Below are 44857 nucleotides of genomic sequence, written 5' to 3'. Positions count from 1 at the left end.
CCCCCGGGGGTGTTCTTTCCCCCCCGGGGGGCCTGGCGACCGGGCCGCCCCTCCTGCCGTGGGGGGGCCCGGGCCCGGGGGGGGCTGTTGAGAATCCAATTGCCCATGGCCAGCAGATCCAAGTCCAGCGTTCTGGCCTCCCAGTGTATGCGCCGCACCCGCCCTGCTTCCTGCTCGATGGCCAGCAGCGCCCTGAGCAACTCCAGGGGGGATTGGTAAGGCGGAAAGGGATCCAGGGCCACCACGGCGTTGAGGTAGTCGGGCTGGCCCGGCGGCCCTCCTTGGGCGGGGCTGCGGTAGAGGCTGGAGCGGGCCACCACCTCTCCCAGACGCGGCAACTTCTGCATGGCCGTGCGCAACTGCTGCAGCGGATCCCCGAGGTTGCTCCCCAGAGCTATGTAGGCCAGGTCAGGCTTCATGGAGGGGTGGAGCGACGGCGGACGATCTCCACGTACACGTCGTCAAACAGCCCTGGCAGGGGGGCTTGCGGCTTGTGCACCCGCACCGTCAGGGCTTCCACCTGGGGATAGCTCTGCCACAGCCGCTCGGCAATCCGGTCTGCCAACGTCTCAATCAACCGGTAGCGCTGCTGGGTCACCTCTTCCCGCACTGCCTCGTACACCTGGGCGTAGTCCACGGTGTGGGCCAAGTCATCCTCTTGGGGAACCAAGGCAAGCTGCAGCTCCACATCCACCACAAAGCGCGCCCCCAACAGGGCCTCCTCAGGACGATAGCCGTGGTGGGCATGGAAGCTAAGACCCCGCAGCACCAGCCTAGTTTGGCTCACAGTGCAGCCCTTCCCAAGCCGCTAGAGCGGAGACATGAGCAGGGACGTTGTGCGCCCGCACCAGGGTAGCGCCCCGGCTGGCGGCAAAGAGGTGCACGGCTACGCTGGCGCTATCCCGCTCTTTGGGCACAGCAATGCCGGAAAGCTGGCCGACAAAACTTTTGCGCGAGGCTCCCACCAAAACGGGGTAGCCATAGGCCACTAGCCGCGGCAGGGCTCTGAGGAGGGCAATGTTCTGCTCGGCGGTTTTGGCAAAGCCCAGGCCAGGATCCAAAATGACACTGGGCACACCGGCTGCCAGAGCCCGCTCCGCTTGGTCCTTGAGAAAACCAAAAACTTCTCCCTCAAGGTCGTCGTAGTCGGTGAGCTGCTGCATGGTGCGCGGCTCTCCCCGCATGTGCATGATGACCGCTGGCACCCCCTTCTCGGCACACACCTGCATCATCTGTGGATCCCGCAGCCCGGTGACATCGTTGATGATGTGTGCCCCCGCTGCCAGAGCAGCAGCAGCCACCTCTGTTCGCCGTGTATCGACGCTGAGGAGAATTCCGGATCCTTCTAGAGCCCGAATTACAGGCAAAACCCGGTCGCACTCCACCTCTACCGGCACCGGCTCCGCCCCCGGCCGGGTAGACTCACCGCCGATATCCACAATCAGAGCTCCCGCTGCTGCCATGGCCTTGGCCGCTTGCACGGCTGCCTCCACGGATCCCCACTGGCCGCCGTCGCTGAAGCTATCGGGGGTTACATTGAGTACCCCCATCACCGCCACTCCCCGCCAAGAAAGACGGTACCCCTCTTCTGTCCGTTCCGCTCCAGGCAGGGGACGCCGGGAGATCAAGCTAGTAACGCCCATAACTCTTGTAAGCTACTTCGCTGTCAGAGCGGCTGCCCAAGAGGGAGGAAGTGCGAGCCTAGCTGAATTCCCTTGCTCTGTTGGGACGCAGACTGCTTGGAGTGGCACGGCATCTGGGTGTATTCGTCCTAGTAGGGGGATTGAGGGGAGACATCACCTGAGGTTGACAAGGAGGGATCCGCTGCCAGCCAAAGAGTAGCTTCAGCAGAGGAATCCCTCCCGCTTGAGCTAGAACATCCGCCTGAGCTAGAACATAATGTCGTCTTCCGAACGACCCCAGATGCACCAGATGATGGAAGCAAAAATTGCCAGGTAAACCCAGGCCATTGGCCCGTATTGCAGCAGGTCCATCAATGCGTCCCTTAAAGCAATTGTTTATCTAGTCCAATTATTGTGATGTTTCGTTACAGCGTCAACGGCTTTCTCGGGAAAGGGCCCCTAGACATGGAAGCGGAAGAGCACTACATCTCCTTCCTGAACCACGTAGTCTCTGCCCTCGCTGCGCACCAAGCCCTTTTCTCGGGCAGCACTCAGGGATCCCGCTGCCACTAGATCCTCATACGCTATCGTTTCCGCCCGGATAAAGCCCCGCTCAAAATCCGAGTGAATGACCCCCGCCGCCTGGGGAGCAGTGGCACCGGCAGGGATTGTCCAGGCGCGGGTTTCTTTGGGACCAGAGGTAAAGTAGGTGCGCAGGCCCAACAGCTCGTAGGTGGCGCGGATCAAGGATTTCAGCCCCCCTTCTTTCACCCCCAGCGACTCTAGATAAGCCTGTCGCTCTTCAGGCGGCAACTCCACCAATTCCGCCTCCACCTGGGCCGAGACCACCACCACACGCGCCTCCTCTGCCTGGGCCACTTGCCGCACCTGCTCTACCCAGTCGTTGCCAGTGGCTAGCTCCGTTTCTGCCACGTTGGCGGCGTAGATCACCTTCTTGCGGGTGAGCAGCCCCAGCCCTTTGATGGCGACCTCCTCCTCTGCGCTAAGGGGCACCAGGCGAGCCGGCTTGCCCTCGTCCAGAGCAGCCTGCAGCTTCTCCAGGGCCTGCAGCTCTACTTGAGCCGTTTTGTCGGATTTGGCCTGCTTGCGCACCCGTTCCAAGCGTCGCTCAATCTGGGCCAGATCGGCCAGGGCCAGCTCTAGGTTAATCACCCCTATGTCTCGCACGGGATCCACCGAGCCAGCCACGTGGACAATGTTCTCGTCTTTAAAGCAGCGCACCACATGCACGATGGCGTCCACCTGGCGGATGTGGGAGAGAAATTGGTTGCCCAAGCCCTCCCCCTTGCTGGCACCAGCCACCAGCCCGGCAATATCGACAAACTCGATTTGGGCGGGGACAATGGCCGCCGAGCCACTGATCTTAGCCAGCACCTCCAGGCGCTCGTCTGGCACGGCCACCCGTCCGATGTTGGGCTCGATGGTACAGAAAGGAAAGTTGGCCGCCTCCGCTTTGGCATTTTCGCAGAGAGCGTTGAATAGAGTCGATTTGCCCACATTGGGCAGGCCGACAATTCCAGCTCTAAGCATTGAGAGTGGGAGGGAAAAAGTCCGTTGCGAAACTTTACTTTGACGTTAGCATTTGTCGCCTCCGGCTAGTGCGCTTACCCAGAGGGCAGCTCCGCGGCAAGCTGGGCAAGGTTCCTCAGACCCGTTCCAAAAAGACCACTCCCTCTACATGGCCTGTTTGGGGAAAGAAGTCAGCAGCTCGCCATTGGGTTAGGCGGTAGGATCCCTCGGCCATGAGGATTTGCAGGTCGCGCGCCAAGGTGGCAGGATGACAGCTAATGTAAACGATCTGCCGGGGCCGTTGCTGCTTTAGGATCTCAAGCACCTGCCGCTCGCAGCCCCGCCGCGGCGGATCCAACACCACAACATCGGCAGGAGGCAGAGTCGGCAAAACCGCTTCTACTGCGCCCTGGAAAAACTGGGCCGAAGTGATGCCGTTGAACTGGGCATTGTAGCGGGCCTGGGCCACCGCCGCGGGCAGGACTTCCACCCCCATCGCCCGTTTGGCCCGCTGGGCCAAGAGCAGGGTTAGGGTGCCGATGCCACAGTAGGCATCTAGAACGGTCTCCTCGCCGCGCAGATGGAGCTGATCCACTATCCAGGTAAAAAAGGCCTCCGCCTGCTCTGTGTTGACCTGGAAGAAGGAGGTGCTATCAATCCAAAAGGAAAGACCGGCCAGTTCTTCCCGCAGGGATCCCCGTCCAGCAATGACCTCCGTTTGCTGGCCAAAGATGACGTTGGTGCGGGCTGGGTTGAGGTTGAGGCAGACCCCCACCAAGTCGGGGTAGCGCTGCATCCAGCGTTTGGCCCACCTTTCCAGGTGAGGTAGGTCGCGGCTGCAACTCACCAGAGTGAGAAGCACCTCGCGGGTGCGGCGGCCAATGCGCAGGCCCAGATGGCGCAACTGGCCTTGGTGGCGGCTTTCGTCGTACACACTCCAGCCGGTTTCCTGCAGATCCCGCTTGATTTCCCTCAGGAACACATCCAGTCGCTCGTCCTGGACAGGGCACTGGTTGAGGTTTACCAAGCGGTGGCTGCCCCGTCGGTAGTAGCCCATGCGCAGCGGCTGGCCCTCTGCTTTGGCAATGGGGTAGGTGACCTTGTTGCGGTAGCGCAGCGGCTGCGGGGATCCCAAAATGGGGACGGGCTCCGGCAAGGAAAGGCCGCCAATCCGCTCTAGCGCGTTGCGGAGAATTTGCTGCTTGGTGGCCAACTGCTGCTCGTAGCTGACGTGCTGCCACTGGCAGCCACCGCACTTGTCGGCAACAATGCAGGCTGGACGCACTCGGTGCGGCGAGGGAGTAACGAGCGAACGAATTCGCCCGACCAGGTAGTTGCGCTTGATCTCGAGAACCTGGGCCACCACCCGATCCCCGGGCACGCCTTGGGCTACAAACACCACCCGTCCCCGCCCGTAGCCAAGGGTGTGGGCAATGCCATCTCCTTCGGGAGTTAGGTCGGTGATCTCCAGGGAGAGGAGATCCCCTGGCTTGATGGGATCAGGGGCCAGCAAGGGGATTGACTGCTCCATGGAAGAAGGTGGGGCACTCCAGATACCACTGAACTTTTTCGGAAATGGGTTAGCAACAGCTTTTTACTCCCCTTCTGGAGAGGCGTGCTCTCACCTCCCATCCCCTCTCTCCGAGGAAAAGGGGAGATTTGATGAGGGGAGATGTGAGTCAATCGAAATTGGGTGAGACCATCCAATCGATACGCAAGAAAATCCGGCAACCGAGACAGAATAAACAGAGTAATCCCAGAAAACGCAAGGACGGAACTCTATTGTGGCATTGGCTGGGACACCTGGCTTGGGAAGGGATCCGCTGGAACCCTATTTTGCTTGCCGCGGAGCGGATCGAGGCTGGATCCCCAAACGGCCCCCAAAAGCAAGGTCATCAACAGGTGAAGGCGGCCGTCCAAGATCACCACGTCCACTATCCCGGCAGCAAAAAACGCTGTTAGGGCCAGCAGCATGCCCAGAAGGAGCCCGTCCTGGGAACAACGCCAGGCTCGCCAGCCCCGCGCCAAGATCCAGCCCCACAAGGCCAGATAGCCCAGCAGCAGAGGGATCCCGCCTTCCGCCGCCAAGTGCAAGTACAAGTTGTGGCAGTGGCCTAGCAGCTCGGGCGGGTCCTGGGCATTGTAGAGCTCGGGAAAGCTCTGCCAGCCCCAGCCGGTCAGGGGCCGCTCCCGCACCATCTGCAGGGCAAAGCGCCAGGCATCGAGGCGGTTGGCGGTTGAGCTAAAGTGGGGGGCCTGGGGATCCCAGGTGTCCGCCAGACGGCTCCAAATCAACGAAGGCACAACTGCCCGCCAGCCAGGCCAATCCAAAGCCGCCGCCAAGCTGGCTAGCCCCAGGCCGGCCAAGAGGGCGATCCCCCACCAACAGCGCCGCAGCACCAACCCAATGAGTAGAGCCAATCCCCCTGCCCCCCAGCCGCTGCGGGAGGCTGTCAGCAGCAATAGCAGAGATCCCAGCCCCAGCATCGCCACTAGCCCTGCTCGGGTGAGGCGGGATCGAGTTACCCCCCACAGCCCTGCCGCCAAGCACAGGTGGATCACCAGGTAAATGGCCAGGAGGTTGGGGGAGGTAAAGGCCGCTGCTGGTCGCTCCCCGCCAGCCACTCCCGTAATCCAGAGCGGCCCCAAGAAGAGATGGCCCTGCCACCCCCACAGGACCTCTCCCCAGCCCAACAGCAGCATCAGCCCACTGCCCAGTACCAACACCTGCGCTAGGCGCCGGCGACTTTCAGGATCGGCCAGCGCTGCCCCAAAGGCCGGCAGCATCAGCAGAAAGGGCCAGTAGTTAAACATCCCCGGCAAGCTCAGCCGCCAGTCTTCCCCCAGCAGCGCCGTTGCCACTGCCGCCGCGCTCAGCAGGCCCGCCAAGCCCAACAGGGGATCCCGCCGGATCTGCTCCCAGCAGCGGCCATAGCTCTGCACCGTCCCCACCACCGCCAGCAACAGACTAGGGGCCAGGTTCACCGGGATCAGCGCCGCCGACCCCAACAGCCAGCCCTGAGGCTGCGAAGGCTGGGGATCCGGCAACAGGTCTTCAGGGGCAACTGAGGCAGAGAAATTACTCATCGTCGATGGGGATCCCCGCTCGTACCCGCCCCTGGCCAAAGTAGCGGCCAAACTGCAGCTCGTAGACCTCGTCTTCGTCTTGGGTTTCCACCCACAGCTCGGAGCGGGCATAGCCCACGCACAGCAGCCCGTAGCCCTGCTCCTTCAGCTCCCGCGAGATCCCCATTGCCTCCGGCTGGTAGAGGGATCCCCGCCGGATCCGCACCGCACAGGTGGTGCAGGCACCGTTGCGACAGGCAAAGGGAAGCTGGATCCCTTGGGCTTCGGCAGCCTCCAGGATATATTGGTCGGCGGGCACCTGGATGAGATAGTGGGCGTCTTTCTGGCGGTCGTGGATGTGAACCGGGTAGGAACGCATGGAGGAGCAAGATGAGGAGACTTCTCCATGATCCCACAAGACTTGAGGGGAGTTGGGCTACTTTCCAGCTCCGTAGGATAAGCTGAAGGCAGGGCGCCCAGGAGAGCAGCCTATGCTAGAAACCCCTAATTCCCCCATGCCCTCAGAGGAAAAACTGCCAGCCACCTTCTCGGCTGAAGTTTTTCACAAGCTCCTCGAGAGCAATACGGAAACTCGCCCCTGGGGCAGCTTTACGGTGCTGGACGAGGGCCCTGGCTACAAAATCAAGCGGATTGTGGTGCTGCCCAAGCGTCGTCTTAGCTTGCAGATGCACTACCACCGCAGCGAACACTGGATCGTCGTTGCCGGCACCGCCAAAGTAACCTGCGGCAACGAAGAGCGGCTGATCACCACCAACCAGTCTACCTACGTGCCCCCCTGCACCAAGCACCGCCTGGAAAACCCCGGTGTCATCCCGTTGGTGATCATCGAGGTGCAAAACGGCCAGTACCTGGGCGAAGACGACATTGTCCGCTTCAGCGATGACTACGCCCGTGCTACCGGTGAGCAAGCGACTGCCTCCTGAGCAGGCCCCCTAGAAAGGGGAAAAGGCCATCAACAGCAGGGCACCAAGCAAGCCCAGTGCCACCTGCACCGCCTGCCCAAAAGGAGGGTGGCTGGTCACCACTTCGCCATAGCGGCTCTGGAAGCGGGACAGATCCAGATAGGGAGCCACCCCCCGCCGGAACCACCCGACCACTGTTCCCTCTTTGCCGATCAGCCCTGCGGCCTGCCTGGCCCCAAACAGGAAGTTGCCCAGTGGCCCAAAGCGGGAAGCGTAGCGCAAGAACATCATCCCCGTCTCATCCTGGAACTTGAGGTCGGCGCCAAAGCGATAGCCCGGATTCCCCCGCCCAATTACCCGCCCCTGCAGCTGCATTGGCAACCCGCGCAAGGGGCTGGTGTAGGGGTTGCTCAGCGCCTTCAACACCGTCAACGCCGGCGGGTTCTCCAAGCTGGGGTACATCACTGGCATCTTCAGCAGCAGGCCCAAGCTGGCTCCCGCCAGGGCCAGGCCGGCAAACATGCCGTAAGATCCTGCCTGTAGAGCTGGGATCCCAAGCCCCATTCCCAAGATTGCTCCCAGCCACTCGGCATTCAACAGCAGCATGTCCAGGAGGAAACTGCCATAGAGCTGCTGGCGGTTGAGCTGCTTGCCTTGGGCCACCACGCTGGCCATATCGAATTCCACCGGCAGATCCAGTTGCTCGGCATAGGTGGCTAGCGCCCGCACCCGCTTGCCGGTGAGGGGATGGGTGGAGTTCAGCTCCATCCACCAGGCCCAGGGGTTAAACAGATCCCACAAAAACACCCTGCCCACCTGGCTGGGATCCGAAGCAAGCCGGTAGGCTGTCCCCACCGTCCCTGCTGCCTTGGCGTCGTAGATCCCCAAGGCCCGCATCCCCTCCACCAGGCGGGTGCTGCGCCGACGAGTTTCCTCGTCCTGCTCCCGCTCTCCCTTCTGGACAATGCCAAAGGCAATTTTCACCAGAGCCCGTGCAAGGGCATTGGGGTTGCCGGTGGTTTCGGCAGCAAAGTAATCGGCAAAGTACTCCCGCACCCGCGACAGATACAGCACCAAATAGGAGCCAACCACGTAGAAGAGGTAGGCCACCAGCGCCAGGAAAGCCAGGTTTTTCCCCCCTCTGCGGTTACGGCCCTCACTGCTCCCGCGATCGCGCACATAGACATAGAGAAGGTAGAGGAGCTGCAATAGCGTGGAAGCTAGGGTCATGACAGCGAAATCCCAGTGGATAACATGCCCCAGCTCGTGGGCATAGACCGTGGCCACCTCTTCATCTTCCAGGTAGGTAAATAGGCCCTCGCTGACAACAATGCGGGCGTTATTGGGCAGGCTGCCATAGGTGAAGGCGGTGGGGTTTTGATCGGGGATCAGACCCAGCTTCGGCTGCTTTAGCTTGTGCTGCCGGCAGACGCGTTCGATCACCTCCGCGCTTTCGGGGCTGCGGCGCTCAATTTCCCCCAAGCTCACCCACTGGGTGCCGTAGAGGCTCTGCTGGATCCAGTCCATCACCCAGGGGGACAAAAAGAAGACTAGGGCGTTGAAGGCCAGGGCAAGCAAAACGGCGAGAAGGAAAGAGCCGAAAGAGAGCCCTCCTTCCAGGGTGCCGAAAACAGCCAGGGCCAGCACAAACACCATGCCAAACAATAGGCCTAGGGTCAGGCCTGCGGCCACTGTCAGGTTGCCGGCAAAGCTGGCCAAAACCAGCGCCACCCCCCCTTGGGGAGCGCGATAGTTGCGTTTTGCCTGGCCGGTTTTGCAGCCTGAGGCGGCGGGATCCAAATCAGCCAAGGTGCGGCTAGGGCTGAAACAGTAGCGGCTTAGCCAAATGCTCAGCAGGCGCAGCTCATAGGGGCTAAGACTCTTCAGAGGTTCCAGCCACTTCCAGCCACAGAGATGCTTCCACTGACAGCGTCACCGTGGAGACAGCGCTGGGGTTGCGAAACAAGGTGGGCAGTAGGGGCAGCACCTCCTCTTTTTGCCCAGAAGTGAGGCCGTGAAAACCCAAGACTGCCTGGCGCACCACGCTGGAGGGTTGGGGCAGGTCGGCAGTGAGCAACTGGCGGTCTAGGACAAAGCAGTAGTGGCTGAGATCTGGCTGCAGAGTCCCTTCTGTGGCTAGCCCCGGCCCCAGTCTCACCTGCGTCTTCCAGTCAGCCTGCTGCTGACCCATAGGGCGACTGTAGAGAGCTAAGCGCTTGACTTGGGGGTAGCGGCTAGCTACAGCCTTCCGGAACCAAGCGGTTAGCTGCTCGTAGTTGAGGGCAGCATTGGCAGGGCGATTGAGCATGACCACCAAAGCATAGTCCCCAGGGCTGTCTTGGAGGGGCTGGGCCTTGACTTGGACTCTCAGGCCCAGATCGGCCAGGGCCCTCTCCAGCCAGTGCGCCACTTCCTGCTCGTTCATAGTCATCTCCCGCAGTAGGGGGTTGACGTTCTCCTCAGCCCTGAAGGGCGGGGATTCTTCCCCTACTTGCTGTGCTACACAGCGTGCGGCTTGTACCGCAAGATCTCAACCAGTGTCCGTTTGTCCTAGGTCTAGAGGATCACTAGCGGTGGGTTGTGTTTGCCGCTGGAAAGGAGCTTGATAGCTGGGCTCTTCCCCTGCAGCCGGTAGGAGCAATGCTGCCAGGGCGGTTTGGCCTCGGGTCGCCGGCACTGGCGCCACGATCTGACTGAAGTGCCCAGTTTGAGCTTGCAGACGGTGTCCACGGCCAAGGCTAACGGGCTGAGTTGGTAACAACAGGTGGCTTATCCCCCTCCCAGCGGCAGCACTGCTCCACTAGGTCGGAGAGCAACCTAAGCAAAGCTCAGCCTTAGAAGTTTTTGGCTACACAATCGAGCGCTGTCCCTCGGGGCTAATGCCAATGATGGTGAGCTGGCAATCGAGCAGCTTAAAGCCGTATTTTTCCGCCACCTTTTGGCTGATGCTGAGGATGGCATTGTTTTTAAACTCAATGACCTTGTTGGTTTTAATGCAAACCAAATGGTGGTGGTGGCGGGGAGCCGGATGGTTGATCTCGTAGTGTTTGTGACCTTCCGTCAGCTCCAGCTCCCGCAAAATGCCCATGCGTGTCATTAGCTTGACAGTGCGGTAGATAGTGGAGAGGCTAACTTTATGGCCTTCTTCCTGCAACTTCTTGTGCAGCTCCTCGGCACTCAGGTGAGTCCCCTCGGGTAGGTTTTGAAAGGTCTGTAGGATAATCTCCCGTTGCCGAGTGGCTCGCCAGCCCCTCGCGTTTAGCTCCGCCTTGAAAGCTTCTTCCGTATAGACCATGACCCTGCCCCTCCACTCCTAGGCAACGCGGCCGTGACCGTCAATAAGTTCTGTAATTGATAATAGCTTCTGATAGCTTCCCTAAGAGCCCTGCCAGCGGTTTTCCCTCCTGGAGCAGTTGCAGCGTCTGGTCTAGCTTGTCCCCCTAGGATGAGCTAGCCTACTCTTGCAGCATCTTGCTGGCGGCAAGTTTGGGCTACCATGCTCAGGAAAAGGCCTGTCCTAGCAGTGTTGGCAAGTATTGAGGAAGGCAGAAAAAGATGCGCTTTGAGCAGCCCAAAACCTATTCCATTTCTCTAACTGGCTGGGGTTTTTGGCTGGGATCCCTGGCCGTGGCAGCTTTGCTAACCGGCCTCGGCCTGGGCTGGCTGATGGTTGGCTTGGTAGCCCTGCTTTTGTTTTTGCTCTCTCTACCGCTGTTGGTGCTGCTGGCCTTCCGCTGGTGGGCCCGCCGCTGGATTACGACGGATCGCTGCCCGGTCTGTGGGTCAGAGGCGCAAGCTCTTGAAGGCAGCCACTTCTTTTGTCCCAGTTGTGGCGAGCCCCTGTTTGTTGCCGATGGATACTTCCACCGGCAAACGCCCCCTGGCACCATCGACGTGGAGTCTGGGGAAGAAAGCAGCTGGGAGTTACCCAGCTGAAGGATTCATCCTCGCGGCGCTTTGAGGGTTGATGAGCCGGTGGAGACGCAGAGCAAGAGCGGGGATTGGGCTGCTCTCAGCAGCAGGGCTCTGGCTAGGGGCGTTGCCCTCTTCGCCGGGATCCCTGCAACCTCAGGTGCAAATCCATCTAGCGCAGTTAGCTAGGCGGGGGTTTTCGCCTACGGCGCAGGGGGTTTGGCTGCAAAGAGGCGACCAAGTTTTGGGGCAGCACCAGGGATCCACCCCTCTGCCGGCCGCCTCGCTGACCAAGGTGGCCACTACCCTGGCTGCTTTGCAGCAGCTTGGCCCGCAGCACCGCTTTGTTACCACCTGGTTGGCCACCGGCCCCTTAACCGCTAAGGGAGTTTTGCAGGGGGATCTCTGGGTTTTGGGAGGAGGGGATCCCTTCTTCGTGTGGGAAGAGGCCTTCTTGGTGGGCAACGCCCTCAACGAGCAGGGAATCCGCCAAGTGCGCGGGGATCTGGTGGTGGTAGGCCGCTTTTACATGAACTTTTCCCTGGATGTAGCCCGCTCGGGAGCTCTGCTGCAGCGGGGGCTGGATGCGCGGCGCTGGCCGCCAGAAGCCCAGATCCAGTTTCAAACCTTGCCTCCCGGCACACCCAAGCCGCAGGTGGAGATCTTGGGCTCGGTGCGGATTGCCCAGCAAATCCCAGCTAACGCCCAAGTTTTGCTCAGACATGAGTCGCCCCCCCTTATTCACTTGCTCAAGCTGATGAATCTCTACAGCAACAACTCCATGGCCGAGATGTTGGCCACGGCGGTGGGGGGAGCAGACCAGGTGGCTCAACTGGCCCGTGAGGCCGCAGGGATCCCGCCTGCCGAGCTACAGCTAGTTAACGGCTCGGGGTTGGGAGTGGAAAACCGCATTTCTCCACGGGCCAGTGTGGCTTTGTTTCAGGCAATCCAACTGCTTCTGGAAAAGCAAGGGCTTTCTCTAGCCGATGCTTTCGCTGTCGTCGGCCAAGATGGAGGGGTGCTGGGGCAGCGGCCGTTGCCGGAGGGGATGATTGCCAAATCCGGCACCCTCAGCGGCATCAGCACCTTGGCGGGAGTCTTGCCAACCGAAAGGGGGGACATTTGGTTTGCCCTGATGAACAGCGGCGCCCCTTTGGCTGACTTGCGTGCCTGGCAGGAACAATTTCTCAGCCAGCTCCGATCCCAGTGGGGAGCCCCTGCCATCTTGCCTAAGCGTTGGAAACCGCGCTGAAGGGAGGGGAGGACTCCGCAGCGAGTCAGTTTCAGCCAGGGGGATCGCTTTGCCAGTGGGGCGTACAGGAGTCGAACCTGTGTAAGGCAAATTATGAGTTTGCTGCCTAAACCGCTCGGCCAACGCCCCTTCTTTACTCTACTTTAGCGCCCCTAGCTCTATCCTGATCCTCCCCGCCCAGAGCCTTGCAGCGCCAGCTGACTCTGACCTACTCCTCTTCCTCCATCTCGAAGTCCTCGACGAAGTCGTCGCCGATCAAGTCGTCAATCTCCTCGAGATCGTCGTCTAGGGTAATCTCAGGAACTTCAATTGGCTGTTCCAGCAAGCGACCTTCCTGGCGTAGCCAGTCCAAGATAGAGAGGCCGCCGCTGGAGGGCAGGAGCACCGGAGGTTGATCCCGCGGCTCCTCCCGCAGAGAAGGGTTGTGGTAGTACATACTGTCCAGGCAAAGGGAAAAAATCGAAACCGCTCCCCTCAAGCGGGGAGGTGAGTCTGGCTAGCGGCTATTTCCTAGCTTAGCCTAGGCCTGCCAGGCCTGCAAAAAGCGCTGCAGCACCCGCTCTAACTGGATGGCTCGCGCTGCTTTAAATAGCAGCCGATCCCCCGCCTGCACCTGGTGCAGCAAGATTTCCAATAGGGTTGATTCGTCCCTACAGCGCTCTACCTGAGCCGCTGGCCTCTGCTCAATGAGCGGCTGCATTTCCCCCTCGGGATCCAAAAGCAAAAGCCGTTCCAACCCCAAAGGGGCAGCAGCGCGCCCCACCTCTGCGTAAAGGTAAGGGGCATGCTCCCCCAGCTCCCGCATGGGGCCCAGGATTGCCCAGCGCCGTTTTCCGGGGGTTTGGGCCAGAAGCTGGAGAGCCGCGATCATGGCCTCTGGCGAGGCATTGTAGGTCTCATCCCAAATTTCCACATCTCCTGCCAGCTTGAGGTGGCGGTTACGCCCCTCCAGGGGCGTGGGCAAGAGGATAGGCTCTCGCAAGCGTTCCCAATCCAACCCCAAGCTGCGCACAGCGGCCAGCACCCCCATCCAGTTGAGGGCATGGTGCCTGCCTGGCAGGGGCACTGGCAAGGTCAAGCCCTCCACGGTAACCGTCTGCGCCTGCGGATCCCACTGCCCTCGCAGCTCACCTTGGTCAAGGCCGTAGGTGAGGGTTGGCCCCGACCACACCCTGGCGGCAGTGGCCAGCAGCAAGGGATCCTCACCGTTGAGCAGAGCCACTCCCCCTTGGCCTAGCTCTTGCAGCAGCTCGCACTTGGCGGCGGCAATGGCCTCGCGGGATCCCAGTCTGCCGATGTGGGCAGTGCCGATATGGGTAATCAAGGCGTGGGTAGGCTGAGCCGTCTGGGCCAGGCGGCGAATTTCGCCGGGACCGCGCATGGCCATTTCCAGCACGGCAAACTGGTGCTCAGGTCGCATCTGCAGCAGTGTCTGGGCCACGCCAATGTCGTTGTTGTGGTTGGCTTCGCTTTTGAGAACGCTGCCGTAGCGGGAGAGGGCAGCCGCCAGCATTTCCTTGGTCGTGGTCTTGCCCACTGAGCCGGTGATGGCCACCACGGGAATGGCAAACTGCTCCCGCCAGGCTCTGGCTAGGCGCTGGTAGGCAGCTAGGGTATCTGGAACCCAGAAATGGGGTGCAGCCACCGGCTGCTGGCTGATGACAGCAATGGCCCCTTTGCTCATGGCGTGGGGAATGAAATCGTGCCCGTCAAAGCGCTCTCCCTTGAGGGCAACAAAGATCGACCCGGGCTGCAAGCGGCGGCTGTCGGTGCAGAGGGTCTGAACCGGCCAGCTCAACAGCTGAGGATCCCCTTGCAGAGGGGTTTGCAGCAGCTCGGCCACAGCTTGTAACGTCAGCATGGGGGTCAATGAGTTGAGCTTGGCTATCGCGTAGGATAGCCAAAAGAAGGCTCACCTGCTTCTCCAACCAAGTTAGCTAGGCTGCTTGCATCCGCAGGTGTTGCACGAGCGCCTGTAGTCCTAGCAAGTAACTATGGGCCCCAAATCCGCTGATTTGCCCAAGGGCTACAGCCGCGATGTAGGAGTGCTGGCGGAAAGGCTCGCGGCGGTAGATGTTGCTTAGGTGAACTTCTACAGTAGGCAATCCCACAGCGGCAATGGCGTCGCGCAGAGCAATGCTGGTGTGGGTATAGGCGCCTGGGTTGATCAAAATGCCGGCATGCTGCTGGCGAGCGCGGTGAATGGCGTCGATGAGCACTCCCTCATGGTTGGACTGGAGGATCTCCAGCTTTACCCCCAGCAGCTCTGCTTGCCGATGCAGAGCCTGATCCACCTGCTCCAGGGAAACTGAGCCGTAGATGCTGACCTCCCGCTCCCCCAGTAGGTTAAGGTTGGGGCCGTGCAACACCAAGATGCTCAAAAGCTCGCCGCTGGTGGCTAGGGCGGTCGGATTAACGACGACGAGGGGATCCATTTTCTACCGGAATGGGTGCAGGTTGGGGCTGAGGACTTCCCAGCAAAGCGTCAATGACACGTTCCACCCACTCGCGGATCTTTTCGAGAACCTTTTCTACCCAATCCATCCGACCTTCCTCGCGAGGTTTTACCAATGGAGCTTACTCGACGGGCTTCCATGATAGCACTTCCTCCCTTGGGATCCAGAGCTGACCATCTGCGCAGCAGGGTTTTCACCTAGCGAAAGAGGCTGCCCTGCGATGCCTTGCGCAGGTAAACCGTCCGCCCTGGTTCCACTCCACTATCCCCTCCCAGGGTCTACTCCCCCAAACAGCGCTCCAGCGACCTCCCACACACAACCGTCGAGAATCATAGCCCTGCACCTGTCTGCCCGCTGTACGCCTTCAGCCAGTTCCAAGCAAAATAGGCTGCAGCATGGGTGGCACGTCCATCCTAATGGTCGCCTGCTTTCTGCTCGCAGAGCCGTGATCCTATCGCACCAAACTCTAGCAGTTTATAGATTCCCAGACTAGCCAATTTTCTGTGCATTGGAGAAGTTTATTTGATTCTCATTTCCTAAAACAAAAGCAAATCTGCAAGAATAGACAAGGCTTGACCTCGTCAGTTGACTGTCTACCTTAACGATAAGAAAATTGAGATTCTCTGTAGCATAGGAGCTGATTCTTACAAGTTGCTCATCTGTTACTCTTAAGATAAGAAGATCCCAATCTTCACCAGAACAAGAACCTATGGCGCTAGCTACGCGGACACGCAGCAGGTCCTTTCCATAGCTTGTAAAGATCGTGTAAAGATCGTGTAGGGGGAAGCCAGGCTCGACATAGAGGTCTAGCCTCGGCAGGTCTAGCAAATCAGCTACAATCACTGGAGGACAGTTCCGGCTAACAAGCACCCTCGGCCGCTCGTACAATCGATGTAGCTCCTGAGCAGCCTCGTAAATGGGAAGACGTGTACCTACCAGGTCTCTAGAGAAAATGCTGATGGAAAAGCGAGGTTCTGATTTCGCTGCGTAAAAGTTGGGCAGATCTCCATTAAATACCCAATTGATTAGATCAGCTATTCGATACTTTGGATGCCAGTCATTAAAAAACTTCTCATAAGCTCTCTTAGCAATCTCTATTGCTGACTCAGGGTTTTCTAGATAAAACTTGATTTTTTCTACTAGCTCTGCGTAGGAGTCATAAGTGTCGCAATATAGTCCAGGAGTCAAGTATTCGTCAAAACCGGAGGCAAATGACAGGCGATCTGTTAACAAAAATCCTCCTGCAGAAATAATTTCAAGGTTCCTAAAGTTAATGTCGCCATTTAGGCTACAGTTCAGCGAGATCAGGGAGTGGGCAAACAAATGAGCTCCCTCTTCCCTGCGTCCTGACTTGATAACCAAAGGCAAACCCGATTCTCTCAGAGCATTGATCAGGAGAGATCGCCTTGGGTGATAAATGCTAACCCTGCCAAAGAAGGTAACTCTTTTCTCTCTTGTTTGTACCCATTCATGAGTGATTACGGTCATAGAGATCAAAGGTAGCCACGCTAGATTCTTGACTCCTACGGAGGCAAACCAGTGTAAATGCTGTCGATTGTGAGGAGTGACCACATAATCAAAGTTTTCTTGTATACAGTATCCTAGAAGGCGGCTGATAGGTGCTGTTCCATGATGGGTATCTCCAGATAACAAAACCGTCGGACAGCCAAACTTTTTAGTGTTGAGCGGCCTGCAGCCCGAAATTGAATAACTACAAAGCCAAATCAGTATTAAGTCAAACTTTTTATCTTCAATCTGGTTGCAGCGATGCACAAACTCGTAAAGATCGAAGTCTCCTGACGGGCACTCAACTATCCCCTGAGGAATGCTGCAAAATTCAAGGCCTACTCCTTTCGCTATGTCTCTTGGACACAGAGTTACCTGATTATCGGAAAAAGCTGGAGGTGGGAGGCAGTCTGGTGGCAGCGGCCACACTAAAAGAACTCGCGGCTGTGGAGCCTCGTTCTTCATGTTCTGGCTGTGTGCTTGAATAGCGCTTACCTCGACTGAGAGTGAGGTACATCATAGCATGTAGAAAAATTGAGAGCCAGATTAGGCTCTTGTAAGGAAGGCAAGGCATAGTTGCTCTTGCCTCACCGAATTACTTGTTGCGCGCATCCCAAAAAACCACCTATGCAGGCCAGTTGGACTAGCGAAGGGCGCTTAGAAGCACAATATCCACAGCCAGCAGGGCCCCAGCAAAGGCCAATAGGCTGCGCACGATCTGGCGTTCTTGCTTGGAGCGATGGGATCCCCCCAGCCGTAGCCAGCGTAGGGACTTGGGAAAGCGGTAGAGCATACGGAAAGCTCCTCGAGCCACTTGGGGAGTGTTGACGCTACAAATAATCATGCCCCATTCTCCAAGTGGCCGATCCCACCTAACTTCCCTTCGCTGGGGGGAAGGTGGGCTGCGGTGGCCAATTCCCCTTGGAGTGATTTTCTGTCGATGACCACTCCCCTAGCCCAAGCCGAAACGGTTTTTCAGCGCTGCTGGGATCACTGGCAACCGCTGGCCAAGCGTCCCGACCTGCAGCCGGAGCTGAAGGCTCTGTCTGCTCTGCGCAGGCGACTGAGGGCGCGGTTATTTTCCATTGCCGTGTTTGGGCTGGTCAACCGCGGCAAGTCAGCAGTCGTGAATGCCCTAGTTGGCGAGGCTCGGCTGGAAGTGGGGCCCCTAAATGGCGTGACTCAAAAGCCGCAATCGCTGCTGTGGCGACCGGGGCCAGGGCTCCCTTGGCAAGTGCGGCTCATCGATACGCCCGGCTTAAACGAGGTCAACGGAGAAGCGCGCGAACAGTTGGCCTGGGAGGTGGCCCGGGCGGCGGACTTGATCCTGTTTGTAATCGCCGGCGACTTGACCCAGCTGGAGTACCAGGCGCTGCTGGAGCTGCGCACCCTGCACAAGCCCCTCCTGCTGGTGTTGAATAAGTGCGATCTCTACTCGGAGACGGAGCTGCAGGCAATTCGCGAACAAATTAGCCGCCACCTGGGCTGGGTGTTGCCGCAGGAGATCCTGACAGTGTCCGCTTGCCCAAAACCCCAGAAAGTCCGCACCCACTGGCCAGATGGCCGCATCACTTTGGAGTGGGAGCGACCTGCTCCCCAGATCGCAGCTTTGCAAAGCCAAATTGTGGAGATTTTGCGGACGGAGGCGGAGTCCCTCCTGGCCCTCAATGGGCTGAAGCGGCTGGAGCGCCTCCAGACTCAGCTTTGGCAGAAGCAGTGGCAGTATCACGCTCGCCATCTGGAGCAGTGGGGTACAGCCTGCGCCCTTGGCAAGGGGGTCGCCGTGGGCTTAGCGCCCCTGGGCTTGGATCTTCTGCTTGCGATCCTCCTGGATAGTCTGTGGGTGTTAGGCTTGGGGATGCGGCTGCGCCTGCCCTGGGGATCCCTCCGCAGGGCTTTGGAGGACTTGGGGCGACCGCTGCTGCTGAATAGCACGCTGCTGCTGTTGGCCGAAGGGCTAGGCACCTGGCTGGGGGGCAGTTGGGGCAACAGCCTCCTAGGGGGAGTCGTGGCAGGGGCAAGCCTATACCGTCTGGGATCCCTGACGCCACCCCTGCTGAGCCGCTGGGTCAGCGAAGGGTTTGGCCTGGGGGCCGTCCTGCGGGATCTCGTGGGCAGCAAGGAGCTAGCTGCCAAGGTCTAGGGGGCCTAGTCCTGCCCCATCTCGGCAGCGTGGTAGGAGCTGCGCACCAAGGGCCCAGAGCGCACCTGGCGAAACCCCATCTGGCGGGCAATCTCGCCCAGCTCAGCAAACTCCTCTGGCGTCCAGTAGCGCTGCACTGGGCGGTGGGCCAAGGAAGGCTGTAGGTACTGCCCCAGGGTGAGCCGCTCGCACCCCACTGCCAGCAGATCCCGAAATGTCTCCAACACTTCTTCGCGGGTCTCCCCGTGCCCTAGCATGAGGCCGGACTTGGTGGGCAGGTTGGGATCCAGCTCCTTCACAGTTTGCAAAACCCGCAGGGATAGGTCGTAGCCAGAACTGCGCCGCACCGCCTGCGACAGCCGCCGCACCGTCTCAATGTTGTGGTTGTAGCAGGCCGGCCTGGCCGCCACCACCCGGGCAATGCAGTCGCGATCCCCCCGAAAGTCAGGGGTAAGCACCTCGATCTGGATTCCAGGACAGCGCCGCCGGATGGCCTCCATCACCTCCACGAAGCGGCCAGATCCCTGGTCGGGCAGGTCATCGCGGGCCACCGAGGTAAGCACTACATAGCGCAGCCCCAGCAGCTCCACCGCTTCGGCCACCTTTTCCGGCTCTTCCGGGTCGAGGGGAGCAGGCCGTCCGCTGGCCACTTGACAGAAAGAACAGGCGCGGGTGCAGATCCCGCCCATCAGCAGAAAGGTGGCAGTCCTTTGGCTGTAGCACTCGGCCCGATTGGGGCAACGCCCCTCCTCGCAGATGGTGTGCAGTCCCCGCTGCTTGATCACCCGCTGAACTGCCGAGATATCGCTGGCCTTGCCGATAGAGCGCTTGACCCAACTGGGGAGGGGGCTACCAGGCATGGGAGAACCGCTTGCTAGGGCTGAGTACCTGGGAAAGAAGCCTTATCCAAAGAGATAGCGTCCATCATGGTATGGACGCCTTCCCTGCCCTTGGCTGGAAAAGGGCTAGGTTACCTGAGGAGAGGCTAGCATCTGGTTGACGATGCGCTGCACGATTTGAAAGCCGGTTACCGCCTGCCAGCCCAGGATCCCCAAGATCACCACATTGAGCAGCAGGTGGACATTGCGGGCCCAGACCTTTTGGCCATCCTTCATCAGGGGTGCCAAAGCGGCAGAGGTGGTTACTAGGGCTACAATGCCCAGGCCGGCCAGCAGGTGGGGCCCAACAAACAGCTTGTGGCTTCTAATGTAGGTCACGGCCATGCCTCCCAGGGCCCCAAACACCATCAACAGCAAGAAGAGAGATCCCGCCAGGAAATGCCGCTGGCCAAACTTGCCCTTAATCAACTCCTTGCGCTCTTCCGCCGAGGCGGTGCGCAGCCGCCGCACCTGGAGACCCAGATAGAGAGTATAGAGAGCTAGGGCAGAGGCCAAAATCATCAGCACTGGGTGAAAGAAGGGCAGAGCCAATTCCAGCCAGCGGGGAAGTTGAATGGTGCTCATAAAAGCCACGCAAAGAAGAGGAAGTTGCCCCTAACTTAACCAATTTCCCTCTCCTGAAGCAAGGGCGTATATGGACTCCAACAGTTGGGGTGCCAGCTGGGTTAGGTGTTGGTAGAGGCGGATCTGCCGCCGGCAGCGGGCCAGGTTGTGATCCCGGCGACTGGCGTACCGCTGCGGATCCCAATTCCAGTAGCAGTCCTCGAACCAATCCAGCAAAAAGCGCATCCCCAACTCCAGCGTCATCAACTGGATCCCTTGCAGAAGGAGCTCCGGCTGCAGAGCACGCAGGTTGCCGGTTTGGGCGTAGCCGCGCAGCCCTGCTAGGATTGCCTCGGCCTCAACGGCCTCCCCTCTCCGGCCCCAGGAGCGCAAGGCATCTCCTAGCTCAACGTACAGGTTGTGGTCCATAAAGGTGTCGAGATCCACCAGGCCGGCAAATTTTCCCCTTTCGTCAAACAAAAAGTTGTTGAACTTGAGATCGGCATGGATAATCTGAGTCGGGAGGCCTGGCGGCAAAAGCAACCTGGGCACGGTCTCGACAAAAAATTGCCACTCTGCCCTTATTTCCGGGTCGGGGCTGCGCTGGCAGAGCTGCTGCCAAAAATAGGCCGTGTCGTGAAAGTGAGGGATCTGAAAGCGAAAAGAGTAGTGCCATCCGGCCAAAAGGCGATGTAGGCGCCCAACCGCTGCCCCTGCTTGTTCCAGATAGCTCCAGGCAGGAGGAGTTGAGTAAGAGGATCCCAGCAGGCAGTCCATAACCCGCCACAGCCCTCCCCCCCAGCTTAGGTGCAGGGAGCCATCGCAAGCGCGGCGGAATTGGGGAACCGGAAAACCCTGCTGCCGTAGCCAAAAGCCAATGGCCTGGCCATCTTCGGTAACCGCCGGGTCAAATTGGGGATGGAGGCGCTGGACAACGAAGGATCCCTGGGTTGTCTTGAGCTTCCAGGTCTGGTGAACAAGGCCCCCTCCGAGGGCTTCGAGCAGCTCGGGCTCCCCTAGTTGAAAGTGCCGAACCAAGGGATCCAGCCAGGCAAAATCGGGCGTGGGCAAATCACCCGCCCAAGTCCTAGCCATGGGTGCGCGGATCCGGCTGAGCGGGGAGGACAGGCCCACCTGGCTGCAGGGCAGACACTGGCCCAGGCTGGGTCAGCGGCAAGGGATCCCCGGCTGCCAGAGCCAGCAAGTTGGCCCGCAAAACCGAAGCTGGCTGTTCTCCAATGGCCGATCCCACCACTTCCCCTTGGCTGTCCAAGAAGAGAAAGTGAGGGATTCCGTTGACCCGATAGCGGCTTAGCTCTGGCAGCCACTTGGGGTTGTCCACATTGAGCATGACGAAGTTAATTTGCTGGGCAAATTCCTTTTTCAGGTTGGCCAGAAGAGGCGCCATGGAGCGGCAGGTGATGCACCAGTCGGCATAAAACTCCACCAGGGAAGGCTTGCCGTTGGCCTGGGCTTCCTCCCAAGGCACAGCCTCTGCCGCCAGCGCTGCCAAGCTCGTGCCCGCCTGACGCGCTTGGTTGGCCAAAAACAAGCCTGCTGCCAAAAGCACAGCCAGAGCTGCTACAAGGCCGTTGCGCAGGCGTTTTGCCCAGTTTTCCCCCCCGATTTCTCCCTTCGCCATGACAGACTTCCTCCAGGTAAGAGAGGGGGAGTTTTGTTCTCGATTGAGCTTCGAGGCAAGTTATCAATTGGCAGCCTTACGGCGATTGCGACGGGCTGCTACTGCTTTCCGCTTGCGCTTTTCCAGGCTGCTTTCAAAGTGCCGATGGTTGCGCAGATCCCGCAAAATGCCCGCCTTGGCAACTTGGCGCTTAAAGCGACGCAGCGCCGACTCAATCCCTTCGTTTTCGCCGATTGTCACCTGGGTCATAGAGAGATCGTCTCCTTCCTGAATTAACTGAAGTTGTCAGGATCTCTATCCTAAACTATCTCTTGCCACCCGATGGCGACTACTGGGCACGGCTGCCAAAGGTAATCCCAGAAACTACCTCCCCCTCCCGTAAGTTCACCGTCACGGAGGCCGTTGCTCTCTCTCGGGGAGAAGGGGAGGGCATTGGTAGCGGTGTTGGCCTGGGGGCACCACCAATTACCGATTCCACAAACCCGACAAAGCTGGATACCCGTGTATACACCCCATAGAAATTGGGCTGGGCGCAACCTTGGCCAAAGCTGGTGATCCCGGCTAGGGCAAAGCCACTGCTGGTAGGAACAACCAAGGGCCCACCGCTATCACCCTTGCAAGTATCCACACCCCCTTGAGGAAAGCCAGCGCAGAGCATGGTTTCCAAAATGGCGCCGTTGTAAGACTGGGGAGCATTGCACACCTCGTTGCTGACGAGGGGAACTTCGGCCTGCTGTAGAGCCCTGGGAAAGCCGCTGGGCTCCTCCTCGAGAGTGCGGGGGAAGGTGGCTCCCCAGCCAAGGATGGTGGCGAGAGTACCAGGGGCAGTCAGGTTGGTTTGGTTGGACTGCACCAGCGGCAGGGTAGGCAGGGCCACTGGCCGAGAGAGGCGCACCAGGGCAATGTCATTCCCCCCCTCTGGCCCTCGTCGGGGGTCGTAGTTGGGGTGGATAACAATTTGCGCAGCCCGAATTCGCTGGCCGGCACCGATTTGCAAGACGGTGGTACCCAACAGCAGATCCAGACTTTGGACATCCACGTCCGGCTCGCCTCGAGGGTCGAAAAAGCAGTGGGCGGCGGTAAGCACCCACTCCGGGGCAATTAGAGATCCCCCGCAAAACTGCGCCTGAAAAGGATCCGGCTCAGCTGCCTTCAGCAAAGCCACCATCCAGGGAAAGGCCCCCGGCTGAGCTGGCCTGCCGCCGACAATCCGCCCCAACCCTGAGCGCGGCGTGGTGAACACCCGCCCTGGCGGCAAAAGGGCAGTGACGTGGTAGGTGCCAGGGGGCAAGTTGGAGAAACGAAAGTTGCCGTTGGCATCGCTGACGGTGCTGGGCTCCCCTGGATCGAGGCGTCCATTGCTGTTCAAATCCAGAAAGGTGGTGATGCCTGCTAGCCCTGGCTCTCCTGGATCTCGCAGACCATTGCCGTTGAGATCGTCGAAATGGGATCCCTCGATGCGCCCTGCAGGAGGGGCTGGAAGCGGCGGCAGGGGACGACTGGAACCCCCACCACCACAGGCACTTACGCTCAGAGCCAAACCCAACCCCAGGAGCACAGACCATGAGCGAGCTAGGCCAAAGAAGGGATGGAATCGGGAGGAATAAGGCATGGTCAGATTCTGCAAGGCTAGCCGGCTATGCTAGCCAAGCATACCCTGCCGACCGATGAAGAGTTAGGAAAGGTCTGCAGTCGGGAAAAAAGGGCCTCACTATCCCCTGCAGCCGGTATAAGGCAGGGATCCTCAAACGCGAAGCGGGGCCGTTCGCCCTTTGGGCAGGCTGTAGGAGGGTGAGTCTGCGCTGAAAGAGTGTTACGCTCTTTAGCTAGGTGCAAAGGGATCCTTAAAGTATGCAAGCCATCACCCTGCTCGGCTCCACCGGCTCAATTGGCACCCAAACCCTGGACTTGGTGGCTCAGTATCCGGAGCGCTTTCGGGTCGTCGGCTTGACCAGCTACAGCAACGTCACTCTCTTGGCCGAGCAAGTGCGGCAGTTTCGGCCCCAGATTGTGGCCATTGGGCGGGAGGAGCTGCTGCCGGAGCTGCGATCCCTGCTGAGCGGCCTGCAACCTCTGCCAGAGCTAGTGGCAGGAATGGAGGGGCTGTGTCAGGTGGCGGCCCACCCCGAGGCTCAGCGGGTGGTGACGGGGATCGTCGGCTGTGCTGGCCTGTTGCCTACCCTGGCTGCCATCCGCGCCGGCAAGGACATTGCCCTGGCCAACAAAGAAACCCTGGTGGCAGGCGGTCCGGTGGTGCTGCCCCTGGTGCAAGAGCACGGCGTGAAGCTCATCCCCGTGGACTCGGAGCATTCGGCCATCTTTCAATGTCTGCAGGGAGTGCCAGCGGGATCCCTGCGCCGCATCTGGCTGACCGCCTCAGGGGGAGCCTTTCGCGATTGGCCGGTGGAGAAACTGGATCAGGCGACGCTGGCCGATGCTCTCAAACACCCCAACTGGGTGATGGGGCGCAAGATCACCATTGATTCAGCCACCCTGATGAACAAGGGCCTGGAGGTGATCGAGGCCCACTGGCTGTTTGGCCTGGACTATGACCGGATCGAGATCCTCATCCACCCTCAGAGCATTGTCCACTCCTTGGTCGAGCTGGCAGATACTTCTGTTCTGGCCCAGTTGGGCTGGCCGGATATGCACCTGCCCATTCTCTATGGCCTCAGTTGGCCGGAGCGCCTCTCCACCCCCTGGGAGCCTCTTGATTTGGTAAAGCTGGGATCTCTTACCTTTAAGGCGCCGGATCACCGCAAGTACCCCTGCCTACAACTGGCTTATGCTGCTGGGCGGGCAGGAGGAACCCTGCCGGCGGTGTTGAATGCGGCCAACGAGGCGGCGGTGAACCTCTTTCTGCAAGAGCGCATCCGCTTTCTGGACATCCCTCGCCTTTTGGAGCAGGTGTGCGAGCGGCATCAGGTCATTGCCAATCCCAGCCTGGAGGACATTCTGGCAGTGGATGCCTGGGCGCGACAGCAGGTGGAACTCTTGGCGCAGCAGGCCCCAGCCCAGGTTCTAGCCTGATCCCTACCGGGGGGATCCGGCCCAGCGCTAGAGTGGGAAAAGGCTTGAGGAGCACCTGAGTGGCCAGATCCCACTGGCAACAGTTGCTTCACTATCTACGCCCCCACTGGCAGCAGGTGGTGTTGGGCATTGCCTCCCTGCTGGTGGTCAACAGCCTGGGGGTGTTCCTGCCCTGGTATGTCAAGCTGGCCGTTGATGATCTCAGCCAGAACCTGGCCACCCTGGCGCCCAGCCGCATCGCCCTCCACGCCCTGGTGGTGTTGGGTGTCTCCACCCTGATGATGGTTATTCGCATTGCCTCGCGGGTGTGGATGTTTGGGGCAGGACGGCAGGTGGAGTTTCGCCTCAAGCAGGCCATCTTCGAGCATTTGCTCACCCTGCAGCCTTCCTACTTTGCCCAGCAGACCATCGGGGACATCCTCACCCGCATCACCAGCGATGTGGAAAATGTCCGCCGCCTGTTGGGCTTTGCCCTGCTTAACTTGGCCAACACGATCTTTGCCTACGGCAGTACGCTGCCGGCCATGTTTGCTATTGAGCCGCGTCTAAGCGCTCTAGCCCTGTCGGTGTTTCCGGTGATGCTGGTGCTGGTGAAGTTAAGCAGCAACCGCCTGCAGCAGGAGCAGCTTCAGGTGCAGCAGGAGCTGGCGGATCTCAGCGATCTCATCCAGGAGGACGTAAACGGCATCACCTCGATCAAGGTGTACGCCCAGGAAGAGCACGAGCAGCAGGAGTTTCGTCGCCGCAATGACCGCTTGTTGCAGGCCAATTTGCGCTTGGCCCTCACCCGCAACCTGCTGTTCCCTTCTCTGGTGGCTTTGGTTAGCCTCAGCCTGTTGTTGCTGCTCACCGTGGGCGGGCCCCAGATTGCCGCGGGGCGGCTGACGATTGGGGATTTCTCGGCGCTCACCCTCTACGTAGAACGGCTGGTGTTTCCCACCGCTTTGCTGGGCTTTACCCTTACCGCCTACCAGCGGGGCCAGGTTAGCCTGGAGCGGATTGACGCCTTGCTGCGGGTAGAGCCCACCATCCGCGATGCCCCGGAGGCTTTGCCCCTTCCTCTAGAGAAGGTGCAGGGCCGTATCGAGGCTAGGGGTCTGACTTTTGCCTACACCGGCACAGGATCCCCAGCGCCAGCTCTACAGGATCTGCACTTTTGTCTCGAGCCGGGCCAACTGGTGGCGGTGGTGGGGCCAATTGGGGCGGGCAAGTCCACCCTGGCCAATGCCCTTCCTCGCCTGCTGGAGATCCAGCCGGGGCAACTGTTTTTGGACGGACAGGACATCACCCAGATCCAACTGAGATCCCTGCGCCGGGCCATCGCCTATGTGCCCCAGGAGAGCTTTCTATTCAGCGCCACGGTTCGGGACAACATCCGCTACGGCAAGCCGGACGCTGAAGACTGGGAAGTGGAATGGGCCGCCAAAGCCGCCCACATCCACGCCGAGATCCTCAACTTCCCCAAGGGTTACGACACGCTGGTGGGAGAGCGGGGCATTACCCTCTCCGGCGGCCAACGACAGCGACTGGCCCTGGCGCGAGCTTTGCTAGTCGACGCGCCAATTTTGATTTTGGACGACTGCCTCTCCAGCGTGGACAACCAGACCGCCCAGGCCATTCTTCGCCACCTGCGCCAGGCCACGGCTCAGAAGACGGTACTCTTCATCACCCATCGCCTCACGGTGGCGGTGGAGGCAGATCAAATCTGGGTCATGGACAAAGGTCGCATCGTGCAGCGGGGATCCCATGCCGAGCTGCTGGCCGACCCGCAGGGGCTCTACGCTACCCTCTGGGCTAAGCAAAAGCTGGAGGAGGCCCTGGCCTAGGCTGCAGTTAGCAGCTACCCTAACCAGCAAAGCGGTGGGGAGTGGCAAAAGCATGAGAAATCTGAGCCAATTGCTAGAACAAGCCGGGATCCAACCCCAAGTGGTCCAGGGATCCCTAGAAGGAGTGTGGGTAAAAGGCCTCTGCGCCGATTCCCGCCAGGTGCAGGCGGGGGATCTGTTTTTGGGGATGCTGGGATCCCGCGTCGATGGCGGCGAGTTTGTCGGGGAGGCGCTCACTAGAGGAGCGGTAGCGGCCCTTCTTTCCCAGGAGGCTTGGAAGAAGGTTAGCGGAGAGGCTGAATGGGGGAGTCAGCCCCTTCTGGTTTTGCCTCGCGTCGGCCTCAACAAAGCCGTGGCCCAGGTGGCGGCGGCCTTCTACGGTTTTCCAGCTCGCCAACTGATCCTAGTGGGGGTAACTGGCACCAACGGCAAGACCACCACCACCCACCTCATCGAGCATCTGCTGCAGGCTGCTGGTCGTCCTGTAGCCCTGCTGGGCACCCTCTACAACCGCTGGCCAGGCCACTATGAAGTTACACCCCACACCACCCTGTTTCCCCTAGAGCTGCAGCGCAGCCTGAGACAGGCCAAGGAAGCCGGCGCCGAGGTGGCGGTGATGGAGGTGAGCTCTCACGCTTTGGCCCAGGATCGGGCGTGGGGCTGTGCCTTTGCCGCTGCCGTTTGGACCAACCTCACCCAGGACCACCTGGATTTCCACGGCAGCATGGAGAACTACTGGCAGGCCAAGGCCACCCTCTTCCGGCCAGAGTATTTGCAGGGGCGGGCAGTGGTCAATGCCGACGACGCAGGCGGACGGAGGCTTCTAGAAGCCATTCCAGCCCCTCTGGAGCCCTGGGCCTATTCCCTCAAGCCCCTAGAAGGGATCCCCGGCCTGTGGCCCACTGACGTTCACCTACATCCCACTGGCCTCAAGGCAACCCTGCACACCCCTATGGGCAGCTTTGCTGTGGAGGCGCCCCTGGTGGGATCCTTCAACCTTTCCAACTTGCTGGCGGCGGTAGGGGTAGCGCTGCACTTGGGGATCCCCCCTGAGGCCATCCAGTCGGCCTTGCCCCGTTTTCCCGGGGTACCGGGGCGAATGGAGCGGGTGAGCCTGCCAGGGCAGGACATCACGGTAATCGTGGACTATGCCCACACCCCCGATGGGCTGGAAAACCTGCTCAAGGCGCTGCGCCCGCAAGTTCAAGGCCGGCTGATCTGCGTCTTTGGCTGTGGTGGAGATCGCGACCGGGGTAAGCGCCCGCAGATGGGCCGCATTGCCGCCACCTGGGCAGATCAGGTGATCGTGACCTCAGATAACCCGCGCACTGAAGATCCGCAGCGGATCTTGCAGGATATCTTGGCTGGGATCCCTGGATTTCCCTGGGCCGTGGAGGTGGATCGGCGGCAGGCCATTCGTCTAGCCATCCTCGAAGCTCAGCCAGGGGATACGGTGGTCATTGCCGGTAAAGGCCACGAAGACTACCAGATCCTAGGCACTGAGAAGATTCACTTTGACGACCGGGAAGAAGCGCGCGAGGCCCTTGCTCTGCGTCTAGCCCATCTATCCCGCTAAACGGCGGTGCTGCAGCATCAGATCCACAAACTCGCGGAAGAGGTGATCGGCATCGTGAGGGCCGGGGCTGGCCTCTGGGTGGTACTGCACCGAAAAGAGGGGCAACCGGCGGTGGCGGATCCCGGCCACAGTGCGGTCATTTAAGTTGAGGTAGGTGATCTCCACGTCCTCAGCCGGGATCGAAGCAGCGTCTACTGCAAACCCATGGTTTTGGCTGGTGATTTCCACTTGCTGCTCTAGCCCACAGGGATGATTCAGGCCGCGGTGGCCAAACTTGAGCTTGTAGGTGGATCCTCCGAGGGCTAGGCTGAGGATCTGGTGGCCCAGGCAAATCCCAAACAAGGGCTTCCCGCTTTGCAGCAGCGCCTGGGCGGTGCGGATGGCCGTGGTCTCTGCCGCTGGATCCCCAGGCCCGTTGGAGAGAAGGATCCCGTCGGGGTTGTAACTCAAGATCTCCTCAGGGGTGGCGTGGGCCGGCAACACCACCACCCGGCAGCCGTAGCGAGCTAGGCGGCGCAAGATATTGCGCTTGATGCCAAAATCCAGCGCCACCACCCGCAGGGGGGGATCCGGGACCGGGATCCCTTGGCTGCGGCCATAGTCCCAGTCGGCAGGGGTGGGCTCCAGCCACTCGTAAGGCTTGGGCGTTGTAACCTCTGCCGCCAGGCTTAGCCCCTGCATGGAAGGGGCTTGGCGCACCCGCTCCAGCAACGCCTGCGGGTCCAGGATCTCGGTCGAGAGAGCTCCATTCATCACCCCCTGGGAGCGCAGCCGCCGCGTCAAAGCCCGCGTATCCACCCCGGCAATGGCCGGGATTCCATGCTGTTTGAGGTAGTCAGGCAGCGTCCCCGTGGCTCGCCAAGAGCTGGCTAGGCGCGACACGTTGCGGGCAATCACTCCCGCGACCTGGGGCCGGGCCGATTCCTGATCCAGCTCATTGACTCCGGTGTTTCCCAACTCAGGGCAGGTAAAAGTAACGATCTGCCCCCGGTAGCTGGGATCGGTCATCACCTCCTGGTAGCCAGTCATGCCTGTGTTGAACACCACCTCGCCCACCGCCGTGCCCGGCGCCCCAAAAGACCAGCCGGCAAAGGAAGTGCCATCGGCCAGCACCAGCAGAGCCGGCTGACGAGCTTGCCAGGGGAAGGCTTTTTGTGGAGCTTCAAGAGTTGGGGAAGAGGTAAGCATAGCCAATGACCTACGGCAGCTTAGGACAGGAGCCTGGCAACCTTTCAGCCACGGCCTGACCATCCTACCCCAGCTATCCTTCCTCTGGCTCGCTGGCTACCCTGCCACACTCCGGATTGTTGTCCTTGCGAAGAGTGCCGATCAAAGTGCTCACCACCACGCAGCGGTTTTCTCCCTGAGAGTAGGTGCTGCTGACCACAAAGCGTCCTAGCTGACGCGCTCGCCCTTCCGAGTCGAAAACAGCTCTGCCATCAGGGAAGTTGTTGCGTACCGTTACAAAGTTATTCAGGCGCACCCGCTGACAGGGGGTAGGCTCATCACAACGACCTTCCTCGTCTTGGATCACTAGCGTGGGAACCCTTGGATCCGCATTGTCGATCCCAACCACCCAAGCACGACCTTGGAGAGAGGCTTTGGCGTTAGTGCGGGCGGTGCGCAAGGCTCGCTCCACCCTGTTCTGCGCATCCTCAAGCTGGATCCGCGCCCAGATGTTGATCCCAGAGGGAACGGCCAGCACAGCCAAGATGCCGATGATGACCACCACCGCTAGGACTTCTGTCAGCGTAAAGCCCCGGGATCGAAAAGGCTGAGCTCGGCCAATTGCCTTTTTCTCCAAGGCCAACATGGTGGACATTCCCCCTAGGAGAGCTGACGGTTGATAACACCGCGGGCAAGAACCCGTGTTTGCATTGGCAGCAAGTAGCGCGACACCTCTGAGATATCGACGCTGGTGGCATTTCGGATGTAGCGACGGAAAAGGCCAGGGTTGGCCCGCTCCATGGCCGTGGCGGTGATGTTGATGATCACATCCTGCGGTCGGTCAGCGCCGACGCTTTGCCGCACGCAGACAAAGAAGCCCACGTCGTTTTCGTTATCTCTCAGCTCTGGGAAGAAGATGACGCCGCTGGGCCTGCCGCCACCAAAGGCATAGCCCTGCGGGCAAGGGGGGGCAACCTGCGGGCTGCCCTGCCGGCTGCTGAAGATATTGGAGACCAGAGTTACAAGACCAGGGCCTCGATTGCCTGCCTCGGCAATACGCTCCTGGGGTGTTCCCTCCTGCTCGAGCCTTTGCAGAGCCTGCTGAGAGGGCCAGGCAAGAAAGCCCTCCCGGAAAGGATCGGGATCAACCCTAAAGAATGGGCTGCGACCGGCGCAGTTATTTTGACCCCTAGTGTTGAAGGGTCGCAACTCAAAACGGGCGATCCGCGCGTTGCCTTCCCAGGGAGTGCGCCCCGTTGGGTTGCCGGCGTTGTTGCGTAGGTAGTACACCACCAGGGTGTAGATGCCGCGGCGGCTGACAAGAGTGTCCCAATCCGCATTTCTACCGTTTGTGCGCGGAAACTCAGGAGGTGGTTCGGCGGGCAAGGTGGCACGGCCTTCTCGGATCTGTTGTAAGGTGGGGTTGCCCGCGTAGCATCCCTGCGGGATCGGCTCTAGCTTCCAAAAGGCAACAACCGGGATAGCGTCAATGGGTCGGCGAATCCAGCCCGGCGCGTAGAGCCGTTGAATGACATCCGGGATCCCGTCCCCAACTCGATCAGATTGCTGTGGGTTCTGCTCAGCGTCGTTGTAAATGTAAAGAGCCTCCGCCAAATCCTGCTGGATGAATTCCATGGCCTGGGTCAGCTCCGCCTGCACCTGAGTGCGGCCCGTCTCTTCCCGATCCAGCCGCATCGTCTCGATGACAATCATCGCGGTGGCCAGGAGAAAGATGGAGGCAACCAGCAGTGAGACCAACAGCTCAATGAGGGTAAACCCTCTGCTGGCTTGGCGGCGAAAGATCAACACAGGCCAACACCTCCATCTTTCAACAGGTTTTGCAGGAAGGAACTTAGGCTCTACCTCAGGGTACAGCAGGTCAGTTAGGCAAGGGGAAAGCCCGGCACCTCTGGTTGGGATTCTCGCCTCTGTCAATGGCTATCTGCCGGCAAACATCTCCCAAGTTGGCAGCAGGGTTAACTTCTACAAAGGAGGTGGCTAGTGGAAAGAGCCAGACATTGGCATTGGCCAAGTTCTGGTTAGCCGAAACCACCTCCGCCCTCAAGCCAGGCAGCGCTCGGCGAGTGTTTGGATCAAAAGAAAAGCGGTGGTAAACCCTCACACCCATGCGAAAGCTGCAGGGCACCCCCTGAATGACCCTGTTTTCACGGCGGTCGATGCAAGGTGCCCCTGCGTCGCGGAAGGTTTGGATGACGTATTCTTCGGGGTTACGCCCCGGCACTTGGACCCGAGCCACGCGAATGGAATAGTTGTTCCCATCTGTGTCCATATCGGTAGGAGGTGGGGTATTTGCCAGCGGGTTGGCTCCCACCCTAGGCAGACGGGCCAGTTGAGCCCGATCCTGAAAAGCGCGAGGGTTGGCAGCCAGCTCGATATCCACCAGAGTGCGGATGCGGTCTACCTCTTCCTGGGCTAGGCGGTTGGCCAGCTCCACCCGCTCGCTCATGGCACGCCGGTAGGCAATCACCGTGAGGGTAGGGGCCAGGGCGGCCATGGCCAGGGCCACGAGGACGACCGAAGCCAAGACTTCAATGAGGGTGAAACCCTCCGCTTGGTGTTGCTGCCAAAGCCGCCACTTGTTCATGGATCCCTCCCTCTTCTGCCCCTACCCTAAATCTGCCCCTAACCGGGCAGGTCAATATCAGTTGAACTCCCCGCAGCCACCAATCCGGGCAGACGGATCCAACTGCACACCCGGCTGATCCTGGAGTGCGCAGCGCAGCCGCCGCACGTACGGATCTTGTGGATCTAGCTCCCGCAAGAACTCGGTACGCGTGTTGGAGGGGAATTGGAAGCGGGACGACACAGGGCCGGGGCGGCGGGCAATTTGCAAGCCCACGTCATAGCCGAAGCGGCGATTGGGCGGGAAGTAGTAGTCGAAGCCGCGCACAAAGGTTGGATCGTCTACCAGATCGGGTGGCTCGAAGCTGTGCTGCAGGAAGGGGCCGGTGGCATAGGTGCTGTAGTTGAGCTGGATCATCGAGCCGCTGAAGAAGAGGTTGGTATCTTTCCACAGCTCGTTGAGCCGCAGGAAGTTATGCATGCCGCCGGCAGTTTGATGCAGCCGCGAGGGCAGGGTACCGCTGATGGCAGTGGCGTTCACCCGCGTTTCCCTGGCCGGCTGCAGCTGCCAGTTTTGGCTGCCATCGTCGTTGCGGCGGCGCTGGTCTATATCCGCTGAGGCCAGCTCTTGGAAGCCGGGAATGGGAATGGGCCGACGGGTCACCTCATCCAGGATCACCCCCAGCACCGGGTTGTTGCCGGCAAAGCCGGTGGTGGGACTGTTCAGATCCAGGGTGAAGGGCTCCACATCTACCCACTTCAAGTCGTCATTACTGCCACCTGCGCCACCGTTGAAGTCAATTTGCACCTGGATGGTGTTGCCGTTGGGCTTGACGTAGAAGCACAGGCCATTGCGGATATCTTCGCTCCCCTTGGTGTCAATGTAGTAACCGCCAAGATAGCTGGAGCTTGGGGAGTAGTTTTGGGTGTCACCTTCGTTTACCCAAGCGTAGGGGTTCAACACCATTTGGGGCTGGATTTCTAGTCCTTGCCTTCCAGGATCTAAGTCCAGCCCAAACAGCGGATCCCGATCCAGTACATCCCAAGGCTTGTTGGAGTCGCGAACGCCGTCGCCGTCTTCGTCCCGGAAGTTCAGTTGGCCGTCTCCGTTCCAGTCTTTGATGCGCAACGTGCTGGGGCGGCTAGCGGCGGTGTAGGCCTCGTAGCGGAAGCGGTCGTTGAAGTTGGGGCGAAACACTCCGGGCACCCAGAAGCCACCGTCTGAGGGATTGACCTGTTCATCGCCACAGCGAATTTCTCCGTTCTTGTTGAGCAGTTCCCGCCGCAGTCTCCGCGCCCAGTCGTCTGTGCCTCGATCAGGATTTGCAGGAAGTGGTGGAGCACCGCTCTCGGCAGGGCGGATACCTGGCTCTCTGCTGGGCTTGGCAATTTGAGTGGAGAGCAGGTTGCCCCTCAAGCCAGCGCGGGCAGCATGGGCTGGCTCCCCAAACATCCAATTGAAGGCTGCCCGCAAAGCCTCAGCAGGGCTGGGCCACTTGGGCGGCTTGGGCACCCCTGCTTTCACCTCTAGCACTGGCGAGAGCTGCGGCTCCAGGGCGATGGTTACACCTTCAGTAGAAGCCTTGGCCACACTGTGCACGCTGACTGTCTCGAGCTCCGGATCCGCCTGCACTTCCTGAGCAGGTCGCAGCTCCACCGTGTTGGGCTTAACGGCTAGCCACTCGCCCAGAGGGCTCTTGGGGGGAGTTTCTGGAGCAAAAGTGCTCGGCCTGCAGGGAGGCCCCTCGCAGGTGAGATTTTGCGTCTGCGTCTCGGTTGCTGGACAGGTGGGGCTGCTGGTGCTGGCAATCAGGTTGCGCGTTCGAGTTTGGGTAACCGTTCTAGTTTGGCCGCAGGCAACCTGAACCTGGCTGCAATCTGGGGGTGACCAGGGGCTCCACTCGCTGTAGTTGCAAGTCTTCGGGCAGGTAACCGTTTGGGTTTGCGTCCGGGTGGTGGTCCCGCAAATCGAGGTGCAGGTCTCAGTGCGGCTCTGAGTTATCTGCAGGCCGCCGTTGGCCACCGTGCACGCAGGAGTCCAGGCTGTGTAGGTGCAGGTAGCCTCCGGAGGCTGGCAGGTATTGAGAGGGGCTTCGCAGTACTTCTGGTTGGGTAACAGAGGTTTATTCCGATCCGGCTGGCAAGGTTTGTTCACCCCCTGCAGCGGCTTCAGGTAGCGCAGGTCGTAGTTTTCTAGATCGCTGCCCTCGCGAGTGGCAAAGCGCAGGAAGGCATCGCCGGTATTTTCGTAGGTCTGGATCTCCACCAAGTAGGGCGAGGGCTGGGATGGATCCGCGCACTCCAGCTCCAATCTCAAGGCAACCTCGTTGCTGCCGCTATCCCTATCCTGCCAGGCTTCGGCACCCGCAGCATTGGGCCCTAGGCTGAGCGGAGTTCCCTTCCAGGCTCCATGGTTGACAAAAGTGGCACTGGAGTCGTCCCGCCGTCGAATGATCAGCCGCGCGCCATCGTTGCTGAAGAGACGGTAGCTCTGTAGGCCAGGCCAACGGGGATACAGCTCCCCTACCCAGCGCACCACGAAGAAGTCGTTGCCGTTGTTGTTGCCAGTCGGCCCTTCCCCACTTCTACGCCGCCAGCAGGAGCGCAGGAAGTTGAAGTGACTTGGAAAGTTGAGGTCATCCGCGTCGATGGGCAGGTTCGGCAGGCTGTTGTTGCCATCGGGCTCCCCACAACTGGGCATCCAGAACCAATCGCCGCGATCCCGCCGATCGGGCCTGCCAAGCGGTAGCGGTAGTGACAAACGGCAGCTGGGCTGCAGAGCGTCAACCAATCTGTCGTTGCAGTTGGGATCGTCGTACAGCCGCCGCTTGAAGGGAGAGTTGGAGTCCAGCGATGTGCTGCTGCCGAAAAAGTACTGGAAGCCGCCCCACCAAGGGAAACCGCTGCCGCTGCGGGCAAAGGGGGCCAGGTTGGTCGGGTTATCGATAGCATTGCGCACGCAGGCCCAGCGTTGGTCTCTGTTGGCGCTGCCCAAGTTGGTCGTGGGGCAAGTGTGAGCACTGCTGGTAAAGCCGTTGTTAAACCGACCAAGGGCATCGGGCACGCCTTGCGCTGGGAACACTGGATCTGGCCAGCGCACCGCCCGCAGGTAGGGCAGGTTGTCCCTTCGAGCCTCTTCGGCCAGGGGGCCTACTACCTGGTCAATAGGGTTGGTGGCAAACCCTGTGTTGGGGTTGTACCGGTTCTGCGGGCTGCTCAGCCAGCCGTTGTAGTACTCGGCCAGCAACCCAGAGCCGCCGGGATCCGGGCAGGGTCCCAGCGGAGCCACCAGCACCCAGCGGGAGGTATCCAGCACCGGGTTGCCCAAAGCCGAGATGCGCACCCCAAAGTTGGCATAGCCCGTATCGGGTGCCCGCAAGAGCCGCACTTCGGGCACGCCCAGCCCTGCGGTTCGGTCAGCTTGACCGGAGCTGGCATCGGTACTGTTGCGGCGAGCAAAGATGGTGTCGCGGGCAAACACCTCTGGCCAGCCTGGCCGCCGCACGTGGTTGCCCAAATTCTGCGCCCCGTTCGTGTTGTCGAAGCGCAGAACCCCAGCACCACCTCCGTTGGGATCCGGAGCCGGCCAGTTGTTGCCGCGGATCACCAGCGCTTGGTTGAGGAAGGAGGTGTTGGCTCCTAGGTTTGGCCCGCTGCAGCCGTAATAGTCGTTGCGGCGAGGGGCTGAGGCCCGTCCACCGGCGTAGTCTTGATCGGGCACGTAGCTGCTGCCGCCGCCGTTGAGGGTGCCATCCTGGACAAAGGCATCATCAATGCTGCCATCGCAGAAGTCGGCAGAGAGGATGTTCACCGCGTCGCCCAAGACCTCGCTGGGCCGCCAGAAATCGGCAGGCTGCCGGCTATTGTTTGGGTCTACCACCCGAGCAAAGCGCCGGTCTTCATCCCTCCGGAGCCGCCCGTAGAAGTTGTCGTAGAGGCCGTTTCCCCCAAATCTGAGGCGAGTGGTGAACTCCTCCAGCAGATCCAGCCGATCCCCGTTCCTCGTCTGATGCAGGTTAAAGTCCCCTTGGATGTAGACAGGGTTGTCGGAAATGAAGGACAAGCCAAAGAGAGCTTCAGTAGGCCTGATGGCGTCACTGGGGTTAAACACACTGCGGGCCAACACTGCCCCGTTGCGCAGCCGGAAGCCATAGGGCCGCCGATCCGGATCGGGGTAGTAGTCCACCGGCTTGGGGCTAAGCCCCTCGTCGGAAACAGGCGGATCGCCGACCGGTTGGTTGCGACCGGGCTGGCCGGCATTCATGATGAAGGGGAGAGTGCCGCGAGCATTTGCATTTCGCCAGGCGGTTTGATAGCTACCGAAGTTGTTGGTCAAGGGTGGGCGGGCAATGGCATCTTCCCGCACGGCATCTTCCCGGAAGGCGTAGAAAATCCCCCCTTCTCGGTTCTCGCCAATGCCGGCAGGCAGCCAAGTATCTCTGTTGATCAACCCGTTGGCCTGTCCGTTGACGTTGTTGGTCAGCAGGGCCAGGTCGATGTTGAGGGCCCGCACCGCCATCGCCTCGCGGCCATCGTAGAAGACGGAATCTTTAAAGGGCACACGGAAGCACTGGTTGCCAATCCGAATTAACTCAAATCGGTTGCTGTTGGGGTGGTTGCCAAGTACTGGGCTTCTGGGGCATTCCTCTAAACGAGCATAGGGCAAGGTCCAGTCGTTGATCCTAGGCTTGGGCCTCAGCCTTATCAGTTCCAGATCTCTTAGGTTGTCCAGGTCGCACGTTGAGGGATCGCAAAGGGTTCGGTAGGTTACTGATCCTCTTTGCTGTGATCCTAAGAACGGTAACTCCCGTAAGAAGGGGTAGGCCTGCCTCCGCTCATCTTCAAGGGGATCGTTGGGGTTGGGAGGCACACTGTGGTGGAAGGTCTGCAGAGGGAAAATGTAGCGCAGCGGCAGATAAAACCGGTTGGCCGCTTCTCGGTTCCCATCTCGGCTGGCTTGGATGTCGTTCCAAAGGATTCGAGCTGTGGGATCAGGATTTCTGGCATTGGCGGCATCCCGAATGCGCAGAATGTTATCGGCCAGCATGCCCAACATGCAGCCTGCCGTTTGCAGCGTGGTTTGGTCGGCTAGGCTCAGTTGGTCAGTCACTTGGTCAGCGGGAGTGCCTCGGTTGACCAGATCAATCGCCTGCCCAATCGCCCGCCGCAGCTCGGAGAAGTTGCCAAAAGCCGTAATAAACGGATCCGGATGAATGCGGCCCTCTTCTTGCCTGGGTGGATAGGCCCCATCGGGATCGCCAGCAAAATTGGCCAGGTTGGTCAGCGCCGTCCACAGTGGGGTGCCAGGCCGCAGTTGCTCCCGCATCGGCTCGGGGTCATACTCCCAAACGTTGGTGCCCTCTCCAGTAAAGAAGTTGATGCCCAGTTGAGTGCGCTGGTCGCCGGTAGGGAAGGTAGAAGCCCGCTGCAAGCTCCAGGGAGTGCCGGGGTGGGCTACCGTGGCCAGGCAAGCAATGGGGAAGCGCCCATCTCGGTGGCTGTAGTGGTAAACGGCTGTAGCCTGCACCGCCGCTGGGTTATCTCGCAGGGTTAGCCGTTGCCGCGCCTCGTTGCTGATGAAAATGGGCTGCAACTTGGTGGGATCGTTGGGATCCCCGGGTGGCACCAAAGGCAAAGGCAAAGAATCGGTGCGGGTTAGTTCCAGCCGCTGGCCCACGATCACCCGCAGACCTTCCACACGGGCCCGCCGCTCCCAGTAGCCATCCAAGCCCACCTCGGAAAGGGCGCCTGGGGGTGGGTTGTCCTCGGTCAAAGACTCATTCTGGTTGTTCCTGGCATCGGCAGGAATGGGATCACCGGCCCTAGCACGATACCTTTGCGCAAAGGTGTCCACGTCGCAGCCTCTCTGCGGGTCAGGAGTTACAGGCGGACGGTCGTAGCTGGCCTTGGGGCCAAAGCGGTTGTCGGCCCGATAGACATCGTCTACATAGGGAGGGCAGACTTGGTCTCTTTCTGATTGAAAGCCACCGGCTTTAACTCGTCCTCCCTGCTTGGCATTAATTGGGGAGACCGACCATCCCGCTGGATCCGGTTCATAGGTTCCGCGGGTGCGAATGCGGCCAAAAAGCTGGAGCTCCAGTGGATCCAGAGCTATCTTTTCCGGATCTGCATCGTTCTGAACTGAATCATAGTTGAGGTTATTCAGACGGGACGTACTAGGTGCCCTACCTGGCACACCGGGGTGGGCATCGAAGATGAGGTTGTCGCTCACCTGCTGGCCGGCGTAGCCAATGGCCCCTGCCACTAGCTCTCCAAAGGCAGTGATTTCAGAGTTGTCGGGGGGCATGTAGAAGCAGGAGTGCTCCGAGCTGATGGTGAAAGCCCGGAACAAGTTGTTGGGGGCATAGCGGAAGAAAAGGCTGCCCCCTGTGTAGATAGCGCCGTTCCAGTTGTATCCAGGGGTGAAGAAGAACTCCGCGTCGCTGCGGCTGAAAATCCCCCACTTGTTGAGTAGATCCCGCTTCCGATCCTGCTGGAATTGCAAAGCCGAGATGGCGCGGGTGGTGGAGTCGGCGCCTTGAATTGGCAGAGTGACGGCAAAGACCTGGAAGGGCTTGTACAGCGCCGTGCCGACCTGGAACCAATCCCCTATGTTCGGGTTGAAAGTCTGGTTGGCAGCGGAATCAGTGCACCCTTCCAGGACGGATCCTTGAAGTGGACCACTGCGGATCACCAGTCGCCGCGCCCGTTCAGTATCGCTGATATTTCCCTCAAAGCCCTCCAGTCTGTCTCGGCCCTCTACCGGCGCACGACGAGCATGAAGGATGGTATAGGCTGTTACGGAGTCATTGAGGCCGTTGTTGTCGGTATCCACCAAAAACCACCAAGCCGGGGCTTGCCGCCGCACTTCGATTCGCCGACCTGGATTCTGGGGATCGGGCACGCGAGCCGTGTAGGTCAACAGGAAACGCTCCTCATCGGGAAGGGTATAGGGATCCGAGGCTTCCGCAGGCACCACTTCGCCATCGTTGAGCAGGGCAGAGGTGAATTGCTCATCAGTGGGAGCGCTGTTGGGCAGGCGGCGATCCCGAATGAGGTTGTCGATCTTGGCCCGCGCCCGGTCGATGGCAGCATTCAGTTGCCGGCTAACCGTCTGCTCTGCCCGCTCCACCTGGGTTTGGATGGTGCGCTGGGTAGATCGAGTGAGCAACCCCACCGTTACCAAGCTCAGCACCAGCACGATTAAAATCGCCACTGGCAGCACAAAGCCGCGCTCGCGGATCCTGCCCCGATCCACCGGGATCTTCAGAGAGCTGAGCAAGCGCAGGACAAGTTTGAGCAACAGCGGGGAAGGAGCAGACATGGCTGTATCCCGGAGTATGCGAGTGCCAAGATAGCAACAGTATGCAAGGGATCCCGAGTCTCAGACATCCCCACGGGTGGGGGGAAGGGACAGCCTGATCTTTTCAGGATTCCCAAGCTTTTACAAAATCCCCAGTTGCTGCGCTTTGAGCAGGGCGGTGACGCGGTCGGTGGCGTCCAACTTGCGGTAGACAGCGCTGGCGTACTCTTTCACGGTTTCGACGCTAATGCCAAGGCGGCGAGCAATTTGTTTGTTGGCTAGGCCCTCCTTCATCAGTTGCAGCACGCATAGCTCGCGGGGGGTAAGCCTGGGCAGCTCCTGGGGGGCGGGCAGCCAGTCGTGGTCGGGGTTGGCCAAGATCTGGCGGATAACGCGGGCCAATTCCGCCGGCTCGGTTTCTTTGGAGAGGTAGCCTTTGGCCCCCGCCCGCCGCGCTGCTTCGATTAGGGCCGGCTCGTGAAAAGTCGTCATCATCACCACCACCACCGGCAGGCCCAGCTCGACAATCTGCTGGCAGGCAGCGATCCCGTCCCCACCAGGCATGCGCACATCCAAAAGGGCCACGTCGACGGGGTGGTGGCGGCAGTACTCAACAGCCTGGGATCCGGTCTCGGCCTCGGCTACCACCACAAACCCCTGGGCTTCCAGGGCAAACCTCATCCCTAGCCGAAACAGAGGATGGTCGTCGGCAATGAGCACGCGCACAGGAGAAGTCATAGGATCCCGGCCAGGAAGAGGGCACAACTTAATCTGCCCAAAAGAGGGATCCCCAATAAAGTGCCCTCACCCCCAGCCTAGAGAGGAGCTATTTTACAAAGACCATGCCGCGGGTCTTGGGGTTGAAGGTGGGATCCAGCCGGGTCTGAGCATTGTACAGGGCACCGGTCAGATCGGCTTCTTCCAGAAAAGCTCCCCTTAGATCGGCCCCGCGCAGATCGGCCTGGCGCAGGTTGGCTCCCGTCAGGTCGGCGCCGGCAAGAACAGCCCCGCGCAAATCGGCTTCGCTGAGGTTGGCTACCTGAAGATTGGCCCCTGTGAGATTGGCCTGCTGCAGGTTGGCTCGGCTGAGATCCGCTTCCCACAAAAAGGCTCCCCCCTGATCCGCGCTGCTCAGGTTGGCGCCGCGCAAGTCGGCCAAGTTGAGGATGGCCTGGGAGAGGTTGGCAGCTTGTAGATTGGCCTGCTTGAGGATGGCTTCTTTCAGGTTGGCCCCCCGCAAATCCACTCCCGCCAGTACGGCTCCCGTCAGATCGCAGGCGGGACAATCTCGGCCAGGAAGAACGACTTGGGATCGACCCAGTTGGGCCTCGAGTTCCAGTTGGGCAGAAGCTGGAGGTGCCGGGATCCCCATCCCCCACAGGGCGAGGAGACTGAGACTGCCCCAAGACCGAGGCCAGGCCATCTGCTTCACGGAGAACCGTTTCCGCCCTCAAGGCGGCTGGCAGTGGGGGCAAAAGTAGGCTGAGCGGCTTGCCAGCTTGATCCGCTGAATCGGGGTGCCACACAGGCGACAGGGATCCCCTTCTCGACCGTATACCCACGCCTGACCCTGGTAGTTGCCGTTGAGCCCCCGCAGATCCCGGTAATCGCGCAGGGTGGTGCCCCGCTGCTCCAGCCCCGCTTGCAACACCCGGATCAAGGCTTCTCGCAGGCGGCTCTTGGCAGCATCGGAAAGCTGCGAGGCAGGTGTCAAGGGGTGGATGCCGCTCAAAAACAGGGCTTCGTCGGCGTAGATGTTGCCCACTCCCGCTAGCAGCGACTGATCCAGCAGGGCGGCTTTGATGGGGCGGCGGCTTTTCCGCAAGGCGGCTTGGAAATAGGTTTCTGAAAAGGCGGGCGAAAACGGCTCTGGCCCCAACCTCTGCAAAGCCGTGATCACCGCCTCCGGCTCCACCCCCGCAGGCACTAACCACATCTGGCCAAAGGTACGCGGGTCCACAAAGCGCAGCTCCCACCCCTGCTCCAGGCGCAGTCGAACCCGGGTATGGGCTGGCAAAGGCGCGGATCCCTGAACCCAGAGCAACTGCCCCGTCATGCCTAGGTGCACGCCGAGAACCGCTCCGGAGTCCAGGGATCCCAGAAGATACTTGCCCCGACGCTGCCACTGAGTCAAATAGGCGCCAGACAGCCCCTGCGCAAACTCCTCTTTGCCAGGGTAGGCCAGGGTGCGAGGGAGAAGCACTTCTGCCGCCAGGATGCGCAGGCCAAGAGTCAGGCACTGCAGATCCCGCCTGACGGTTTCAACCTCCGGCAGCTCGGGCACGGGAGGGCTTGGGTTTACTTTTTGGAAGCGGCTTTGGGCTTGGGCTCCTCCACCACTTCCAGCTCGTCTTCGCGGAAGTTGTTGGTGTTGATGTTGTAGTAGTTAACCTTGTCAAAGCGGACGATCACCGGGTAGAGAATGCCGCTGGTATCCACTGCCGCAACCGTCCCCACATCCCGATACCAGTAGGATTCTTTCCGCAAGACACGGACTTTGGCACCGCGCTGAATCGCCATAGAGGTTTTCTCCATTACCTGCCCTTCAGATTACCGCTCTGAAAGACTTATACAACCCCGGGCAAAAGCAGACTTTCGCTCGGCGTTGAGCCTTTCTTCCTGCTTCAGCGACCCGTGGCTAGTGGCAGAGTTTACCTCCACTACCCCGCCAGAGGGATCTCCACAGGCGTAACTTCCCCGCGAGCTGCAGGTAGGTGCTCCTTGCCCCCATAAGGCACACCGGCTAAAGACGGAGCCAACTTTAGCCTAGGCAAAACGCCTACTCAAGAAGCAAGAAGATGTACCGGCTAGCCTACTCGCTCAGCCCATCTCCGTCAAGGCAGAAGGTTGGTTATGCCACAAAGTGGCCAATTGTCCGGTGAATCAAGGACTAGAGGAGATCCCTAGTCGGCAAGAAGGCTGCGATTTCCGAATTTTTGTAACAGGGAAGGCAAACCCTAGCCCCCAAGGCGAGAAGCGGCTGAGGTTGCGATCGTGAAGAAATGCAAACTATACTGAAGGGCAGGTGCCGCTCGTGGAGGTTTCCATGTCCAACCCCAACCTGTCTGAGCCCAAGTTTGGCTTTAACGAGTACGCCGAGCGCCTCAACGGCCGCGCAGCCATGATTGGCTTTGTGCTGGCCATCGTTATTGAAGCGGTAACGGGCCAAGGCGTCGCCTCCTGGCTAGGTCTCATTCAGTGATCCCCCTCAGGCCCTAGCACCAGATCAAGCCTGCCGTGGAGCAGGCTCTTTGTTCTTTAGCTGATCCCTTCTTGGCGCTTGGCAATCGGCATGCGCCAGCCGGTGCCAAAGGCTCGATCGGTAACCCGTAGGCCAGGGGGAGCCTGGTGGCGCTTGAACTCAGCATTCTGCACCAGCCGCAGCACCTGCTGCACCGTGTCAGGTTCAAACCCCTGGGCCACCAGCTCAGCGGCCGACTGGTGCTGTTCGATGTGCCGCTGGAGGATAGCGTCCAGCAAGTCGTAGGGAGGCAGGCTGTCGCTATCTTTCTGGCCGGGCCGCAGCTCTGCTGAGGGGGGCTTGGTGAGGATGGGGAGGGGAATCCGTTCCTGGTGGCGGTTGATCCAGCGGGCCAGGCGGTAGACCCAGGTTTTGGGCACATCGGAAATCACGGCCAGGCCGCCGGACATATCCCCGTAGATGGTGCAGTAGCCTACCGCCAGCTCCGACTTGTTGCCCGTGGTCAAGAGCAGCCGGCCAAACTTGTTGGAGAGGGCCATGAGCAGGGTGCCGCGAATGCGCGACTGCAGGTTCTCTTCCGTGATGTCGGGGGGCAGGCCGGTGAAGGGCTCTGCCAGGAGATTTTGGTAGCTCTCCATAATCGACTGGATGGGCAGCTTCAGGGTAGGGATCCCCAGGTTCTGCGCCAGTTGGTAGGCGTCCGTCAGGCTGCCTGGGCTGGAATAGGGAGAGGGCAGGAGCACCCCCAGCACCCGCTCTGGACCTAGGGCGTCTGCGGCAATCACGGCAGTTACCGCTGAGTCAATCCCCCCCGACAGGCCCAGCAACACCTCGCGAAAGCCGCATTTGCTGGCGTAGTCGCGGGTGCCTAAGACCAGCGCCTCGTAGAGCTCTGCTTCCGGCTCCGTTGGCCAGCGGGATCCCTGAACTTCCGGGCCTTCCTCAGGAGGGTGAACCAGCGCCTCCACATCTACCATCAGGCAGTCCGGCTGAAAGGCAGCGGCTTGGGCCACCACCCGGCCCCGGCAGTCTAGGGCGCAACTGGCCCCGTCGAAAATGAGGTCGTCGTTGCCCCCCACCTGGTTGACATAGAGGATGGGCAGGGCGTGCTTGCGGGCCAGGGATCCCAGCATTTCCACCCGCAATTTCTGCTTGCCCAGGCTAAAAGGCGAGGCCGACAGATTGATGAGCAAATCGGCGCCGCAGCGGGCCATCTCGTCTACCGGATCCCGGTGGTAGCGGCGGTGCTGCCAGAAGTCACGGTCGTTCCAGATGTCTTCACAGATGGTGAAACCCAGGCGATAGCCGCCGTACTGGACGGGCTGGGGCTGGGATCCCGGCTCAAAGTAGCGGTCTTCGTCGAAGACATCGTAGGTGGGCAAAAGCGACTTCTGGAACCAGTGGCGGATCTGCCCCCCCTCTAGCCAGGCCGCGGCGTTGTAGAGAGGCCGCCCCTCCGGCAGGGGGTTGGGCTGCACGGATCCCACCACCACCGGAATGCTATCCCGCAGCCGGTCAGCCAACTGCTGCAAAACTTGGCCTGCCCTCTCGACTAGAGCAGGGTAGAGCAGCAGGTCCCGGGGCGGGTACCCCAACAAGGCCAGTTCAGAAGTAATCGCCAGCTCTGCCCCCTTGGCTGCTGCCGCCTCGACCGCCGCACGGATGCGCTCGGCATTGCCGCTGAGATCGCCAACGGTATAGTTAAGTTGCAACAGCGCTACCTTCACTTGGCTCCCTTAGCCGAGAATGGCGGACTCCACGATGATACGCCAGCTCAGACTTAGGTTTGGCTAGAGGCGGGTTGCACTGTTGCTGGCAACTCGGTTTCGGCGTCTGGGTGGAAGTAGCGGTAAATCTGGCGGGCCAGCTTGGGGCCAATACCTGGCACCTGGGCCAACTGCTCTTCGGTGGCCACTTGAATGCGGGCAAGGGAGCGAAACGCCTCCATGAGCAGCTTTTGGCGCTGCTTGCCTAGGCCAGGGATCTCCTCCAAAACAGAAGCCTGTTGGCGCAGTTTCCGCTGCTGGCGATGGTAGGCAAGGGCAAAGCGGTGGGCCTCATCCCGTAGGCGCTGCAATAGCAGGCGAGCTGGATCTTGGGGTGGCAGCCGCAGCGGCTCGGGATCCCCAGGCCGAAAGATTTCCTCCTCCCGCTTGGCCAAGGCAATGACCGGCAGGTGATCTAGCCCCAGCTCCGCCAGAACAGCCATCACCGCGGCCAGTTGCCCTTTGCCCCCGTCGATGAGCACCAAGTCCGGCTGATCCTCAGGGGTCATTTTGCTAAAGCGACGCCGCGCCACCTCGGCATGGCTGGCAAAATCGTCGGAGTGGCCAGGACGCACCTCGGGGTTGCGAATCTTGTAGCGGCGGTAGTGCTGCTTGGCTGGCAGGCCGTCGATAAACACCACCTGGCTGCCCACCGCATCGGATCCCTGAATGTGGGAAATATCGTAGGCTTCTAGGCGGCGGGGGGCTGACGGCAGATCCAAAACTTCTGCCAAGCGCTCCAGGGCTGCTGCCTCCCGGTCTGCCAAGCGCTGGCTGCGGGCTAGCTCCAGCTGGGCGTTCCGCTCCACCAGTTCAATCAGCTCGGCTTTACTTTGCCGCTGGGGGGCAATGAGACTGACTTTGCGCCCCTTTTTTTGGCTTAGCCAAGACTCGAGAAAATCGCGATCCG

At 60.3% G+C, this 44857-nt stretch carries 41 protein-coding genes and 1 tRNA gene (1 of these 42 cut by a window edge); 8 read left to right on the top strand and 34 right to left on the bottom strand.

What is annotated here, in order from left to right; translation table 11 throughout:
* The 7 genes from folK to NW812_RS08420 all read right to left on the bottom strand — a co-directional run.
* On the bottom strand, positions 1–419 hold a 419-nt coding region (gene folK / locus NW812_RS08450), incomplete at its 3' end, for a 2-amino-4-hydroxy-6-hydroxymethyldihydropteridine diphosphokinase (RefSeq protein WP_414395847.1).
* Entirely contained in the window at positions 416–787 is a 372-nt protein-coding gene (folB, locus tag NW812_RS08445) for a dihydroneopterin aldolase (RefSeq protein ID WP_414395845.1), read from the bottom strand. The genes folK and folB, both read right to left, overlap by 4 nt.
* Positions 774–1643, bottom strand: a complete 870-nt coding sequence (folP, locus tag NW812_RS08440) for a dihydropteroate synthase (protein WP_414395843.1) — start codon at positions 1641–1643, stop codon at positions 774–776. The genes folB and folP overlap by 14 nt, the downstream gene beginning before the upstream one ends.
* A gap of 438 nt (positions 1644–2081) precedes the next feature.
* On the bottom strand, positions 2082–3173 hold the full coding sequence (gene ychF, locus NW812_RS08435) for a redox-regulated ATPase YchF (protein WP_414395841.1): 1092 nt from the start codon (positions 3171–3173) through the stop codon (positions 2082–2084).
* Between the two features lie 115 nt (positions 3174–3288).
* On the bottom strand, positions 3289–4683 hold the full coding sequence (gene rlmD / locus NW812_RS08430) for a 23S rRNA (uracil(1939)-C(5))-methyltransferase RlmD (protein ID WP_414395840.1): 1395 nt from the start codon (positions 4681–4683) through the stop codon (positions 3289–3291).
* Positions 4684–4931: 248 nt separating this feature from the next.
* On the bottom strand, positions 4932–6239 hold the full coding sequence (locus tag NW812_RS08425) for an O-antigen ligase family protein (RefSeq protein WP_414395838.1): 1308 nt from the start codon (positions 6237–6239) through the stop codon (positions 4932–4934).
* Positions 6232–6597, bottom strand: coding sequence for a 2Fe-2S iron-sulfur cluster-binding protein (locus NW812_RS08420; protein WP_414395836.1), 366 nt, complete (start codon positions 6595–6597; stop codon positions 6232–6234). Before NW812_RS08420 ends, NW812_RS08425 begins: the two co-directional genes overlap by 8 nt.
* A gap of 112 nt (positions 6598–6709) precedes the next feature.
* Here NW812_RS08420 and NW812_RS08415 point away from each other — a divergent pair, with 112 nt between their 5' ends.
* The gene (locus NW812_RS08415) at positions 6710–7162 is read left to right on the top strand and encodes a phosphomannose isomerase type II C-terminal cupin domain (protein ID WP_414395834.1); all 453 of its coding nucleotides are present in this window, start codon (positions 6710–6712) and stop codon (positions 7160–7162) included.
* A 9-nt stretch (positions 7163–7171) separates the two neighbouring features.
* On the opposite strand, the gene NW812_RS08410 is transcribed toward NW812_RS08415, so the two are convergent.
* The 3 genes from NW812_RS08410 to NW812_RS08400 all read right to left on the bottom strand — a co-directional run bounded on the left by NW812_RS08410 (position 7172) and on the right by NW812_RS08400 (position 10436).
* Positions 7172–8950, bottom strand: a complete 1779-nt coding sequence (locus tag NW812_RS08410; protein ID WP_414395832.1) for a M48 family metalloprotease — start codon at positions 8948–8950, stop codon at positions 7172–7174.
* A 64-nt stretch (positions 8951–9014) separates the two neighbouring features.
* Positions 9015–9566 carry a hypothetical protein gene (locus NW812_RS08405; protein WP_414395830.1) on the bottom strand — a complete coding sequence of 184 codons (552 nt, stop codon included), beginning with the start codon at positions 9564–9566 and terminating at the stop codon, positions 9015–9017.
* Positions 9567–9989: 423 nt separating this feature from the next.
* Entirely contained in the window at positions 9990–10436 is a 447-nt protein-coding gene (locus NW812_RS08400) for a Fur family transcriptional regulator (protein WP_414395828.1), read from the bottom strand.
* A gap of 260 nt (positions 10437–10696) precedes the next feature.
* On the opposite strand from NW812_RS08400, the gene NW812_RS08395 reads away from it, so the two are divergent.
* Both NW812_RS08395 and NW812_RS08390 read left to right on the top strand, forming a co-directional pair.
* The gene (locus tag NW812_RS08395) at positions 10697–11077 is read left to right on the top strand and encodes a hypothetical protein (RefSeq protein ID WP_414395827.1); all 381 of its coding nucleotides are present in this window, start codon (positions 10697–10699) and stop codon (positions 11075–11077) included.
* Between the two features lie 31 nt (positions 11078–11108).
* A complete protein-coding gene (locus tag NW812_RS08390; protein WP_414395825.1) occupies positions 11109–12305 on the top strand; it encodes a D-alanyl-D-alanine carboxypeptidase/D-alanyl-D-alanine-endopeptidase in 1197 nt (398 codons plus the stop codon).
* A 56-nt stretch (positions 12306–12361) separates the two neighbouring features.
* Here the strand turns inward: NW812_RS08390 and NW812_RS08385 are convergent.
* The 7 genes from NW812_RS08385 to NW812_RS08355 form a co-directional block, all read right to left on the bottom strand.
* Positions 12362–12434: transfer RNA gene (locus NW812_RS08385), tRNA-Ile, on the bottom strand.
* Positions 12435–12513: 79 nt separating this feature from the next.
* Positions 12514–12741: a DUF3134 family protein gene (locus tag NW812_RS08380; protein WP_414395823.1), complete on the bottom strand. Its 228-nt coding sequence runs from the start codon at positions 12739–12741 to the stop codon at positions 12514–12516.
* An 84-nt stretch (positions 12742–12825) separates the two neighbouring features.
* Positions 12826–14166, bottom strand: coding sequence for a UDP-N-acetylmuramoyl-tripeptide--D-alanyl-D-alanine ligase (locus NW812_RS08375; RefSeq protein WP_414395821.1), 1341 nt, complete (start codon positions 14164–14166; stop codon positions 12826–12828).
* Positions 14167–14242: 76 nt separating this feature from the next.
* A complete protein-coding gene (gene aroQ, locus NW812_RS08370; RefSeq protein WP_414395820.1) occupies positions 14243–14740 on the bottom strand; it encodes a type II 3-dehydroquinate dehydratase in 498 nt (165 codons plus the stop codon).
* Positions 14718–14849 (bottom strand): hypothetical protein, encoded by a 132-nt coding sequence (locus NW812_RS08365; protein ID WP_414395819.1) that lies wholly within the window; start codon positions 14847–14849, stop codon positions 14718–14720. Before NW812_RS08365 ends, aroQ begins: the two co-directional genes overlap by 23 nt.
* Positions 14850–15250: 401 nt before the next feature.
* A complete protein-coding gene (locus NW812_RS08360) occupies positions 15251–16249 on the bottom strand; it encodes a glycosyltransferase (RefSeq protein ID WP_414395817.1) in 999 nt (332 codons plus the stop codon).
* 661 nt (positions 16250–16910) lie between these two features.
* Entirely contained in the window at positions 16911–17111 is a 201-nt protein-coding gene (locus NW812_RS08355) for a hypothetical protein (RefSeq protein WP_414395816.1), read from the bottom strand.
* A gap of 63 nt (positions 17112–17174) precedes the next feature.
* On the opposite strand from NW812_RS08355, the gene NW812_RS08350 reads away from it, so the two are divergent.
* Positions 17175–18410 carry an Era-like GTP-binding protein gene (locus tag NW812_RS08350; protein WP_414395814.1) on the top strand — a complete coding sequence of 412 codons (1236 nt, stop codon included), beginning with the start codon at positions 17175–17177 and terminating at the stop codon, positions 18408–18410.
* Positions 18411–18415: 5 nt separating this feature from the next.
* On the opposite strand, the gene lipA is transcribed toward NW812_RS08350, so the two are convergent.
* The 6 genes from lipA to NW812_RS08320 form a co-directional block, all read right to left on the bottom strand.
* A complete protein-coding gene (gene lipA, locus NW812_RS08345) occupies positions 18416–19270 on the bottom strand; it encodes a lipoyl synthase (RefSeq protein ID WP_414395812.1) in 855 nt (284 codons plus the stop codon).
* A 105-nt stretch (positions 19271–19375) separates the two neighbouring features.
* The gene (locus NW812_RS08340) at positions 19376–19873 is read right to left on the bottom strand and encodes a DUF4079 domain-containing protein (RefSeq protein WP_414395810.1); all 498 of its coding nucleotides are present in this window, start codon (positions 19871–19873) and stop codon (positions 19376–19378) included.
* A gap of 30 nt (positions 19874–19903) precedes the next feature.
* The gene (locus NW812_RS08335; protein ID WP_414395808.1) at positions 19904–20947 is read right to left on the bottom strand and encodes a phosphotransferase enzyme family protein; all 1044 of its coding nucleotides are present in this window, start codon (positions 20945–20947) and stop codon (positions 19904–19906) included.
* Complete coding sequence (locus NW812_RS08330; protein WP_414395806.1) at positions 20940–21494, bottom strand: thioredoxin domain-containing protein; 555 nt, start codon at positions 21492–21494, stop codon at positions 20940–20942. Before NW812_RS08330 ends, NW812_RS08335 begins: the two co-directional genes overlap by 8 nt.
* Positions 21495–21557: 63 nt before the next feature.
* Positions 21558–21743 carry a 30S ribosomal protein S21 gene (rpsU, locus tag NW812_RS08325; protein WP_414395804.1) on the bottom strand — a complete coding sequence of 62 codons (186 nt, stop codon included), beginning with the start codon at positions 21741–21743 and terminating at the stop codon, positions 21558–21560.
* 79 nt (positions 21744–21822) lie between these two features.
* Positions 21823–23034, bottom strand: coding sequence for a trypsin-like serine protease (locus NW812_RS08320; protein ID WP_414395803.1), 1212 nt, complete (start codon positions 23032–23034; stop codon positions 21823–21825).
* Positions 23035–23345: 311 nt separating this feature from the next.
* Between NW812_RS08320 and NW812_RS08315 the strand changes: the two genes are divergently transcribed.
* Genes NW812_RS08315 through NW812_RS08305 form a run of 3 tightly spaced genes read left to right on the top strand, consistent with a single transcriptional unit; the run spans position 23346 to position 27926 of the window.
* Complete coding sequence (locus tag NW812_RS08315) at positions 23346–24524, top strand: 1-deoxy-D-xylulose-5-phosphate reductoisomerase (protein ID WP_414395801.1); 1179 nt, start codon at positions 23346–23348, stop codon at positions 24522–24524.
* Positions 24525–24583: 59 nt separating this feature from the next.
* The gene (locus tag NW812_RS08310) at positions 24584–26350 is read left to right on the top strand and encodes an ABC transporter ATP-binding protein (protein WP_414395799.1); all 1767 of its coding nucleotides are present in this window, start codon (positions 24584–24586) and stop codon (positions 26348–26350) included.
* 52 nt (positions 26351–26402) lie between these two features.
* Positions 26403–27926: a UDP-N-acetylmuramoyl-L-alanyl-D-glutamate--2,6-diaminopimelate ligase gene (locus NW812_RS08305; protein ID WP_414395798.1), complete on the top strand. Its 1524-nt coding sequence runs from the start codon at positions 26403–26405 to the stop codon at positions 27924–27926.
* Here NW812_RS08305 and carA read toward each other — a convergent pair.
* The 9 genes from carA to NW812_RS08260 all read right to left on the bottom strand — a co-directional run bounded on the left by carA (position 27915) and on the right by NW812_RS08260 (position 41499).
* Complete coding sequence (gene carA / locus NW812_RS08300) at positions 27915–29114, bottom strand: glutamine-hydrolyzing carbamoyl-phosphate synthase small subunit (protein ID WP_414395796.1); 1200 nt, start codon at positions 29112–29114, stop codon at positions 27915–27917. The genes NW812_RS08305 and carA overlap by 12 nt on opposite strands.
* Positions 29115–29187: 73 nt before the next feature.
* Complete coding sequence (locus NW812_RS08295; protein WP_414395794.1) at positions 29188–29748, bottom strand: Tfp pilus assembly protein FimT/FimU; 561 nt, start codon at positions 29746–29748, stop codon at positions 29188–29190.
* Positions 29749–29753: 5 nt separating this feature from the next.
* Positions 29754–30902 carry a PilW family protein gene (locus NW812_RS08290; protein ID WP_414395792.1) on the bottom strand — a complete coding sequence of 383 codons (1149 nt, stop codon included), beginning with the start codon at positions 30900–30902 and terminating at the stop codon, positions 29754–29756.
* Positions 30903–30972: 70 nt separating this feature from the next.
* On the bottom strand, positions 30973–31698 hold the full coding sequence (locus tag NW812_RS08285) for a prepilin-type N-terminal cleavage/methylation domain-containing protein (RefSeq protein WP_414395791.1): 726 nt from the start codon (positions 31696–31698) through the stop codon (positions 30973–30975).
* A gap of 57 nt (positions 31699–31755) precedes the next feature.
* Positions 31756–39000: a hormogonium polysaccharide biosynthesis protein HpsA gene (gene hpsA, locus NW812_RS08280; RefSeq protein WP_414395789.1), complete on the bottom strand. Its 7245-nt coding sequence runs from the start codon at positions 38998–39000 to the stop codon at positions 31756–31758.
* A 120-nt stretch (positions 39001–39120) separates the two neighbouring features.
* Complete coding sequence (locus NW812_RS08275; RefSeq protein ID WP_414395787.1) at positions 39121–39717, bottom strand: response regulator transcription factor; 597 nt, start codon at positions 39715–39717, stop codon at positions 39121–39123.
* Between the two features lie 88 nt (positions 39718–39805).
* Positions 39806–40402 (bottom strand): pentapeptide repeat-containing protein, encoded by a 597-nt coding sequence (locus tag NW812_RS08270; protein ID WP_414395785.1) that lies wholly within the window; start codon positions 40400–40402, stop codon positions 39806–39808.
* Positions 40403–40429: 27 nt separating this feature from the next.
* Positions 40430–41263, bottom strand: coding sequence for a DNA-formamidopyrimidine glycosylase (locus NW812_RS08265; RefSeq protein ID WP_414395783.1), 834 nt, complete (start codon positions 41261–41263; stop codon positions 40430–40432).
* Between the two features lie 14 nt (positions 41264–41277).
* Complete coding sequence (locus NW812_RS08260) at positions 41278–41499, bottom strand: photosystem I reaction center subunit IV (RefSeq protein ID WP_414395781.1); 222 nt, start codon at positions 41497–41499, stop codon at positions 41278–41280.
* Positions 41500–42025: 526 nt separating this feature from the next.
* On the opposite strand from NW812_RS08260, the gene NW812_RS08255 reads away from it, so the two are divergent.
* Complete coding sequence (locus NW812_RS08255) at positions 42026–42181, top strand: chlorophyll a/b-binding protein (RefSeq protein ID WP_414395779.1); 156 nt, start codon at positions 42026–42028, stop codon at positions 42179–42181.
* Positions 42182–42237: 56 nt separating this feature from the next.
* Here the strand turns inward: NW812_RS08255 and NW812_RS08250 are convergent, their stop codons facing one another.
* Together NW812_RS08250 and uvrC are read right to left on the bottom strand one after the other, a co-directional pair.
* A complete protein-coding gene (locus NW812_RS08250; RefSeq protein WP_414395777.1) occupies positions 42238–43908 on the bottom strand; it encodes an NAD+ synthase in 1671 nt (556 codons plus the stop codon).
* A 53-nt stretch (positions 43909–43961) separates the two neighbouring features.
* A protein-coding gene (gene uvrC, locus NW812_RS08245) for an excinuclease ABC subunit UvrC (protein ID WP_414395775.1) crosses the window boundary here: on the bottom strand, positions 43962–44857 show its 3' portion. It continues 988 nt past the right edge of the window; 896 of the gene's 1884 nt are visible here — the last part of the coding sequence; the start codon falls outside the window, past its right edge — the gene reads right to left on this strand; the stop codon is at positions 43962–43964.

This window comes from Synechococcus sp. O70.2 (genome assembly GCF_047462135.1).
GTDB lineage: Bacteria > Cyanobacteriota > Cyanobacteriia > Thermostichales > Thermostichaceae > Thermostichus.
Note: the sequence above shows the minus strand (reverse complement) of the source record. Positions and strands in the feature narration are given on the sequence as shown.

What these genes read in the sequence shown, in the direction of transcription:
- folP (WP_414395843.1), bottom strand. Translation starts at nt 1,643, where the DNA reads ATGGGCGTTACTAGCTTGATCTCCCGGCGTCCCCTGCCTGGAGCGGAA.
- ychF (WP_414395841.1), bottom strand. Translation starts at nt 3,173, where the DNA reads ATGCTTAGAGCTGGAATTGTCGGCCTGCCCAATGTGGGCAAATCGACT.
- rlmD (WP_414395840.1), bottom strand. Translation starts at nt 4,683, where the DNA reads ATGGAGCAGTCAATCCCCTTGCTGGCCCCTGATCCCATCAAGCCAGGG.
- NW812_RS08425 (WP_414395838.1), bottom strand. Translation starts at nt 6,239, where the DNA reads ATGAGTAATTTCTCTGCCTCAGTTGCCCCTGAAGACCTGTTGCCGGAT.
- NW812_RS08420 (WP_414395836.1), bottom strand. Translation starts at nt 6,597, where the DNA reads ATGCGTTCCTACCCGGTTCACATCCACGACCGCCAGAAAGACGCCCAC.
- NW812_RS08415 (WP_414395834.1), top strand. Translation starts at nt 6,710, where the DNA reads ATGCTAGAAACCCCTAATTCCCCCATGCCCTCAGAGGAAAAACTGCCA.
- NW812_RS08405 (WP_414395830.1), bottom strand. Translation starts at nt 9,566, where the DNA reads ATGAACGAGCAGGAAGTGGCGCACTGGCTGGAGAGGGCCCTGGCCGAT.
- NW812_RS08400 (WP_414395828.1), bottom strand. Translation starts at nt 10,436, where the DNA reads ATGGTCTATACGGAAGAAGCTTTCAAGGCGGAGCTAAACGCGAGGGGC.
- NW812_RS08395 (WP_414395827.1), top strand. Translation starts at nt 10,697, where the DNA reads ATGCGCTTTGAGCAGCCCAAAACCTATTCCATTTCTCTAACTGGCTGG.
- NW812_RS08390 (WP_414395825.1), top strand. Translation starts at nt 11,109, where the DNA reads ATGAGCCGGTGGAGACGCAGAGCAAGAGCGGGGATTGGGCTGCTCTCA.
- NW812_RS08380 (WP_414395823.1), bottom strand. Translation starts at nt 12,741, where the DNA reads ATGTACTACCACAACCCTTCTCTGCGGGAGGAGCCGCGGGATCAACCT.
- NW812_RS08375 (WP_414395821.1), bottom strand. Translation starts at nt 14,166, where the DNA reads ATGCTGACGTTACAAGCTGTGGCCGAGCTGCTGCAAACCCCTCTGCAA.
- aroQ (WP_414395820.1), bottom strand. Translation starts at nt 14,740, where the DNA reads ATGGATCCCCTCGTCGTCGTTAATCCGACCGCCCTAGCCACCAGCGGC.
- NW812_RS08365 (WP_414395819.1), bottom strand. Translation starts at nt 14,849, where the DNA reads ATGGATTGGGTAGAAAAGGTTCTCGAAAAGATCCGCGAGTGGGTGGAA.
- NW812_RS08360 (WP_414395817.1), bottom strand. Translation starts at nt 16,249, where the DNA reads ATGACCGTAATCACTCATGAATGGGTACAAACAAGAGAGAAAAGAGTT.
- NW812_RS08355 (WP_414395816.1), bottom strand. Translation starts at nt 17,111, where the DNA reads ATGATTATTTGTAGCGTCAACACTCCCCAAGTGGCTCGAGGAGCTTTC.
- lipA (WP_414395812.1), bottom strand. Translation starts at nt 19,270, where the DNA reads ATGCCTGGTAGCCCCCTCCCCAGTTGGGTCAAGCGCTCTATCGGCAAG.
- NW812_RS08340 (WP_414395810.1), bottom strand. Translation starts at nt 19,873, where the DNA reads ATGAGCACCATTCAACTTCCCCGCTGGCTGGAATTGGCTCTGCCCTTC.
- NW812_RS08335 (WP_414395808.1), bottom strand. Translation starts at nt 20,947, where the DNA reads ATGGCTAGGACTTGGGCGGGTGATTTGCCCACGCCCGATTTTGCCTGG.
- NW812_RS08330 (WP_414395806.1), bottom strand. Translation starts at nt 21,494, where the DNA reads ATGGCGAAGGGAGAAATCGGGGGGGAAAACTGGGCAAAACGCCTGCGC.
- rpsU (WP_414395804.1), bottom strand. Translation starts at nt 21,743, where the DNA reads ATGACCCAGGTGACAATCGGCGAAAACGAAGGGATTGAGTCGGCGCTG.
- NW812_RS08315 (WP_414395801.1), top strand. Translation starts at nt 23,346, where the DNA reads ATGCAAGCCATCACCCTGCTCGGCTCCACCGGCTCAATTGGCACCCAA.
- NW812_RS08305 (WP_414395798.1), top strand. Translation starts at nt 26,403, where the DNA reads ATGAGAAATCTGAGCCAATTGCTAGAACAAGCCGGGATCCAACCCCAA.
- carA (WP_414395796.1), bottom strand. Translation starts at nt 29,114, where the DNA reads ATGCTTACCTCTTCCCCAACTCTTGAAGCTCCACAAAAAGCCTTCCCC.
- NW812_RS08295 (WP_414395794.1), bottom strand. Translation starts at nt 29,748, where the DNA reads ATGTCCACCATGTTGGCCTTGGAGAAAAAGGCAATTGGCCGAGCTCAG.
- NW812_RS08285 (WP_414395791.1), bottom strand. Translation starts at nt 31,698, where the DNA reads ATGAACAAGTGGCGGCTTTGGCAGCAACACCAAGCGGAGGGTTTCACC.
- hpsA (WP_414395789.1), bottom strand. Translation starts at nt 39,000, where the DNA reads ATGTCTGCTCCTTCCCCGCTGTTGCTCAAACTTGTCCTGCGCTTGCTC.
- NW812_RS08275 (WP_414395787.1), bottom strand. Translation starts at nt 39,717, where the DNA reads ATGACTTCTCCTGTGCGCGTGCTCATTGCCGACGACCATCCTCTGTTT.
- NW812_RS08270 (WP_414395785.1), bottom strand. Translation starts at nt 40,402, where the DNA reads ATGGCCTGGCCTCGGTCTTGGGGCAGTCTCAGTCTCCTCGCCCTGTGG.
- NW812_RS08260 (WP_414395781.1), bottom strand. Translation starts at nt 41,499, where the DNA reads ATGGCGATTCAGCGCGGTGCCAAAGTCCGTGTCTTGCGGAAAGAATCC.
- NW812_RS08255 (WP_414395779.1), top strand. Translation starts at nt 42,026, where the DNA reads ATGTCCAACCCCAACCTGTCTGAGCCCAAGTTTGGCTTTAACGAGTAC.